The organism is Mycetohabitans rhizoxinica HKI 454 (assembly GCF_000198775.1).
Classification (GTDB): Bacteria; Pseudomonadota; Gammaproteobacteria; order Burkholderiales; family Burkholderiaceae; genus Mycetohabitans; species Mycetohabitans rhizoxinica.
Window position 1 is genome coordinate 115,343 of sequence record NC_014723.1, and the last position, 57,183, is coordinate 172,525.

General features: G+C 58.9%; 41 protein-coding genes and 17 pseudogenes (1 of these 58 running past the window's edge). 29 read left to right on the plus strand and 29 right to left on the minus strand.

Going from position 1 to position 57,183, the window contains the following annotated elements:
• On the minus strand, positions 1 to 55 hold the start of the coding sequence (locus RBRH_RS15795) for a helix-turn-helix domain-containing protein (protein ID WP_013436764.1). The gene continues 425 nt to the left of window position 1, outside the view; only the first 55 of its 480 coding nucleotides appear in the window; its start codon is at positions 53 to 55; its stop codon lies off the left edge, out of view.
• A gap of 435 nt (positions 56 to 490) precedes the next feature.
• Between RBRH_RS15795 and RBRH_RS15800 the strand changes: the two genes are divergently transcribed.
• From RBRH_RS15800 to RBRH_RS15820, 5 genes and pseudogenes are all read left to right on the plus strand, one after another.
• Positions 491 to 724, plus strand: coding sequence for a hypothetical protein (locus RBRH_RS15800; RefSeq protein ID WP_157864644.1), 234 nt, complete (start codon positions 491 to 493; stop codon positions 722 to 724).
• Positions 725 to 768: 44 nt separating this feature from the next.
• On the plus strand, positions 769 to 945 hold the full coding sequence (locus RBRH_RS15805) for a helix-turn-helix domain-containing protein (protein ID WP_332415748.1): 177 nt from the start codon (positions 769 to 771) through the stop codon (positions 943 to 945).
• A gap of 223 nt (positions 946 to 1,168) precedes the next feature.
• Positions 1,169 to 1,396: a hypothetical protein gene (locus RBRH_RS19555; RefSeq protein WP_157864645.1), complete on the plus strand. Its 228-nt coding sequence runs from the start codon at positions 1,169 to 1,171 to the stop codon at positions 1,394 to 1,396.
• A gap of 91 nt (positions 1,397 to 1,487) precedes the next feature.
• Positions 1,488 to 1,777: pseudogene (locus tag RBRH_RS15815) on the plus strand (type II toxin-antitoxin system RelE/ParE family toxin).
• A gap of 10 nt (positions 1,778 to 1,787) precedes the next feature.
• Positions 1,788 to 2,099 carry a HigA family addiction module antitoxin gene (locus RBRH_RS15820; RefSeq protein WP_041755132.1) on the plus strand — a complete coding sequence of 104 codons (312 nt, stop codon included), beginning with the start codon at positions 1,788 to 1,790 and terminating at the stop codon, positions 2,097 to 2,099.
• A gap of 185 nt (positions 2,100 to 2,284) precedes the next feature.
• Here the strand turns inward: RBRH_RS15820 and RBRH_RS15825 are convergent, their stop codons facing one another.
• From RBRH_RS15825 to RBRH_RS19715, 4 genes and pseudogenes are all read right to left on the minus strand, one after another.
• The gene (locus tag RBRH_RS15825) at positions 2,285 to 3,265 is read right to left on the minus strand and encodes a tyrosine-type recombinase/integrase (RefSeq protein ID WP_013436771.1); all 981 of its coding nucleotides are present in this window, start codon (positions 3,263 to 3,265) and stop codon (positions 2,285 to 2,287) included.
• 134 nt (positions 3,266 to 3,399) lie between these two features.
• A complete protein-coding gene (locus RBRH_RS15830) occupies positions 3,400 to 3,600 on the minus strand; it encodes a hypothetical protein (protein WP_157864646.1) in 201 nt (66 codons plus the stop codon).
• Positions 3,601 to 3,883: 283 nt separating this feature from the next.
• A complete protein-coding gene (locus RBRH_RS15840) occupies positions 3,884 to 4,186 on the minus strand; it encodes an addiction module antidote protein (RefSeq protein WP_013436773.1) in 303 nt (100 codons plus the stop codon).
• Positions 4,183 to 4,359: pseudogene (locus tag RBRH_RS19715) on the minus strand (type II toxin-antitoxin system RelE/ParE family toxin); the annotation flags it as partial. The pseudogene RBRH_RS19715 and the gene RBRH_RS15840, both read right to left, overlap by 4 nt.
• 8 nt (positions 4,360 to 4,367) lie before the next feature.
• Here RBRH_RS19715 and RBRH_RS19560 point away from each other — a divergent pair.
• Positions 4,368 to 4,784 (plus strand): annotated as a pseudogene (locus tag RBRH_RS19560) (hypothetical protein); the annotation flags it as partial.
• A 294-nt stretch (positions 4,785 to 5,078) separates the two neighbouring features.
• Positions 5,079 to 6,431, plus strand: coding sequence for a 2-hydroxycarboxylate transporter family protein (locus tag RBRH_RS15855; RefSeq protein WP_013436778.1), 1,353 nt, complete (start codon positions 5,079 to 5,081; stop codon positions 6,429 to 6,431).
• 191 nt (positions 6,432 to 6,622) lie between these two features.
• On the opposite strand, the gene RBRH_RS15860 is transcribed toward RBRH_RS15855, so the two are convergent.
• Together RBRH_RS15860 and RBRH_RS15865 are read right to left on the minus strand one after the other, a co-directional pair.
• The gene (locus RBRH_RS15860) at positions 6,623 to 7,273 is read right to left on the minus strand and encodes a DUF3800 domain-containing protein (RefSeq protein WP_041755136.1); all 651 of its coding nucleotides are present in this window, start codon (positions 7,271 to 7,273) and stop codon (positions 6,623 to 6,625) included.
• Between the two features lie 290 nt (positions 7,274 to 7,563).
• Positions 7,564 to 8,511 (minus strand): annotated as a pseudogene (locus tag RBRH_RS15865) (IS481 family transposase); the annotation flags it as partial.
• Between the two features lie 349 nt (positions 8,512 to 8,860).
• Between RBRH_RS15865 and RBRH_RS15870 the strand changes: the two are divergent.
• Positions 8,861 to 10,183: an IS5 family transposase gene (locus RBRH_RS15870; RefSeq protein WP_013436784.1), complete on the plus strand. Its 1,323-nt coding sequence runs from the start codon at positions 8,861 to 8,863 to the stop codon at positions 10,181 to 10,183.
• A gap of 415 nt (positions 10,184 to 10,598) precedes the next feature.
• Positions 10,599 to 10,892, plus strand: a complete 294-nt coding sequence (locus RBRH_RS18415) for an H-NS histone family protein (protein ID WP_013436785.1) — start codon at positions 10,599 to 10,601, stop codon at positions 10,890 to 10,892.
• A gap of 346 nt (positions 10,893 to 11,238) precedes the next feature.
• On the opposite strand, the gene RBRH_RS18420 is transcribed toward RBRH_RS18415, so the two are convergent.
• The 4 genes from RBRH_RS18420 to RBRH_RS15890 all read right to left on the minus strand — a co-directional run bounded on the left by RBRH_RS18420 (position 11,239) and on the right by RBRH_RS15890 (position 14,095).
• Positions 11,239 to 11,691, minus strand: coding sequence for a hypothetical protein (locus RBRH_RS18420; protein WP_013436786.1), 453 nt, complete (start codon positions 11,689 to 11,691; stop codon positions 11,239 to 11,241).
• Between the two features lie 154 nt (positions 11,692 to 11,845).
• The gene (locus RBRH_RS15880; RefSeq protein ID WP_013436787.1) at positions 11,846 to 12,262 is read right to left on the minus strand and encodes a HEPN domain-containing protein; all 417 of its coding nucleotides are present in this window, start codon (positions 12,260 to 12,262) and stop codon (positions 11,846 to 11,848) included.
• Positions 12,259 to 12,603, minus strand: a complete 345-nt coding sequence (locus RBRH_RS15885) for a nucleotidyltransferase domain-containing protein (protein WP_041755163.1) — start codon at positions 12,601 to 12,603, stop codon at positions 12,259 to 12,261. The genes RBRH_RS15880 and RBRH_RS15885 overlap by 4 nt, the downstream gene beginning before the upstream one ends.
• A gap of 502 nt (positions 12,604 to 13,105) precedes the next feature.
• A complete protein-coding gene (locus tag RBRH_RS15890; RefSeq protein ID WP_013436789.1) occupies positions 13,106 to 14,095 on the minus strand; it encodes a DNA-binding protein in 990 nt (329 codons plus the stop codon).
• Between the two features lie 155 nt (positions 14,096 to 14,250).
• On the opposite strand from RBRH_RS15890, the gene RBRH_RS15895 reads away from it, so the two are divergent.
• Positions 14,251 to 15,477: a tyrosine-type recombinase/integrase gene (locus tag RBRH_RS15895; protein ID WP_049786590.1), complete on the plus strand. Its 1,227-nt coding sequence runs from the start codon at positions 14,251 to 14,253 to the stop codon at positions 15,475 to 15,477.
• 490 nt (positions 15,478 to 15,967) lie between these two features.
• Here the strand turns inward: RBRH_RS15895 and RBRH_RS16630 are convergent, their stop codons facing one another.
• The 3 genes from RBRH_RS16630 to RBRH_RS15915 are packed head-to-tail and all read right to left on the minus strand — an operon-like array spanning position 15,968 to position 28,512.
• Positions 15,968 to 22,981, minus strand: a complete 7,014-nt coding sequence (locus tag RBRH_RS16630) for a hypothetical protein (protein WP_013436792.1) — start codon at positions 22,979 to 22,981, stop codon at positions 15,968 to 15,970.
• 14 nt (positions 22,982 to 22,995) lie between these two features.
• Positions 22,996 to 24,525: a phospholipase D family protein gene (locus RBRH_RS15910; RefSeq protein WP_013436793.1), complete on the minus strand. Its 1,530-nt coding sequence runs from the start codon at positions 24,523 to 24,525 to the stop codon at positions 22,996 to 22,998.
• Positions 24,526 to 24,543: 18 nt separating this feature from the next.
• Positions 24,544 to 28,512 (minus strand): hypothetical protein, encoded by a 3,969-nt coding sequence (locus tag RBRH_RS15915; RefSeq protein WP_157864648.1) that lies wholly within the window; start codon positions 28,510 to 28,512, stop codon positions 24,544 to 24,546.
• Positions 28,513 to 28,883: 371 nt separating this feature from the next.
• Here RBRH_RS15915 and RBRH_RS19565 point away from each other — a divergent pair.
• Positions 28,884 to 29,126: pseudogene (locus RBRH_RS19565) on the plus strand (IS5/IS1182 family transposase); the annotation flags it as partial.
• Between the two features lie 1,045 nt (positions 29,127 to 30,171).
• On the opposite strand, the gene RBRH_RS15935 reads toward RBRH_RS19565, so the two are convergent.
• The 3 genes from RBRH_RS15935 to RBRH_RS15945 all read right to left on the minus strand — a co-directional run bounded on the left by RBRH_RS15935 (position 30,172) and on the right by RBRH_RS15945 (position 31,435).
• The gene (locus RBRH_RS15935) at positions 30,172 to 30,711 is read right to left on the minus strand and encodes a hypothetical protein (RefSeq protein WP_013436800.1); all 540 of its coding nucleotides are present in this window, start codon (positions 30,709 to 30,711) and stop codon (positions 30,172 to 30,174) included.
• A 128-nt stretch (positions 30,712 to 30,839) separates the two neighbouring features.
• The gene (locus tag RBRH_RS15940; protein WP_013436802.1) at positions 30,840 to 31,190 is read right to left on the minus strand and encodes a type II toxin-antitoxin system ChpB family toxin; all 351 of its coding nucleotides are present in this window, start codon (positions 31,188 to 31,190) and stop codon (positions 30,840 to 30,842) included.
• Positions 31,184 to 31,435: an AbrB/MazE/SpoVT family DNA-binding domain-containing protein gene (locus tag RBRH_RS15945; protein WP_013436803.1), complete on the minus strand. Its 252-nt coding sequence runs from the start codon at positions 31,433 to 31,435 to the stop codon at positions 31,184 to 31,186. The genes RBRH_RS15940 and RBRH_RS15945 overlap by 7 nt, the downstream gene beginning before the upstream one ends.
• A 99-nt stretch (positions 31,436 to 31,534) precedes the next feature.
• Between RBRH_RS15945 and RBRH_RS20845 the strand changes: the two genes are divergently transcribed.
• Complete coding sequence (locus RBRH_RS20845; protein ID WP_013436804.1) at positions 31,535 to 31,762, plus strand: toxin-antitoxin system TumE family protein; 228 nt, start codon at positions 31,535 to 31,537, stop codon at positions 31,760 to 31,762.
• The gene (locus RBRH_RS15950) at positions 31,759 to 32,103 is read left to right on the plus strand and encodes an HVO_A0114 family putative DNA-binding protein (protein ID WP_041755140.1); all 345 of its coding nucleotides are present in this window, start codon (positions 31,759 to 31,761) and stop codon (positions 32,101 to 32,103) included. The genes RBRH_RS20845 and RBRH_RS15950 overlap by 4 nt, the downstream gene beginning before the upstream one ends.
• Positions 32,104 to 32,380: 277 nt before the next feature.
• On the opposite strand, the gene RBRH_RS20850 is transcribed toward RBRH_RS15950, so the two are convergent.
• The 3 genes from RBRH_RS20850 to RBRH_RS15965 form a co-directional block, all read right to left on the minus strand.
• The gene (locus RBRH_RS20850; protein ID WP_013436807.1) at positions 32,381 to 32,743 is read right to left on the minus strand and encodes a hypothetical protein; all 363 of its coding nucleotides are present in this window, start codon (positions 32,741 to 32,743) and stop codon (positions 32,381 to 32,383) included.
• 384 nt (positions 32,744 to 33,127) lie between these two features.
• A complete protein-coding gene (locus RBRH_RS15960; protein WP_332415756.1) occupies positions 33,128 to 33,457 on the minus strand; it encodes a PIN domain-containing protein in 330 nt (109 codons plus the stop codon).
• A 56-nt stretch (positions 33,458 to 33,513) separates the two neighbouring features.
• The gene (locus tag RBRH_RS15965; RefSeq protein WP_013436809.1) at positions 33,514 to 33,768 is read right to left on the minus strand and encodes a type II toxin-antitoxin system Phd/YefM family antitoxin; all 255 of its coding nucleotides are present in this window, start codon (positions 33,766 to 33,768) and stop codon (positions 33,514 to 33,516) included.
• A 605-nt stretch (positions 33,769 to 34,373) separates the two neighbouring features.
• On the opposite strand from RBRH_RS15965, the gene RBRH_RS15970 reads away from it, so the two are divergent.
• The 3 genes and pseudogenes from RBRH_RS15970 to RBRH_RS20855 form a co-directional block, all read left to right on the plus strand.
• Positions 34,374 to 34,652 carry a YlcI/YnfO family protein gene (locus tag RBRH_RS15970; RefSeq protein WP_041755167.1) on the plus strand — a complete coding sequence of 93 codons (279 nt, stop codon included), beginning with the start codon at positions 34,374 to 34,376 and terminating at the stop codon, positions 34,650 to 34,652.
• Positions 34,649 to 34,948: a type II toxin-antitoxin system RelE/ParE family toxin gene (locus RBRH_RS15975; protein ID WP_013436813.1), complete on the plus strand. Its 300-nt coding sequence runs from the start codon at positions 34,649 to 34,651 to the stop codon at positions 34,946 to 34,948. The genes RBRH_RS15970 and RBRH_RS15975 overlap by 4 nt, the downstream gene beginning before the upstream one ends.
• 181 nt (positions 34,949 to 35,129) lie before the next feature.
• Positions 35,130 to 35,474 (plus strand): annotated as a pseudogene (locus RBRH_RS20855) (IS110 family transposase); the annotation flags it as partial.
• On the opposite strand, the pseudogene RBRH_RS18440 reads toward RBRH_RS20855, so the two are convergent.
• A pseudogene (locus RBRH_RS18440) lies at positions 35,469 to 35,642 on the minus strand (transposase); the annotation flags it as partial. The pseudogenes RBRH_RS20855 and RBRH_RS18440 sit on opposite strands and share 6 nt — an antisense overlap.
• A 156-nt stretch (positions 35,643 to 35,798) precedes the next feature.
• Here RBRH_RS18440 and RBRH_RS15985 point away from each other — a divergent pair.
• Both RBRH_RS15985 and RBRH_RS15990 read left to right on the plus strand, forming a co-directional pair.
• Positions 35,799 to 36,630: pseudogene (locus RBRH_RS15985) on the plus strand (IS5 family transposase); the annotation flags it as partial.
• A 609-nt stretch (positions 36,631 to 37,239) separates the two neighbouring features.
• A pseudogene (locus RBRH_RS15990) lies at positions 37,240 to 37,668 on the plus strand (reverse transcriptase N-terminal domain-containing protein); the annotation flags it as partial.
• A 53-nt stretch (positions 37,669 to 37,721) separates the two neighbouring features.
• On the opposite strand, the pseudogene istB (RBRH_RS18445) reads toward RBRH_RS15990, so the two are convergent.
• Positions 37,722 to 38,496: pseudogene (istB, locus tag RBRH_RS18445) on the minus strand (IS21-like element helper ATPase IstB).
• Positions 38,493 to 39,527, minus strand: a complete 1,035-nt coding sequence (gene istA / locus RBRH_RS16005) for an IS21 family transposase (protein ID WP_332415808.1) — start codon at positions 39,525 to 39,527, stop codon at positions 38,493 to 38,495. Before istA (RBRH_RS16005) ends, istB (RBRH_RS18445) begins: the two are co-directional and overlap by 4 nt.
• A 58-nt stretch (positions 39,528 to 39,585) precedes the next feature.
• Between istA (RBRH_RS16005) and RBRH_RS16010 the strand changes: the two genes are divergently transcribed.
• Positions 39,586 to 40,674 (plus strand): reverse transcriptase domain-containing protein, encoded by a 1,089-nt coding sequence (locus tag RBRH_RS16010; RefSeq protein ID WP_232509428.1) that lies wholly within the window; start codon positions 39,586 to 39,588, stop codon positions 40,672 to 40,674.
• A gap of 111 nt (positions 40,675 to 40,785) precedes the next feature.
• Positions 40,786 to 41,289, plus strand: a pseudogene (locus tag RBRH_RS16015) (IS5/IS1182 family transposase); the annotation flags it as partial.
• Between the two features lie 178 nt (positions 41,290 to 41,467).
• On the opposite strand, the gene RBRH_RS19720 reads toward RBRH_RS16015, so the two are convergent.
• Entirely contained in the window at positions 41,468 to 41,635 is a 168-nt protein-coding gene (locus RBRH_RS19720) for a hypothetical protein (protein ID WP_162145576.1), read from the minus strand.
• Positions 41,636 to 41,690: 55 nt separating this feature from the next.
• On the opposite strand from RBRH_RS19720, the pseudogene RBRH_RS21035 reads away from it, so the two are divergent.
• Together RBRH_RS21035 and RBRH_RS16020 are read left to right on the plus strand one after the other, a co-directional pair.
• A pseudogene (locus RBRH_RS21035) lies at positions 41,691 to 41,948 on the plus strand (2-hydroxycarboxylate transporter family protein); the annotation flags it as partial.
• 61 nt (positions 41,949 to 42,009) lie between these two features.
• Entirely contained in the window at positions 42,010 to 42,939 is a 930-nt protein-coding gene (locus RBRH_RS16020; protein WP_269764300.1) for a 2-hydroxycarboxylate transporter family protein, read from the plus strand.
• Positions 42,940 to 43,043: 104 nt separating this feature from the next.
• Here the strand turns inward: RBRH_RS16020 and istB (RBRH_RS16025) are convergent, their stop codons facing one another.
• From istB (RBRH_RS16025) to RBRH_RS16035, 3 genes are all read right to left on the minus strand, one after another.
• Positions 43,044 to 43,817 carry an IS21-like element helper ATPase IstB gene (gene istB / locus RBRH_RS16025; protein ID WP_013436822.1) on the minus strand — a complete coding sequence of 258 codons (774 nt, stop codon included), beginning with the start codon at positions 43,815 to 43,817 and terminating at the stop codon, positions 43,044 to 43,046.
• On the minus strand, positions 43,810 to 45,294 hold the full coding sequence (gene istA / locus RBRH_RS16030) for an IS21 family transposase (RefSeq protein ID WP_013436823.1): 1,485 nt from the start codon (positions 45,292 to 45,294) through the stop codon (positions 43,810 to 43,812). The genes istB (RBRH_RS16025) and istA (RBRH_RS16030) overlap by 8 nt, the downstream gene beginning before the upstream one ends.
• 318 nt (positions 45,295 to 45,612) lie before the next feature.
• Positions 45,613 to 46,620, minus strand: a complete 1,008-nt coding sequence (locus RBRH_RS16035; protein WP_013436824.1) for an IS110 family RNA-guided transposase — start codon at positions 46,618 to 46,620, stop codon at positions 45,613 to 45,615.
• A 238-nt stretch (positions 46,621 to 46,858) separates the two neighbouring features.
• Here RBRH_RS16035 and tnpC point away from each other — a divergent pair.
• Both tnpC and RBRH_RS18455 read left to right on the plus strand, forming a co-directional pair.
• Positions 46,859 to 48,498: pseudogene (gene tnpC / locus RBRH_RS16040) on the plus strand (IS66 family transposase).
• Positions 48,499 to 48,554: 56 nt separating this feature from the next.
• Positions 48,555 to 48,695: a hypothetical protein gene (locus tag RBRH_RS18455; protein ID WP_157864650.1), complete on the plus strand. Its 141-nt coding sequence runs from the start codon at positions 48,555 to 48,557 to the stop codon at positions 48,693 to 48,695.
• Between the two features lie 451 nt (positions 48,696 to 49,146).
• On the opposite strand, the pseudogene RBRH_RS16050 reads toward RBRH_RS18455, so the two are convergent.
• Positions 49,147 to 49,868, minus strand: a pseudogene (locus RBRH_RS16050) (IS5 family transposase).
• A 667-nt stretch (positions 49,869 to 50,535) separates the two neighbouring features.
• On the opposite strand from RBRH_RS16050, the pseudogene RBRH_RS16055 reads away from it, so the two are divergent.
• The 5 genes and pseudogenes from RBRH_RS16055 to RBRH_RS18470 all read left to right on the plus strand — a co-directional run.
• A pseudogene (locus RBRH_RS16055) lies at positions 50,536 to 51,017 on the plus strand (glycoside hydrolase family 108 protein).
• 2 nt (positions 51,018 to 51,019) lie between these two features.
• Positions 51,020 to 51,670, plus strand: a complete 651-nt coding sequence (locus RBRH_RS16060; protein ID WP_013436832.1) for a hypothetical protein — start codon at positions 51,020 to 51,022, stop codon at positions 51,668 to 51,670.
• 339 nt (positions 51,671 to 52,009) lie between these two features.
• The gene (locus RBRH_RS16065; protein ID WP_013436833.1) at positions 52,010 to 53,146 is read left to right on the plus strand and encodes a S53 family peptidase; all 1,137 of its coding nucleotides are present in this window, start codon (positions 52,010 to 52,012) and stop codon (positions 53,144 to 53,146) included.
• Positions 53,147 to 53,418: 272 nt separating this feature from the next.
• A pseudogene (locus RBRH_RS18465) lies at positions 53,419 to 53,784 on the plus strand (helix-turn-helix domain-containing protein); the annotation flags it as partial.
• A gap of 405 nt (positions 53,785 to 54,189) precedes the next feature.
• Positions 54,190 to 55,325, plus strand: a pseudogene (locus tag RBRH_RS18470) (IS110 family RNA-guided transposase); the annotation flags it as partial.
• A gap of 6 nt (positions 55,326 to 55,331) precedes the next feature.
• On the opposite strand, the gene RBRH_RS16080 reads toward RBRH_RS18470, so the two are convergent.
• Positions 55,332 to 56,879, minus strand: a complete 1,548-nt coding sequence (locus RBRH_RS16080; RefSeq protein ID WP_232509439.1) for an ISL3 family transposase — start codon at positions 56,877 to 56,879, stop codon at positions 55,332 to 55,334.
• Positions 56,880 to 57,183 lie beyond the last annotated feature (304 nt).

Genomic DNA, 57,183 nt, shown 5'->3' on the forward strand with positions numbered 1-57,183 from the left:
GATCGAGTTCTGTCCGCCGTTTCGCCACAGCCCATCCTATCTCGTAAAGTTGCATGGTGAACCTCCCGGCCGCTCACTGGGGCGGCGCATGTATGTAAAGTATCTTACAGAAAAGATTTTCAAGGCCCTTATCTTACGTGGCTGCAATATGGGGTAACTTTATAAGCGTGCGCTAAGCCGCCCCCTTGGTGCGCACGGTGCCAGAGGGAATGAGCGGCTTTTTCTCCGTTGCCGATCCGCCGTGTAACGTCCACTTCGGCTTCAGCCCGCTCGGTTCGCTGCAGTGCTGACTACAGTGTGGGGCCGCAATTGTCGTGTCTACCCGCGCGAACAAGAACCTGCAAAATAGGGCGGCTATAGATCTAGCTGACAATATGACAATAAAAATGATTTTTCGAGTATCCGGATTTGAGTGTGTTTTGTAGCTTGACGCGAATGAACATTGTTCGTAACATTGAGCCACTTTCGACAACTGCTGCAGAGGTCAACAGTGAAGACTATCCTCTGGATGTTGCGTTTTCAATTTGTGTCGTGCTTCATCGGTGCTATCGCCGCTGCTGTATCGGGCTATATCTTGTTTGTCAACGTTCCCGCAACAGACAACTCGGCACCCTGGGTTGCAGCTCATTTGGCGTTTGGCGTGATGCCGTGGACCTTGATATTCATATTCGGTTGTGGTTGCATGATTTACTCATGGTGGCAAGCGTTTAAACGCAAAATGTGATGGCAAGCGGATCAAAGGCGGTTCGCATCAACTTCCCCCACCCAATGCCTGCCGACATTAAGGCGATTCGCGTGGCTGCTGGATTGAGTCAATCAGAAGCAGCCTTCAAGGTCTATCGAACAGCTCGAGATTGGCAGCAATGGGAAGCTGGAGATAGGCGTATGGACCCGGCTCTGTGGGAGTTGTTCAAGCTCAAGATTGCCATGCACAATGTTCGTTAGCTGTCGTATGGTTGCCCAACGTCAAATCCGGATGGCCGATTTTTCTCGCGCCCACTTCTGCCATGCCTTCTTGAGACGCTCGGCGGTGATTAACTCCACGCCGAGGACCTCGCTGACCGCCAGCGTGGTCTGTCCGGCCTCAAACAGCGTCGCAATATAACTGTTTCACAGCGTTTGGGGACTGGTGCGCGCCTGCCGCCTGTCAACCACGCCGCAGACGCGCATGATGGCCTCGGTGGCGCGCAGCGCGGTGACCGAGTGCATCGGCCGCGCGTCCCCTCCACCGGGAAAGACCCATGAACTGTCAACACCGCTGGTGTGCCGTTCGACTAACCCGAGCGCCAGCACCGAGTGGGCAAATGGTTCGGGCCGGGATACGGTTTGGCTATTGGCGCAGGTCGTCCATCTGGCACATGATCGGCTCGCCGCGGAACGCGATTCGCTCGCTTGAACTCGGTGTTGAGAGAGTGATCGTTTTCAAGCACGGCTCGGTAGGACTAGCAGTTCTTGTAGCGCGTTGCGCATCATGCTACACTCGCTGCATGATAATCAGCTTTCGGCACAAAGGGCTTGAAGCCTTGTTTCGCGAGGATTCCCCGCGAGGTGTGCAAGTAGCCCACGCGGCCAAACTCCGCCGCATCTTGGCTGCGCTCAACGCTGCCTGTTTGCCGCGAGAATTGGATCAGCCCGGCTATAAATTGCATATAAATTGCATCTCCTGAAAGGAGACATGAAAGAGCACTGGTCAATATGGGTCAACGGTAACTGGCGCGTCACCTTCCGATTCATCGGTGTTGACGTTGAGCTGGTCGATTACCAGGACTATCATTAAGGATTACGACATGATGAAGCATCATCCGCACCCCGGCGAGCTGCTGCGCGAGGACGTGCTGCAACCGCTTGAAATTGACGTGACCGAAGCCGCTGCGCGGCTCGGCTATAACCGTACGTCGCTCTCGCGTGTGCTGAATGGGCACACCGGCATCAGCCCCGATCTTGCCTTGCGCCTGGAACGCGCAGGCGTCAGCACGGCGCGTTTCTGGATGAACCTGCAAACCAATTACGAACTTTGGCAGGCTGAACAGCGCGAACAACCGCCTGTAAGGCCGTTGCAATCGAACGGCTCCATCCCGGATACATTAAAAGTGCGATGATAAGCATCGCACAGCTTATCGGCGACGATCGGGTGAAAGTCGACGAGGAACCGCAGCGCGCGTCCTGGCAGCATGCGGCGCATCCCTCAGGCGTGAGCAGTGGCCGGGCGGTATAATTGGTTCGCCTGACCGATCTGATTGACTGGAACCTGCAAAATGGGGACGACCATAGATCCAGCTGACGATCAAGCTGATTTTTCTTGCGCCCACTTCTGCCATGCCTTTTTGAGACGCTCGGCGGTGATCAGCTCCACGCCGAGGACTTCGCTGACCGCGAGCGTGGTCTGCCCGGCCTCAAACAGCGTCGCGATGTAACTATTGCGCAGCGTTTGGGGGCTGGCGCGCGCCTGCCGCCTGTCGGCCACACCGCAGGCGCGCATGATGGTCTCGGTGGCGCGCAGCGCGGTGACCGCGTGCATCGGCCGTCCGTCCCGTCCACCGGGAAAGACCCACGAACTATCCACGCCACTGGCTTGCCGTTCGGCTAACCAGCGTGCCAGCGCCGAGTGTGCAAACGGTTCGGGCCGGGGTTGATGCGAAAAACGCGAGCCTGGCGAGGTGATGTGCATGAGTCGATCTGGCCCAATATTAATGCAGTTAACGGTTAATCTAAGCGCCTGTGACACCTTCAACCCCGCCCCCAGGAACGTCGCCACCAACGCACGATCACGTAAGCTACACCAGCGCTCATAATGCGTGGTCGTCACCGGGGACAACAACAAGTCGATAATGTTTTGCCTTTCCTGCGGCCATAGGAAATCGGTGTCCTGGTTACCCTTGACGCGCTTCCAGGTGGCTTGACTGTCTCGCAACGCACCCACAGCGGGATTGACGCTTGGGCTTTGCCGCGTACACGCATCAATATCGACGAACACACGCTCAATCAATTTGCGATAGCGCGCGCGTTGGTCTCGATTCTCGCGGCTCAAGCTGGCCAGAAAGGCGCTGATCGTGTCGGGCGTCGCCGCACTCAAGGGGGTGCGGCGCGCCTGAAGGTAGCGTACGAAGGCACGCCATTGGGCCAGATAGACTTGAGCGGACGAGGACCGCAAGGTGCGAGAGGTGCCACGCCCGGGTTGCCTGGCCAGCCAGGCTTCAAATGATTGAATGGGCGCACGGTCCCAATCGGTGCGCTGCTGAGCGGCAAATAAATCAGCCTCGGTCATGATAGACAGGGGAGGTGGGTGTCGATAGGTAAATGACTGTTAAATGCATAATCAGTATGCCGCGACCCGACGTCCCGAGCAATGGGCACTGTTCAATGAACCATCCTCCCATGTCTAAATCCTGGCAGCCTCGGTCAGTTGCTGCGCCAGATCCACGCGCACCATTCCCCGCCCGTACATTGCTCATATCCACCGACGCACTCGTAACCGCCAGGTGTCGTTGGAGAGATCAGGCACCGACGAAACAGAAGGCCGTTGGTGGTAGCCGCTTCGCCGTTACAGTTGCGCTCGATGTAGTACTTGCCGTCATCGAGCAGCATCAGGTGTGTGTCCATCGGGGAATCAGCGGGCTGCTCCATGCTCCCCGAACCCCTCTATCACCTCTACAAATCGACGGCTTCTGCCAAGTTGACAGAGTCAGATGCCGGACGCGGGCCGTCGGCAATTTTTTTGGCCCAGCCACAGGGGCGATTCATGGCGCACGGCGCGACAGCGTCTGACAAGAAAACGCAGATCCAGCTGCGCAGAGAAACCGCAAAGTATTATGCGCAGGTAACACGAGGCGAGCCGATGGGTTAGCTGAATCTTGGGTTATAAGCCGGAAACCCAAAAATTCTGTCAATGCAGCGGCTGTGCCACCAGGCGCACGCCCAAGGCAGCGCAAACGCGGCTGACCGTCTCGAAGCGCGGTTCACTGCCGGGTCGAAGCGCTTTGTACAGGGCTTCGCGTGCGATGCCGGAGTCCTTGGCCACCTGCGTCATTCCTCGAGCACGGGCGATATCGCCCAGGGCTGCAGCCAGCAGCGCTGGGTCATTCTCTTCAAGAACACTCGTTAGGTACGATGCGACATCTTCTTCGTTGTTTAGGTACTCGGCCGCATCGAACTCGGGAAGTTGGGAAACTTTTATTCGCTGGGTCATGATCCATCCTCCAAAGAATTCGCCAACGCAATCGCCCGGCGAATGTCAGCCTGCTGAGTCGACTTGTCGCCACCGCCCAGCATCACGATGAGCGTCTCACCGCGCTGGACATAGTACATGCGCTAGCCAGGACCGAATGGCTCGCGCATCTCGAACACACCTTCACCCACTGGCCAACACGCACACGTTGACGGAAGCGCTGGAAGAGGCGGCGATCCTGAGCGAGGTGCAACCGTAGACCACTGTCGTCGATCGCAGCTACAAGGGCGTAGCGATCGACGGCGTGAAATTTATCACCCGGGCTTGCGACGCGGTATCACTTGAGGCTGGCGGGCAATGATCCGGTGGCGCAGTGCGATCGAGCCGGCCATTGGACACAAAGGCAAACGGCAAGCTCGAGCGCAACTGGCTCAAGGGTGCACTGGGTAATGCCATCCACGTGGTGCTGTGCGGCGCCGGCCATAACCTGCGGATGATGCTCAAAAAGCTGCGGCTTTTTTACGCCTTAATTTTGGTTGCTTTGCACTTGCGATGCTCACATGTTGTCGGCGCCATGAATGCGCCGCAGAGCAAAGCGAATTCAAAACGAATTGTTTAGGGCCACCTTATTAATATCTGGTGACGGCCTTCTTATTTATGTAACCAACTAATTAAATGAAATCGACTTAATTGCGCCTTGTTCTCTATAGAGAAGCAAGTTATAGTTACTTACAGCACTTAAGTTTAGGTAAATTTTACATTATTCTTATTCGACCCTTTATAAAAGGATTTGCTTAATAGTCCATTAATTTATTTATAAAATAAGTGCATTGAAGCGGCCCGGTCAAAGTGGTGACGCACTTGACCGAGCCTAACCACTCTTCACCTAAAGGTAAACTCCGTAAAGGGTATCATGGCTAAGTTAATTATAAAACAATTTAAAACTTGTCGCTTGTTCAGCACGGTGTTTGTCTCTCGCCTATGCGCATGGCGTGCATCACCCCACTGGCCGCAATGGATGCACCGTCGCATTGGCATTATCCCCGTGCCAGTATACGGATTGCTACTAGCCTGTATAGCCGCACTTGTTGCGCTAAAATGTGTATCTAGCGATTTGCCTGTAATGATTGCAGTACTTGCAGTCGCGGGGTTTACGTGTGCCGAACTCGGTGCCAAATTGCCGGGACTACGTCATATCGGTGGCCCTGTCATTGTGGCATTGTTACTGCCCTCGTGGCTGGTACATCATCACCTGCTGCCGATGGGATTGATTAGCCCAATTCAGCACTTTTGGCAAACCACCAACATCATTTACTTATTCTCTGCCCTGGTCATTGTGGGCAGCTTGTTAGGCATGAACCGGGCGCTGTTGACCAAGGGCATCAGCCGATTTGCGATTCCAGTCATGGCCGGTTCAGTCGCAGCCGCCGTGATCGGTACTATCACCGGCATGGTCTTTGGCTTAGGCGCGTCGGATGCGTTTTTCTATATCGTGGTGCCAATCATGGCCGGGGGCATTGGCGAAGGTGCATTGCCGCTCACGTTAGGCTATGCCGCGCTGCTGCAGCTGCCACAAGAACAGCTGTTTGCGCGGGTAGTACCCGCTGTCGTGCTGGGCAACTTGAGTGCCATTATATGCGCGGCAGCGTTTGAACAAATTAGTCGACGATGCCGACGTCATTCCGATGACCTTGCCGCGTCCGCTCAGGCCCATTCGATAATAAGTCGCGAGCCCGTCACCGTTGAGCAAGTTGCCGCGGCGGGCATCATGGCAATTAGTTTGTATTTGGCAGGTCTGGTCCTGCAACATTTCACCCATCTGCCTGCGATACTGGGCATGTTGGCTCTGGCTGTGGTCGTCAAGTTAAGCGGTGCTGTGCCTGCCCAGCTTGAATACGGCGCGCACTGGGTCTATTGTTTCTTTGCCCGCGCGGTCACCTATCCACTCATGTTTGGCATCGGCATCACGCTGATGCCATGGGGAGCGTTGCTCGCTGCGCTGACTTTAGCGCATTTTGTCACCACCCTGGTGACCGTGCTTACGTTGATGATCACCGGTTTCTTTGTCGGACACTGGATCAAACTACCGGCAACCGAAAGTGCAATGATTAACGCATGCCATAGCGGCATGGGAAGCACGGGCGATTTGGCTATTCTCACGGCGGCAAACCGTCTGCCGCTCATGCCCTTTGCGCAGCTTGCCACACGGATGGGTGGAGCGATGACCGTGATCTTGGCGTTGGGGCTGATGGAACAATGCGAATAGCAACCTTGCCTCATAGCACAATGGTTCGGGGTATGTGAGGCGCGTTAACTCACCGCTCTGGACATGGCTCCTAGCCCTAAACAAATAGCAATGGGGCCGGAAACCCAAAAATTTCCGTCAATGTTGTCTGTCAGCCATATACGAGTCTATTCCAGCTTACCCAATCACCACTCCGAAAAGGACGTACTTCCTTAAAAGAACAGCCGGCGCTGGCGAATGCTTGGCGAGGCCGCTTTGTAAGCTTCGCCGTTACAATGTTCATGGTGTGCCCAAACGATACCCGCTAGCCAATCGACGAACTGCAAGCAAAAACTGTCTTTGCTCTCCCACGGCGTTGTCTCTAACCTTATGTTGGCGCCACTGCCCGCGAGTTCGGTGCACAAATACTCGTGGAGAGAATGCTTGAGTTCGATTTTCAGTGACCGCACATCGGGAATAAAGGATACGGAGTCGTACCCACTCATGACTTCCAGCAGTAACAGCTTCGTCATGTAATTATAAAGGCTGTTCGGGCTACGCCGGAAAGCGGCATTGACAGCGTCCTTGCGCACTGTAATTGAGACGAATTGTACGTCTGGGCACTTATGGTAAATTTTCGCCAATTCGCCGGCGAAATTAATGCGCTCGCGCGCTGACAGGTGAACGGATTTGAGCTCGTTACGCGCGGGGCGACCTCGCTGCTTGTAGACCCCGCGCACGACGCGCTCGAGTAGCCGTTCGCAGCCGTCCGGCATGATGGCGGCCGCGAGTGTGAAGAAGCGACTGGAGCCGCCGCGTTGATAGGGCGCATCCAGTTTCCAGCCCAGACACCCACTTTCGTCTAGATAGATCGTCGCGCGCATATAAAAATAGCCTCCCAAAGGAGGCTATCGAAAGAAGTGCGGTACCCGGACCTGACGTACTCGAAGTACGCTTACGATCACTGACGCCGATTTGTCGCAGGGACTCCGGGCCTATTTAAACCGCAGCGCCGCTATCAGCACATTATGACGACAAAAGCACTGTTTTTCAAGCGCGCCGTGGCAGTTTGTCGAGGCTAGGTTCAACCACGCGCCGCGTTACCAATTGATCCGATGCCCGTCACATCTTCGAAGATCATGCTCCCAGCGCGAAGAACGACCGGACGGCTTGGCGTGTGATGCGTCAAGAGGTAATTTCTCGACTCAGAAAGTCTTGCCATCGGTGCAATGCCTCCGATGGCACTGTGCGCGCGATGCCAGTTGTAGTGATGCTGCCAGCTTGTTAAGACTTCGCGGCGATGCGCGCAGCTTTGGTAGGTCCAGGCATCAGCCCACTCGCGCAAGGCTGACTGGTGGAAGCGTTCAGCCTTGCCCTTGGTCTGAGGGTGATAGACCGGTGTCAATTTGTACCGAATGCCCAGCTCCTAACAGGCCCGAGCGGACTCACGTGAACGGGACGCCGAACCGTTATCGGTGGGCAGCCTGCAGAGGCGCACACCCAAGCCGGCGTACCACGCGACGGCATCGCGCAGAAACTGCACGGCGCGGGCCTGCTTCACGTCTGGGTGCATCGCCGTGAAGCAATCCGAACGTGGTCATCTCCGGCGACAAACAGATACTCCCAGCCCGCGCCGGCCATTGTATCTCGCCGATTGCCGGTGACACGATGGCCGGGGCGTGTGATGCAACCCAGTTTCTTGGTCTCAATGTGCAGCAGATCGCCCGGCGCCGCATGCTCGTATCGCTGAATCGGCTCCCGCGGTGGTAGGTCGCTCAAACAAGGCAGCCCGGCGCGCCTGAACACACAACTCTGCAGGTTAAAGCGAACGCGCTCGCCTGTCGAGCAATCTGACGCTGTAGCAAGCGCTGCTAGCGCAACGCCAGGACCTGCCAAGCCGCCGCCGGCGCGATAGCACGTGGCGAGGGGACTGGCCGCGAAGATGCATCTGTCAGCGCGGCTGCGCCGGCCGGTGAGATAGCGACCGAGCCATTTGCGTACAGTCGATGCCGTCACGCCGTGATGGCTGCAGCTTGTGCCACAGTTCAGCCATATTCAGTAATCTGCTGACCCTCTCAAGTCGACGAGCAAAGGTGAGCCGGGGATTCTGACAGGTGTTCATCCGGCTGAACTGCTGGAAGGCTGCGTGTCTGGCGACCTCAGTTGCCCAGACTCAGTCGGATGAACCATCGATACAACCTATTGAAGCTTCACCGCTAGCCGTCAATCACGCAAATAGATTTTCTTGCCTTTCTGCGCAACGCCACTGGTGAAAACCATACATCGCGCCTATTTTTGGGTGACTGGATTGTCAGTCGGCGTTTTAAGGTAAAATAAACGCTTATCGTAGTCGGTCCTGAATAAACCGCAGACGTTGGTGCAGTAAGGCTCTGAGGCCAGAATGGTGTTGTGGGAATTGCAAGAGGCAGGCATATTAATGCGAGATCCCTGCAAATTTCGACGAGGTTCAGATGGGTCCGAAGACGCCGGTGCCAGAGGGAGATTTGTTTCGCCAACCGCTGCGCGAGCAGATCAACTTGAAGCATCCGTTGGTTCGTCTGGCCGATCTAATTGACTGGGACCGATTGAGCGCAGCGATGAGCGCGAGCTTCGTGTCGCAGCGCGGCCGACCGGCAACGTCGCCGCGTTTGATCGCAGGGCTGTTGTACTTGCAGCACGCCTTCGACTTGTCGGATGAGGATGTGGTCTGGCAATGGCTGGAGAACCCGTATTGGCAGGTGTTCACCGGCGAGACGTACTTGCAGACCAAACCGCCGATCGATGCGTCGAGCCTGACGCGCTGGCGCAAGCGGCTAGGCGAAGCCGGCGTTGAAGAACTGTTGGCTGAGACAATCGAAGCGGCCAAACGCGCGAACGTCATCAAGACTTCGAGCCTGAAGCGGGTGATCGTCGATACGACAGTGATGGAAAAGGCGATTGCCCATCCCACCGATTCGCGCCTGCTCGAGCGTTGCCGAGAACATCTAGTCAAGGCGGCCGCCCGGCACGGGCTGAAGCTGCGGCAAAACACCAATCGCGAGGCTCCGCGCCTGGCAAGTCAGGTAGGCCGCTATGCGCATGCGAAGCAGTACAAGCGGATGAACAAAGCGCTGCGCACTTTGCGTTCTCGAGTGGGGCGCGTGATGCGCGATCTGGAGCGGCAACTCAATGGTGTCGCTGGGCAAACTCGCGCGGCGTTGGAAGAGCTGATCAGCCGCACGAAGCGGATTCTCACGCAGAAGCAGAAGGACAAAAATAAGCTGTATGCGCTGCATGCGCCGGAAGTAGAATGTCTGGCCAAGGGTAAAGTACACAAACCGTATGAATTTGGCGTGAAGGTGTCGATCACGACCACGCACAAGGAAGGTCTGGTAGTCGGCGCTCGTTCGATGCCGGGCAATCCGTACGACGGGCACACGTTGGTTGAAGCGTTGGAACAAGCAGCGATCCTGAGCGAGGTGCAGCCGCAGATCGCCATCGTGGACCGTGGCTACAAGGGTGTAGCCATCGATGAGGTGAAAATCTATCACCCGGGTTTGCGTCGTGGCATCACACGCGGCTTGCGCGCAATGATCCGGCGGCGCAGCGCGATCGAGCCGGCCATCGGACACATGAAGTCAGACGGCAAGCTCGATCGAAACTGGCTCAAGGGTGCGCTGGGCGATGCCATCCACGCGGTGCTGTGCGGCGCCGGCCACAACCTGCGCATGATCCTGCGCAAGCTGCGGCTTTTTTACGCCCTGATTCTCCTCGCTTTGCTCAGCTTCAAAACCGCTGCGCCCTCGGCTGCATGACTTCATCTGCGAGCTAAAACGAATTGTCCAGGCCCAACTATCGTAAAGCAGCCGGTCGTCGTAAAGGACAAGTTGGCATCTTTTATGCGCACGTACAGGCTGCGAGGGCAAAAACCAAGCGGTGGTTGGTCATCGAAAGTGTCGAAGCTTACGGTCAAGTGGCTAATCTGCAATTGGCTCGGCTATACGTAGGCCGCTCGCGTTGACGACGACGCAATGGGCGGAAAATATACGCTGCAAGCCTATGAGCAGGGTCCGATATAGCAGCCTTGATCTACTAGAAAGAGGGGCTTTTTAGATGGAGACCATGCTGCCAAGTGCTTTGTCAATCTGACGCATCGGCACAGGCTTGCAACCGGCTGACCCAATCCGCGTGCGTGCAGGATGTTTTTTCAACCTAACATAGGAAATTAACGTGGCGACATACCAAGAGCTACGCGCTCAAATTGAAAAGCTTGAAGCGGAGGCAGAAGCCTTACGGCAGCATGAATTGCAATCGGTGCTGGCCCAGATGCGCGAGAAGATCGCCGAGTTGGGAATTACGACTGAAGACTTATTCGGACGTAGGCGTCAAGCTCGCAGCCCTGCACCCGCAAAGCCGCACGAGCCGAAATACCAGAATCCCAAAACCGGTGAGACTTGGAGTGGTAGAGGCCGAGCCCCGTCATGGATTGGAAAGAATCGTGAGCGCTTTTTAATCCAGAAATAGGGCACAGCGATAGGTCGGCGAAGAGGGCAAATATGCCGCCGTGGCCTGCATTGTTTTGTGTCGCACTAGCCTCGGGCTTAATTTACCCAAACGGCGTGCCTCGGCGCATCGTGTGGTACTGGTTTGGCGCGATGCATCGGATTGATGGCGTTTGCTTGGTCTCGCCAGGCGAGCGCTACGTTGAGCTACTGATTATGCTATTGCCCACGGGCTTTCCCGTCACACCGCAATTCGTCTCGCGCGGGCGGTGCGACGGGCATTGCGTGTCGCACCGCAATATAAGCATTGACTTTAGCGCTCCCAGCAGTGCCAGGCAAGAAGCCGAGCTTGAAGCGGTGCAACAAGGCTATCCTTCCGCTTGCGGGGAAAATTTCGCTTCACGCCCGTTATCGCCCGCTGCCGTACCACATACGATGATTACACCACTTGGTAATGTCCGGCACAACATGCGGTTTGCTTGAATCGACATGCCGCGTCCATCGCGGTGATGCAGGAAAGAGAAAACGCCCCCTCCGGCGAAGTGTAAGGTATGCGAGACTGTCTCATGCACACGCACGATTTCATGCCTTAAGACCTGCGAGAGATCATCGATCTGCACTCGCCGAATTTCGACAAGGGTGGCACTGATATTACCCGATTCGGAGACAAGGTATTTATCCCCTTCGGGTCCCTCGACAAGGTAACTGCCGTCCGGGAAATCGGTTCGTATGCTGTTGGGAAGGTTGACGAACGTCATGCGCGGTGCCGCAGCTGATGGAGGATGCGTTGCTTGGGATAAGTTCCGATCATCTTCTTTCATCGCGCCTCTCTTACCTCTTTGCGCTACCCGCCATAACGGCTGTCATCACTTATAGACCGCTCGGCGATTTCAGATCCGCACCACTAAAATGAGCAGCTCATCATCCTAAATCTTGGCGATGACTCGATAACTGCTCACGCGATAGTTCCAAAACTCACCTTTCATTTGGGTTCTCTGGCATAAACTGGCCCAGCATGGCGACAACGAAGACCTCGGCCTGCTCCACCATTTCTTGAGCATCGCCCAATGCGACCGACTCATCCTTATAGTCCGCTACCAAGCGAATTTCCTCAGCGCGATTTAGCAGTCGTCCCATGTCTTTCGATACTGGGCCGTTCTTAACAAGATAGTTGCCAAAGGCCCCGATCAGACCGCTGTGAGTACGACTCACATCCGGTTCGACGGGTGCACCAGACGCTAAAAGCGCAGCGCGGGCCGCATCGAACATCGCATAGTAGGCGCGATTTACCGCGCCATCCACGTCGCCTAAGTCAAGCAGTACGCGGGCGGATGCATATGCCCGCTTTGCCTTTGCCATCAACGCAATGGGCGTCAATTTTTGGTCACTCATAGCCTGACTCCTTCCCGGTTGATGTTGTGGAGCAACAAAGGGTTTGAATAGGTCTCTGGATGCTCCCATTCATCAAGCCAGATCGGCAGCGGTGAGATGAGAATGCCCGTTTGCAGCAGCACGTCAAATGCGATGTCGGCCATTTCAAGCTTGGTGGTGAGGAACCGCTGATGTTCTCCTTTCAGCAGGACAGCCACATCGGCGTCGCTGTCGGCCCGATGGGTGCGCCGCGCCCGGCTTCCGTAGAGAATCGCGCCAGTTATGTCGTAACGGTCGGCAATCAGGTTAAGGAAGTACCGAATCGCTCGTTCGGTATCGGGGTCGATGTGATTCGAGTTCATCGGCAGCATTCCTTCCCCGTAAAATGCGGTCTTGGGTTCATATGTCGCCCGTCGCGCCGCTGCGCGGATAAGAGATCTAGTGTGGTACGCAATGAGTACCATGTCAAGCTTGTTTTGTGTGCCGTTTTCTGCGGTCCTGGAGTAGTCGCAGAATCGCTGCGCGTGCGAGATTAGGAAGGGGGCGGTAATCCTTCGACGTATTCGGCATCCGGTACGTCTTCATCGCGCGCGGGCTAATACCGCTGGCAGTTGCAAGTCCGTCCCAGGTTACGCCAAGCTGCTCCTTGGCGGCTCGCAAGAATTCCTGTTGTGTAGATTCCGACATAGCCTAGGAATACGATACGCTTTGCGTACCATACTAGCGCAGCAACTCAACTAGCTCAACTATCTGGCGTTTGCCCGACATTGAGGCCTGGTGAGGCGTTCTTGATGGGGTAATCCAGCTCCTACGCTACAGGATTCATCCCTCGCGCAGGCGTTGCCGAATGTCGCGGTGACGGCGTCACCTACTCTTTTTGAGCGCACGCGTCGGCGGGCGTGGCCGTCCAACAGGGCCGGAGGGCCGACTCGATGCGGACTTAGTGGGTGTGCGCTGCCGCGCGCGCCGCGCTTTTTCAGCTTCAGCATTCGCGCGCTGCAGCGCGGCTAAGTTGCCTTCCAGCGTGCCAATGTGCTGGCGTGCGTCACCCAGTTGCGCCTGCAGCGCTTGCCGCTCAGCGCGGCGGCGCGCGTCACTTTCGTCGGCACGTCGCACCGCCGCATCCCGTTCCTTGATCAGGCGCGCGCTGATGCTGCGCTCATGCTCGGTCTCTAAGAGCGCGCGCTTTTCGGCCGCTTGCAGCCGTGCTTCGGCGCGCGCGGTGTCGGCCCGCAGCTTATCGAGTTCGCGGGCAAAATCGGCGCGCGCCTGGGCGAGCGCCGCGTCCCGCTCCTGTGCGTCGCGTTGCAGGCGCTCGACTTGCGCGTGCAGCGTCTGGTGCGCAGCCTCAGCCGCCGCAAGCGCGCGCTCGAGCTCCTGAATACGTGCCTGTGCCGCGAGCCGCGCCGCGCGGTGTTCTTCGAGGGTGCGTTCGGCGTGCGCCGCGTCCTCGCGGGCGGCGGCTACTTCAGCGGCGGCCGCGTCGCGCTCGAGACGCATTTCGGCACGCACGTCTTCCAGCGCCGCGTGCGCAGTGGCCGCGGCTCGCTCCCACAGCGTCGCGACGAGCGTGCCGGCGGCGTCGCGCAGCTCGGCGGGCAAATCCGGATGGTCGATTTTGACACGACTTTTCTCACGCAGCTCGCGCCAGAACTCGGCGAGGACCTCGGTGGGCGTGCCCATGCTGCCTTTGCGCACCAGCTGGTACAGGCGGTTCGCGGTGGGCGTGATGCCAAAGCGAAAGAATAGTAGCGCGCACACTTCGCGATACAACTCGCGCGTGTTTGAATGCGCGGCTTTCAAGCGCGCGATCTCGGTGGTCAGCGCCGCATCGGGGGACAGGACATCACTCATCGCAGTTTCCGGGGGAAGATTTGCTTAAAGATTACTACGTAATACGTTGTATATCTAACACTAAAGACACACTCCACGACATTACCGCTATAATGTCGTGGAGTGGGTTAGAAGCGTCGTTTTTTGTTGAACCCCGCCCTTGGAGCGCTCCACCCGTGTCCGTCACCCCCTTCACCGCCGTGCAACCAGTCGAGGCACTCGCGTTGCCCGAGCATTTAGACGGGCGCGACGGCACCAATCGCGGCGCGCGCGAGACCGCGCAGCTCGCCGCACGCAACGACCTGGACGCCGTGCGCGCCTGGCTGTCCAATTACGCCAACACGCAAACCACGTTCGACACCTACCGCAAGGAGGCCGAGCGACTCTTGCTGTGGGCCGTCGTGCAACTCGGCAAGCCGCTGTCGTCGCTCACGCACGAGGATCTACAGCAGTTCAACGCGTTCCTGGCCGACCCGCAGCCCGCGAGCCGCTGGGTGTCGGCCACCGGCGGCAAATATCCCCGCGGCGATGCCCGCTGGCGGCCTTTTAATGGGCCGCTGTCCGCGGCCAGCCAGCGGCAAGCGCGGGTCATTCTGAACGGCCTGTTCACGTGGTTGGTGGACGCCGGCTATCTGCGCGGCAACCCGATGGCGCTACTGCGTCAGCGCGCCAAGCGCTCGGTGCCCCGTGTCACGCGCTACTTATCCGTTTCGCTGTGGGACGAGGTTAAACACTTTGTCGAGCAGCTGCCCCGGGAAACAACGGCGCAGCGCGCGTACTCCACCCGCTGCCGCTGGCTGACCACGCTCTTTTATCTGCAAGGCCTGCGCCTTTCCGAGGTCGCTCACGGCACCATGGGCGACTTCTCGCGACGCCTGGGCCCGGACGGACACGATCAGTGGTGGCTGGACATCGTGGGTAAGGGGCAACGCGCGCGGCGCGTGCCGGCGTCGCCAGAGTTGATCGTCGAGCTGGCCCGCTACCGGCAGGCGTGTGGCTTGCCCTCGCTGCCCCGCCGGGCTGAGGACACGCCGCTGGTCGTGCCCTTCCGGGGCCCGCGTCGTGGCCTGTCGCGCTCCGCCCTGCATGACGCGATCAAGCGGATCTTTCGCGACGCCGCGTCGTGGCTGCGCGCACGCGGGCCCGCCTTTGCCGATCGGGCCGACGAACTGGTGCGCGCCTCAGCGCATTGGCTGCGGCATACAGCCGGCTCGCATCAGGCCGATGGCGGCCTCGATCTGCGCACGGTGCGCGACAACCTCGGGCACGTGTCGCTGACCACCACGAGCCTGTACTTGCACGAGGAAGAGGACACGCGGCACCGCCAGACGGTGCACGGCCATCGGATAAACTGGGGCGAGCAGGAGCCGGTCGAGCCCCCTGCTCGGCAGCCACAGCGCTGATTGTCCGTCCACCCAGCCTGCCGTCCGAACACTCAAACTGCGGCTATGCTCAACCGTGCCTTGGCACATGTTTCATGACTTGTGGTCATCGCGGCGGCGCACGTTGCCCGCTATGCGCGCCTCACCGCCAGCTGCGGCAGCATCGACGATGCAGTCCGCCCCGATGTGACATGAACGTGTCAAGCTGGCGGCTGCATCCGCTGCACGATGATTTGGAGGGCCATTTTTTGGTCTGGGTCAATGGCAACCGGCCTTTCGTTTCGAAGGCACGGATACTGTGCTAGTCAACTGTCAATACAAACACAAGAATTTTATGAGCCACATGTTTAATCCGACACAAAAATAGGTGAACACGATCGTCGCTTTACGACACGGCTGGTTCAAGGTGCCGAGTGCTTACACAAAGTGCGGAAGAGCCACTTCTAAGTTGTTGTCAACACCTGCATAATAGCAGCGTCGATGCGAGCGGAAACGGTGGTCCGGCAGTCGGTCAGGCGACAGTGATCGCGACCGTCTCAGGGCTTGTTTCTCCTTCCTGGCGTAGAACCAGCGAGTCTTGGTTCAGCGTCGTGTTGTCACGGCGAAATGTGAATTCTATGCGTATCTCCCCAGTTGGTAGGCTGCCTGCTCCGGCTGGGACGAGCACAAACCCGGTGCCGTCCGCGGCGCGCACGATGCGGACAGCGAGCGGTGTGTAGGACGCGGTCGAACGGAACCGCCGCGCATGCAGAACTGCGCCGGCGTGGTCGACAAGCCGCACATCCACGCCCTCTCTCGGGAAGCTGGGCTGGAATCCTGCCACCGCGAGGCCCTTCCATCGTGCCTCTTCTCCGGCGAGCGAGGCGTAGCCCCCTGGCTCCATAGAAGCCGTGATCCGCACACGCCGGCCCGAGACCAAAAATGGCTCGGCCCCAAAGGCATACCACCGCTCGAAGGTCGGTACGGCGTGCAGGATCTCCGGCGGCGCGACCTCGATTCCAGCGGTGAGAGAGGCGAACGCGCCCGCCGTTCCCTTGCCCAGGCCCGCGTCGGCGATGTCGGTAAGCACGGCCCCGTCGACAGACAGCACGAGGCGATGCCCGATCGCCTTGATGGAAACGCGCCGAGCTGGACCACCAGGGGGCATAGAGCCGGACCAGAGCACAGCATCCGTCCCGGCAGTCCGGACCACGAGCCGTCCGGTCGCAGCGGCCAGGTCGAGGGCGAGCCGCACGTGGTCACGCGGCGAAATATAGCGCCACACCAACCCGTACTCTCCGACGCCGCTAGCCTTTGGCACCAGGGTCGCGTTTATTTGCAAATCTGACCATGCGCCGGCGGCGAGTACCGCGAAGCTCTCGCCCATCGCTGGCGGCTGCGCGACGTCGCTGGTAAGTACGCCATAAGCGATGCGCCAGATGCCGCGATCGCCGTTGGGCGAAGAATCGTCGATACGCCACTCGCGAAGCGTCCTTAGGATGCGGTTGATGCGCACGCCGCTGAAACTGGCTTGCGAGTTCCGCTGCGCGTAGAAGCCAACAGACGTGCCGACGTTGGTCGCGTCCGTGACGGACACGACAAGGACGCCGTCGACGTGCACGGTCAGACGACCTCCTACCGCCTCCACGACGACCGCGTACGTGGTGGCCATACTCGGCGGGAGGGCCGACACATGCAGCACCTGGAAAGCCCCCCCCGAAAAGCGCACGAGGATACGCCGGCGGCTAGTCCGGTCGATAGAAAACCTGTAGTAATTCTGCGCATCGGTATAACGGAACACGACGCCGGCCGCCCCGTTTCCGGGCATGTCAAGATTCATCGTCAGTCGGATGTCTGCCGCCGCGAGCGGGGGGCCGAGCGCGAGCGTGCCGCGCGACGGCTGCTCAAGTGGATGACCAAGTGGCGTCGAATCCGGCGTCATAAAGGCGCCAGTCTGCGAGAGCACGCCCAACGTGGCGCTCCATTGCGGGGCACCCTCTCCTGGTGGGACGACAAATGAGAGTTCAGATAAGTCGGCGAAGGCCGGCTGCCACTGCAGGGTGGGCGTGCCGTCCCCAATCTCGTCGGCGTCCAGAAAATTGCCAGTCCATAGCGCGGTGCCGGCTGGGAGGTCCCCGGCATCAGGGCTCGGCACGGTCCGCCGTTCAATGGCGAGGCCGGTTAGGTCGCGGTCCTCGAGAAGGAGCACAGTTGCCCATTCATGCTGCGGATCCGGTGGGGCGCCCGTTGCAAAGCCGATCTCCGCAAACTTGGCACCTTTGGCCGGCACAGGCGACGGAACTGGATCGGCTGAACTCGTTGCCAGCACGGTTCGCTCCCAATCGATCGGCTCTGCCGTGCGAACGAGAAGAGCCATGGTCTTTCCGCCTGTGACCAAGCGCATTGCCTCGAACCGACCGATGGTCTGCCGGGCGGCGGGACCAAGCGCACCATCGGCGACCGCGTCGAAGGCACGTGCCTCCGGCTCCCCCGGTGCAGACCTTGCGGCGGGGTTGGTAGGGTCGATGGCCAAGACGCTGGCGATCGCGATCGGCGCCGCATCGGCGGGCACCGTCGCGATCGCGCGGTCGTCGCCGCTCAGCACATGATGCCTGAAATCAGCGAAAGCGGACGTGGTGAACTTGAATCGGTAGACAATCGGTGCCGTCGTCCGCAGGTCGTCCACTCGGACGTCGGCAAAACGCGCGCCGGCATTGGCGGCAGCGTAAAGAGCGGCCGTGCCGCTGGCCCATACCGAGTTGGCGATATCGAAGGTGAGGTCACCGTCGATGTATACCCGCAGGTTCGCTCCCACCGCTTCGATCGAAATCTGCAGATCAGAGTTCAGAGGATACCCGCCCGCCGCCTCGGCAAGGACCAGCGCGGATCCCGGATACACCAGCACGACTTGGCGGAGGTTGCGCTGGCGGTCGAGCTTCATGAGATAGCCGCGGCTGCCTTTCATCCGGACGCCTAGCCCGATGATCCCGTTGCCAGCAGAGCGTACCAACGCCGCAAGCCGGTAGTCAGTCCAAGCTGACGGCTGGTCGGGATCGCCGGAAGCTAGGCGGAAGGTGTCCGCGAGCGATAGCAGCGTTCCGCCGGGGAACGGGGCGTTGCGCGCGGCCGGTCCGCTCGAGACTGCAGCGGTCTCCTCAACGTAGCGGCTAGCGGGCGCGCTGCTCTCCCCAATCCTCCAGATCGACGGCGCTCCGTCCGAACCTATGTCGAGCACGCTCCAGGTAAAGATGCCGCCTGTCAGCGCCGCTCTGCTGCCCGAGGCGGCCGCACCCAGCGCGTAGCCGTCGAAGGTGTCGTGCGCCAGCAACGGCAACAGCCGCGCTTCGTAGGTTGTCATGGGATCAAGCACGAATCCAGTGGCACCGACTGTCTTGTTGCGGGCGACGGTCCTAAGATCGACCGTCCCCGTCGTGCAATGAGCATGGTCGAGCACCTCTAGCCAACGCCTCTCGGAGTCGGTCAGGTCGATCTGGTCGGTCCGTGCCCACCGATTCGGCAGTACCGCCAGTCGGCCGTGCGCGTCGCGGACTGGCCGCTCGTTCATATCATAGAGAACGAGCGACAGGTCGCGTCCCTCCAGCGCGTACATGAGATCGACGTAGTTTACCCCGAAGATGACGCCCGCATCGTAACCACGGTAGACCGGCCGGGGCAGGATGGGCGGTTGTCCCGGCGGTGGAACGGTCGGTGGAATCGTCTGGCGAACATAGCGGGATAGGTCTTCGAGCCCGGTCGCTATACTCGGCGGCGCGGTGGCGCCGCCGGTGCCTGCGTCCGGAATAAGAGCGTTGCCCGACGGCGCCAGCGCGGAAAGTCCAGGTGGCCCCTCCGTACGGAAATACGATAATTGTGTGATCGTGCGGGTTCCGGCAAAGGCGTCCGGCACCTTTGAGCCTGGCGGCAGTCGGACGCCGAGTTCGGTGACAAGTTTGAGGCGGAACGTAGTATGTGGCGACAGAATGTTGTCATCCGCACTCCACCGCACGAGCTCTTCGAGGGTGTGCTGACTCATCGCTTTCCACTCCGCCTGTTCACCAGCATCGAGGCCGATGAGAGCGCACACTTCGAGGACGCAGAAGCCGTCGCCCTTAGCCAAAACGACAAGGTGGTCGACGCCCCGCCCATCAACTACGGCTGCACCATCTTTCGCTGAAGTGCTTGACAGCAAACGCTCGCCCGCGTCGTAGGCATTGACGTAGACCGCAGCCGTCTCGCGCGCCGTGTCAATGAAGGTTCGTACGACGACTTGCTTCACGTCCCGCAGCAGGAGAATCTTTGCCTCGCTACCAGGCGCGAAGCACAAGCCTTTCACCGCGGCGTCACGCGCCGCGAGCACATGGGCCGCAACGATGGGCGGCGGAGGCGCCGTCCAGGTTACAACAAACGCGTCGTTGTCAGGGCACGTCCACGGCGGCGTCAACCGGTCGCCAGAAGCATATGCAGAAAAATTGCAGCAGACCCAACGGTCCCTCGGGAGGTCGACGCAAGGATAGTCTGGGAACATTGAGACGAACCAGTCCGACCAAAACTGGCTGATCGTCCGGCGGGTGAAGCTGAACGGTGTCTTAGCCCAAACTCGCAGCTTGGTCTGCCCTGGTCCAGGGCCGTCGCCCGGGGGGGCCATGGTGGGCATCCAGGTTCCATAGAGAGTTGGCGGCGCGGCCGAAAGCGATGGGTCGGGCACTTTGCCGGACCGTGCGACAGCCTGCCAGGCGGTATCAGTCCAGCGATCGAGCCTTATCTCTGTCACTGCGGGCCGGATCAACACGGGTCCCTCGTTACTGGCGGGATTGCCGATCTGCGCCCAACCTGCGGGGCTGCCGGTCGGGTACTGTGGTTGCGGATTGACACCCACCAGGGCGTCATCGTGGACGGAGCAGCCGAAAGTAATTTCGGGCCGCGCGTCGAGTGGGACAACAGGAAGGATGTCCGAGTCGGGTGGCGCGGCGTCGAGTGCTGGCAATAGCAGACTTTCTGCGGGCAGCGGCCAAGTCGTGCTCACGAGCTCGTGACCAAGCGCGACCTCTTTCACCGTGGCCGGCAGCAGCGGCGGCTTAGCGTCAGGTCCCCACTCGAGCGGAAAGTCGACGTGAAAGTCGGGCAGTGGCCACGGCAAGCTCACGGACACGCTAAGGTCGGCGTGAATGAAGAACGGGTCAAACACACCCGCAGCCAGCGTCGCCGTCGCGTCCAGATGGAACCCGAACCCGAACACCGATACGCCGTATCCGCCATGCAGCGACATCACCCCCTGGAAGTAGGCCGGCTTGAGCGAGAGGTCGGCGTGCCCATCAATCCAAGCAGAGATATCCACACTGAGCGGTCCGAAACTCCAGTGCTTGTCAATGCCGGTCCAGGCGCCCGTGCGCAACCGCTGTCCCTCGATCATGAAATAGGAGTCGGCGCGGAAGATGCGCCGGAAGACATCAGCACTAATGCGGCGCTCACGAGGTTCGTCTATACCGAGATAAAGGTGCCAGGCTCCGGCATCATGGAAGTCGAAAAACGCCTCAAGCGAACCGTGAAGATCGATCAACTCGCCGCCGTCGGCAATCAAGTAGCGCGCATCGAGGCCTGCGGTGATGGTACCGACGCGGTTGTCGATGACCAGGAGGGTACGGAAAACGGGCTCGTCGCCAAGGTTCGAGCGTGACTTCAAGACATTGGCCCGTCCTTCGATGAGGATGATGGGACCCGGAAAGACGATGGCAATGAGCAGCCGGCCGGCGAACGTGAAGCCGTTGTCGGCTACGGTGCCAAGTGTGATACCAGCGCCGAGGCCGAGGCTACCCTTGGCGTCGGCCCACTTCCGGAGCCGCGCTACGCCGACACCCGGAGGGTCCCGATGATACCAGCTAGCCCCCGGCGGCATCTCGTACCAGGCCTCGGCGGGAGCGCGGCCAGGCTCCATGTTGAACGCAAAAAGGCCGGCGAGTCCGTAGAGACCCAATCCAGTCGACCATAGAGGGATCCCGACAGGCAGCTCGACGCCGACATAAATAGCGAAAAAGGTGAGATCGGCGGGCTGATCGTAGCCGACCACCAACTCGCCGTCGAGGACGAAATCGAGCGAAGTCAGCCTTAACTCGATGTCACCGTCGAAGCGGTACACGCCCGGCTCCGGCTGGCGCATCGCGACAAAGCCCTTGAATGACAGGCTCCCAGGAACCTCAAACTCGACGCCAACACCGTTGAGCGACAGCGACGGATTGAGCGCGCCGCCGGGCGACCACCGCACGCGCATGCCTTCGACCGAGGCGCCCGCCGGCAGTCCTTCGACGAGTTTGATGTCGCCATTGAAGCCGATCCATCGCCTGCCATCGCTCTCAGTTCCAAAGCCGATCTTGGCGATCGCCAGCTGGAAGCCATAGAAGCTCAGTACATACTGCTCAGGCAGGGCGAGCCATCCACCTTCGACGCAGACATGACCAGCGTCGTCGATCGTAAGCGCCTGGACGCGAAAGGTCGGCCACTCCAGGTCCGCAACCTCCAGCCGAATCGTGCCACTGAGCGAGACGAAGAACGTGTCGCTCTGGCGCCTGAGCGTGATGCTGTCGAGCGTCATCGCGAGAAGCCCAGGCTTGTTGATCGTGACGGGCCCGATGCCGTCCACGCTGTGCACCCCGAGCATGAGGTTCCCGGCCAGGTCGAATCCTGCTGTGACTGAGAGCGGCTCGTCGAAAAAGGGAAGCGTGATGTCGCCGATAAGTTCGACTCCGATCAGCGCGTTCTGTTTCAACTCGACCGAGAAAGTGCTCGGTGTGAACGGAAAACCGGCCAGCGTACCGCTCGCTGGCGCCCCAGCTAGCCGAATCCGTCCCGAGACGCCGCCCGAGCCGATGAGGAAGTTTTCAAAGGCGATGTTCGCGATCGGCACGGCGGTGGTGATTGCCGACGGCAGGTGCACGGTCAGGTTGCGGAAGACGACCCCGCGCCAGCTGTTGGGTAGCCCCAGCGCCTGGACTTCCGGCAGGCTCGTGGTGTCCGAGAGGTCTAGCGCAACCGAGCCTTCGATGACGAATCCCGAACCCGCCACCATCGCTGGAGCGAGCGTGAAGGCATTGGCGCCGTCGAACGTCACGTTCCAGTCCTGGTCGATGACAATCCCGGCGGCAATGGCGATCTCGGCAAAGGGCCGGCTGGGGTCATCCACCCATCCGCTGCTGCTCATCATCACGGGCTTGAGCATCTCGCGCGGAAAACGAAGCCGCATGCCGCCGCCCAGCTTCACCCTCAGCCCAGACGGACGAAACTCCGCCCCGAGCGTGACGCTCGTCGCGCTCGCGCCTCCAAGGATTAGCGCGAAGCCGTTCAGGCCGACAAGGCCGATGACGAGTTCCTCTGCGACCGTCAATCCGACTGAGAAGCTGCCACCGGGTTCCGGCGAGAACACCGTCTCTTGATAGTCGGTGACCAGTATTTTGGAGAGGAGCGCCGTGATGTCACCGCCGGGATCGAACCGGTCGATCGGGAAAAGCTCCGTCCGGAATGCCTTGGGCAGCGGTAAGCCTTCGAAAGCAGGCATGAGGTGGCTCCGGTTCAGACAAGCGCCGGCGGGCCGGCGTAAGGGTCGATCAAGTCGCGAATCGCGCGTGAGTGGCCCACAGGCGGCGGCGTGGTCCCGGGTCCTACCGGATAAAGAGCTGATTTGTTGAGTGGGTAGGGTTTGAGGTGACCGGCGTTCGCCGCCGTATCTGCCTTGAACAGCGCGAAGGATGCCACTGGATCGTCAAGCGTTCCTGGTGCTCGCCCAGTATGCTCCGCCCAGAGCGCCTTGCGACACTCGCGCGCAAAGCCCCCGACTGCGTCGACGATGCCGACGTGGACCTCGCCATCGTACGTCATGCTTCTCTGCCCGACATTCGTCGAGCCAATCAAGACAAGCTCATCGTCGACGATCATGAGTTTAGAATGAACGTAGACGTCGTCGGTGCCATTTTGGAGCGACGCCACGACGATGTCGCCAGGCGAGCCCGCCAAACGGATGGAGAGTAGGTAATTTACTCCGAGGTCGCGCTGGTACTTCTGGTAGATGTGCGCCGCATCTTCGGCATTACTCGGCGTCAGCACCACGACATTGACGCCGCGCCGCATCGCCTCGCCTAGTTGATACACGATGTCGACATCGCGGCCGGGGCTGGCTGGGCGTGAGAATCGCGGTGGGTAGTCCCACGGCAGGAAATACTGGTCCTCGATATAGAGGTAGGCGGAGGCCGTGCGGATCGCGTTAAGATACGAGGCCCAAATGGTGAACTCGCCGCGCGGCGACCAGCTATAGCCGGAGAGGGCGTTCGTGATGCCGAAGTTCCGCAGCACTTGGACGGAGTGCGTCCCTCCAGCCGGCGCTCCCCCAACAGGCGTCGTGATGAGCGGCTGCGGTGGCAGCAGCGGTTTCATGCCAAGGGTGCGGGAGCTGTCGTTCCATCGCTCGCGGAAGCACAGATCGAGATCCGCGACAGCGGGACCGGTGATCGCGACGCCTGTGTCGTGCGTTGGTGCACCGGCAGGGTCTCGGCCGACGACGAAGGTCGCGTGTGTCGAGTCGTCCCAGCGGGTCTTCGAGATGTCGATTGAGCCGAGCACCGCCGTACTGCCCCTGGGCATTTTAAACACAGCCACTTTCTGATGATTGCTCCCTGCCGGTGGAAAGCGATTGTCAAGGCACGCCGTCCAGATGCCGTGCTGCAGTCGAAGTCGGTCGATGGCGAGTCCATTGGTAACGACAGATCCAGTATGCGAGGAAAGGAGGGGATAGATGGCCGCGCCGGCCGTATGCGCGCTGCTCATATCCTCAAGCGCCGTTGGCGGAGTCGGATAGCCGAGCGGGTTGACGGCCTCGAACCGCCAGCCCGTATGATAGGCTTCCGTCAGCCCGGCTTTGACCATGTTCAAATGCCAGCGCTTCATGTATGACTTGCCGTCGATCAGCAATTCGACGGTATTGCCATCGGTCGAGACGGAAAGCTGGGGTCCCGATCCTCCAACCGTATGGCGACTCTGTGGGACGCCAAGTACATTACCAGCGAGGGGGAGAAACCATTTTGTCTTTAGTTGGTCAAGCGAAGCCATTGGTTCTCCGTGCTAGAATCAAACCGGCGTGATGATGGCCGGATGAAAAACGACATTTGTGTGGCCGACCTCGTTGAGGACCTTGAGGCGAAGGTCAATCTGCTCGAAAGTGCGATTCGATAGAAATACGTAGTCCGTTGTCCCGGGCGCAAGCCACGGCGACGCATTCTGAAACGTGGCCTCAGAAGCGGAGCGAAGCTGGACGAGGAGGCGGGTACGCTGACCCGCGTTTTCCCAGCTCAGGTGGATCGCCGGTAGCCGGGTTGCTCCGGCTGGGATCGGCGCCTCGAACGCAAACCTTTCCCCGGAATCGTCAATCCTTATCCATTCAGCCACAGTGATCGCAGGCGGCTCGGGCGGAAACTCGTCGAATGCTCGGGCCCAGATCGCCGTCGACGGCTCGGACACATTGCCGCCATGCCCGCGCGGGTCCGGATCTGTCCGGTCAATTGCCACGACCCGGTACCAAAGGTCGCAAAGCCCTGGTGCGGGATCATCGGCCCATTCGACAGTAACTGGACGATTCGCTGGATCGGGATCGGCCGCAATCGCCGCTCGGAACATCATTGTCCGCAGATCACGCGCATCAAGCTCGCTCGACGCCCGGTAGACCCGATATTCGAACAGATCGGGTTCCCGATTCGATGCCCATTGCAGCGTTACACGACGGTCGCCGCCGAGCGCATGCGTGATCGCCGGCGCACGAGGCGGCGTGACGTCGGGCAACCGCACCGGGGTCGCGCACGCGCCGAGAACACTTCGGTTCTGCGCACCGTCGACGAAGGAGGCGCGATAGAGTAAACGGTTCGTAGCCCGACCGTCAACTTTGTCGACATAGGCACAGCGCGCGGACGATGGAGCATAGCCGGCGGGATCGTCCGGGCCACGCCGGTCGGGCGCATCGGCAGCAGCCAACGGTTTGATGGTGACTTGGACAAAGGCCCGCTCGCATCCCTGTCGATTCGCGAGGACGCGCAGCGCGTCGTCGCTGAAGGCGCGGTAGAGGGCCATCGCACCCGGCTTCGCCGCCGCCTTCTGCGCCAGAGAGGGCCCGATTGGCAGAAGAGCTCCGATGGCATTAATTAGCTCGGCGACTTGCGCTTTTTTCTCTGGCGTCCAAATCGGCTCTGCCGCGACATCCGGAAATGCGGGGTCGGCAGCGGTAAGCGGCGTGCGCGGCTGTGCCGCCCAGTCGGCATCGAATACCGCCTCATCGAGCGCGCGCCAGACGTGTGCGGACAAGTTCGGCTGCGGCACCCAGCGGAAAGTGTGGTACGAATGGCCGTGCCAGTCTGCAGGCGTCGCGTAGACCCGGTCGCTGTCGACAATCGGCGACGGGGGGGCGGGCCGCTGCCGCCAAACCCGGAATACGCGCTGCGCAGGCGCGCACTGACTTTCGTTTCCGGGTCGCTCCGCGAATGGGCCCGCGCCCGGCCAACGGTCCGCTGTGCTGGGCGTGGAATCCGCGGCGGTCGCGCTTACATTGGCATAATCGATCACCTTGTCAAGGCTTGGGGCGAGCGGCACACCACCCGCCATCGGCCCGCCCCCCGCAGCCGGCAAGAAGACCTCGTAGATGCGGGTTCCGTCTCCCTCGTATGTGACGTTGTTGCCGTAGGCGCAGACGAAGAAACGGTCCTGCCATGCGGCCGGCTCTTGCCAGCCTGCCGGCGGGGCGGAGCCCCCCGACCAGTAGAGACGAAACTCCGACACGTTCGGAGCCCGCTGCTGCTGCTCCGGGCTCCAGCGCCATCGGAGACGCAGTCCGATCGTCGCTGCCCCCTCGGGACCGAGCCCGACTCGCCAGGCATCGTAGGCGGCGTCCTTCACAACGATGGGATCGTCGGGGTCGAGCACGTACGCCTCAACCCCTAGCGGCACGGGAGGCCGCGTTTTGTCGATGATGCGGACAGCCTGCGGATGGATCTCGGCGTCGACGCTGCTGCCGACGTAATACCAGGGCCGCGGAACCGGCTCCGGCGCCCACTGCCACCAACTGGCGTATGGGCTCCTCGGGCTGAACCGGCCCAAGAGATCAACCGCGACGAGTTGGTATGCGTACCATCCCTCGTCTAGCCGCAAATCCAGGTAGCCCGGCTCTTTCGGCGGCCAGGTAGGCAGTGCCGCCGACAGCGGGCCAGGTGCTCCAGCCGGACGGGCCGAGACGAGCGGCTGATTTTTCGTCAGCCAGTTCCGCGCCTCGGCCGGCACCACAGGCGTGTTCTCCGTGCCGCAGTCGGCGCGGTAGACATGGTGCATGACAGGCGCGCGTGGATCGAGCCAGCCAAGCACTGATGGTCCGTGGGGCCAGTCGAGACCGGCGCTCCCGGCCGCGTTTCGCACGACGCCAGCGTCGTCCCGGACCGGCCCGCCGGGGAGGGCGTAGACGACGGTGCCAGCGGGCGAGGCAACAGGAGCCTGCGGCTCAACCTGCAATCCAAAGACGATCCAGGCGTCGATCCCGTCATCGAAACCCGACTGAACGATGTGCGCGAGAACTTTGCGAGGATCGCCGCCAGACACGCCTACGTGGTCCGCAACAATCATGTAGTCGAATATTGCGCCTGGCTGCGCCGTCTCATCGGTCCAGGAAAGTCCGAGCATCTCGGCGATCGGTCGATGGAGCGATCCAGCCATGACTATGTCGAGCGGGTGCAAGCTCCTGAGCGCCGGCGTCGTCCGGTTCGGAGGCGCTGGTAGCGGGATGGTGCGCGAAGCGGCCGTCATGGGGCCGGCGCCAGGCCCACCTTGGATCAGCCGGATGCAAGCGTCGTGCAAATCCTTAAATGCTGCGCCGGCCCAAGTCCCGGGCGCACCGTAGCGAACGCGGCCGACTGCCGCCGCCTCGGCAGCCGCCCGATCGACCGCGCCGGTCCATGCGGGGTAGTCCGGATGACGTGATGGCAGAGACAACGGTTGAGGACAGTGCGGTACCGGTTGCCACCCAGCCGTTGCGGCATCACGCAACTCGCCCCAGCAGATATCGAGAATAGCGGCGTCGCTGCCGCCGACGCGCACGCCGCTCATCCGGTCGGCGAGCAGCTCGACAACGGCGATCGTTCCCGGCGTGCCGACCGCTTCATGAGAAGCGACCGTCATCGCATCGGCGAGGTCGGTCCCGGGCAACTGGTCAAGCCCTTCTATGAGGATCCTTTGGTAACCGGTTCCGACCGGTGTAAAGCAGATCTGAAGCAGACGCAGCAGCCCTTGAACAGGCCGGATGCGCACCTGCACGATTTCTTCGCCAGCAATGCGGATAGTCTGCAGCTCATCGGCGGCGACAACGATGCTTTGCTGCGCTGAACTCCGCCCAGTACTGTCGAAGCCTTCAACGACGATAGCAGTGCCTACTCCGATTAATTGAATATCGACCGCGCCCGCGCCCCCCGGCAGCAGAACCTCAAGTGGCGCGCCAACGACCAGCATGGGCAGTCCGCCAAGCTCCTTAGACGGCACGGTCACCGCGCGAGCGGCACCGGCACGCGGTCCGCCTCCACTAATTTCGACGCCGTCGATCGTTATCGGTAGATGTACGAGCTTCGGCAGCGCGATAAAATCAATGCAACGGCGCGCTCTGTGCGGCTCACCAAACGCGATTTTGAGTCGAATCTGGCGCATCAACCGGTCCGTCGCGCGGTCAAAGCGAACATACGGACGGTCCCTTAGATCGATCCCCTGGACGCCCGGCGACGGCCAATTGCTGGTAAAGACGAGTGGTACCGGGCTCGTCAGGCGGCCGTCGCCGAGCAAGAGCTCGGTTTGCCCGGGATTCGGCGGCTGACCTTGCGCCGAAATGCAGACTTGGCGCACTTCCCTGTTTCCCCGCCGGCGGAACAAGAAAAAGCCGTGCCACGGAAACGCGCGCTCGTGCGATGTCGTCCAGCGCAGATGTATTCCGTCGACGAGCGGCGGTTGGTCGGCCAAAGGCGGATTGTCCCCGCGAATACCGAGCCCCACCATCACTAGACTTGACGATTGCAGCCCCAAACCCCTCTCCTGAAAGACCGACAACTACTATTTAACCTGTTAATTTTTTGATCGTGCGCTTGCGCACACGCATTCTCTCCAAAGAAATTAAAAAATACGCATCTAAATTATTTTTCTTAAATCATCCTTTTTAGTTACTTTATAAAATCCGGCTTATATGTCAAGCAAAAATGACGAGTGCGTGGCTTGACTCGCAGGTTCAACTCCAGTTCGCGATAGATCCGGTACACCCGCTTGTGATTCCAGCTAGTCGGCCCTGAAAAATCCGCAGACGCTGGTGCAGTAAGGCTCTGAGGTCAGAATGGTGTTGTGGGATTTGCAAGAGGCAGGCATATTGATGCGAGATTCCTGCAAATTTCGACGAGGTTCGGATGGGTCCAAAGACGCTGGTGTCTGAGGGGGATTTATTCCGCCAGCCGCTGCGCGAGCAGATCAACTTGAAGCATCCGTTGGTTCGCTTGGCCGATCTAATTGACTGGGACCGATTGAGCACGGCGATGAGCGCGAGTTTCGTGTCGCAGCGCGGCTGAGCGGCAACGTCGCCSCGTTTGATCGCAGGGCTGCTGTACTTGCAGTATGCGTTCGACCTGTCGGATGAGGATGTGATTTGGCAATGACTGAAGAACCCGTATTTGGGTACGCCAGGAGACCGGCAAGGTGTAGGTGGTGAGAGTCCACTACGATGAAGGCATAGCGAGCCACATCGCCCCCGAGCCGTGCGCGGGCATCCGTGAGGAGGTCAGCGAAGCGTCGGCAGGGGAACGTGCAGGCCAGCCATGGAGCCACGAAATGGTTGATATCCCGGATGCCGACGCGCTCCAGTACGTGGAAGGCAATATGAGCGGGCGCGACATCGCGAGTGCCTGCCGATCCGGCGTGGTCGTAGAACCTGGCATGCACGCAAGCGCCTTGCACGGGAGGCGGGAGATCTCACGTCTGACCTGGCGCTGTAGCGGTATTGGCCAGGCCCGCATCGGGAAGGCGAGGAGCCGAAGCCGATGATGCACGGGCGTGAGAAGTCAGACTCCGCCGTAGTAGCGAAGAAACCTGCGAACAAGGTCGGGGAGCCGGCCGCGCAGTGGGTGGAGCCAAGGGCGGGGACCGAAGGGAACGCGAACCAGAATCGCACGTGCCGGGCGCAGATCGTGTCGCGCGATCGCGCTGGTATTGACGCCGAAGGCATCACGCGTGGCGCGCCGCAAGCAATACAAGTGGCCGACCGATGGCATCTGTTGAAGCATCTTGGCGATGCTATTGAGCGCGCGCTAAGTCGCTGTCCAGCCAGCGGCCTATCCGCGAAGTTGCACGCTCGCTCGATCATGAAGACGCTTGTCTCGCATTGCCAGCGATCGAATCGAATTGGCCCGGCGTGGCAACCACATCGCGCGCAAAGGAGCAACAAGCGCAGCGGCGCGAAGCGCGGCTCGCACGCTACGAATCGGTCATGCGCCACCATCAAAGTGGGATGGCAATCCGCGCGATTGCGCGCATCATGGCATTGGATCGGCGTACGGTGCGGCATTGGATCCACGCCGGTGGGTTTGCGGAGCGGGCGCAACGGTCACCCGCGGTCAGCAAGTTGGATCCCTATCGCCTGAGGCTTCGCACAACATATTGGCAAAATGCTCTTCTATTGCCATCAATAGCACGTGAAATTGGCTACCCTTCCGCCTGCGGGGAAAATTTCGCTTCACGCCCGTTATCGCCCGCTGCCGTACCACATACGACGATTACACCACCTGGTAATGTCCGGCACAACATGCGGTTTGCCTGAATCGACATGCCGCGTCCATCGCGGTGATGCAGGAAAGAGAAAACGCCCCCTCCAGCGAAGTGTAAGGTATGCGAGACTGTCTCATGCACACGCACGATTTCATGCCTTAAGATCTGCGAGAGATCATCGATCTGCACTCGCCGAATTTCGACAAGGGTGGCACTGATATCACCCGATTCGGAGACAAGATATTTATCCCCTTCGGGTCCCTCGACGAGATAACTGCCGTCCGGGAAATCGGTTCGTATGCTGTTGGAAAGATTGACGAACGTCATGCGCGGTGCCACAGCCGATGTGGAATGCGTTGCTTGGAATAAGTTCCGATCATCGCGGGGCTGCTGTACTTGCAGCATGCCTTCGATTTGTCGGATGAGAAGATGATCACCGATCTCTCCGAGATCCGTTTGCGCTGTCCAAGCATCCACTTATGTTAACGGAAGCGCATTACATCGCTGACTAGCGCGCTTGCGGATTGTTCGCGTCGCCGACCCACCGCTTCGTGTTGTTCAGCGCGTACATCAAGTTCCAGAACTTGTTGCTCATCGCGTTTTCCTCATTCAATAATCGTCTGAAACCGAGCCAGCGCGTCCTCAACCACTTCAACTGGCGCACGTTCGAGCTTACGCGCGCCGCGTGCCTCCAGGTCGAGCATACGCGCCATGTTGACGAGCGCTACACCTTGCGTCTCGGTTCCAGAACCGGAAAGCGGTACGGCGAACCCAGCAAAGCGAGCCGATGCGCCGCCTTGGGTGATCGGGGCAACGAGCGCCACGCCCAAGGCGTTGAACACCGCCGGAGATAGAACGAGCGCCGGGCGAAAATCGCCTTGCTGCTCTCGCCCGACAGTCGGGTTTAGGCTCACCCGCACGATATCACCGCGCTCGAACTTGACCCTCCTCACCAAGCCTCACGCCCCACCGGTTTGACCTCACTCCATGCCGCCATGTCCTCCGGAAAAAAAGCCTTCGTGTCGCATTGGGCAACAAGATCATCCAGCGAATACTTGCGGCGGGCTGGGGCCAGCATTACGCCATCCGGACGCACGTCGGCGTTTAGTGAACTGCCGATCGACGCGTTGATCTGCTCGAGCAGCACACTCGGCAAACGAACTGCCGCGCTATTGCCCCATTTTTGAATCTTGAGTTCCATCGCAACCTCCTAATGTTTATCCATTGTAGAAACACACGACAAGATTGGCAAGCGCTTTGTGCCTTTAAGTAGGGCGGTTGACGCCATAAATCAGTGTATATGCGGATCTGGCGATTGCTTGGATGTGACGCGGAAAGACCCCATGGTTTGAAATACAGCCTGTTCTATGGTCAGAGCGGCACAAGCGTCATTGGCTACGGTAATGAACGCAGCCAGGGCGACCATCGCCACTATCGTGACCGTGAAGTACCCTACGTTTTTTTGATGGCGGGACAGATGGTGAGGGACTTTTGGGGGGAGGTTGGACGCAAAAGGAGCGGAAAATGAGCAAACTGACAGTCCATGTGAGTGGCGCACGTGATATGGGACAGCGGTTCGTGAATGCCTTTGAGCGCACGGCCAGAGGCGAGCATTTTAAGGAAAGTCACGTCACGTTTCTCTCGTGGCAGGAAATGGTGGCGGCGCTGACGCCAAAACGGCTGGGGCTGCTACGCTATTTGCACCGAGAAAGCGCGGATAGCGTCAAAGCTTTGGCCTGCGCTTTATCGCGTGACTACAAGCGCGTGCAGGCTGATGCGGTAGCCCTAGAAATTGCCGGTCTGGTCGTGCGGGAAAACGGCCGCTTGACGGCGCCGTGGGAGGCACTGGCCGCTGAGGTGGCCTTGTAAGTGATGTGCTCGATGAGCACGCCGCCATTTCCCCTGAAATGGCGCTACCATTGAGGCCTGGTGTAGCGTTCCTAATTGGGTCATCCGGCTCCGACGCTACAGGATCCATCCTTCGCGCAAGCGTCGCCGAATGTCGGTGACGGCGTCACCTAGTCTTTTTGAGCGCACGCGTCGGCGGGCGTGGCCGCCCAATAGGGCCGGTGGTCCGACCCGATGCGGACTTAGTTGGTGTGCGCTGCCGCACGCGCCGCACTTTTTCAGCGTCGGCATTTGCGCGCTACAGCGCGGCTAAGTTGCCTTCCAGCGTGCCAATGTGCTGGCGTGCGTCCCCCAGTTGCGCCTGCAGCGCTTGCCGCTCAGCGCGGCGCTGGGCGTCACTTTCGTCGGCGCGTCGCACCGCCGCATCCTGTTCCTTGATCAGGCGCGCGCTGATGCTGCGCTCATGCTCGGTCTCCAAGAGCGCGCGCTTTTCGGCCGCTTGCAGCCGTGCTTCGGCGCGCGCGGTGTCGGCCCGCAACTTATCGAGTTCGCGGGCAAAATCGGCGCGCGCCTGGGCGAGCGCCGCGTCCCGCTCCTGTGCGTCGCGTTGCAGGCGCTCGACTTGCGCGTGCAGCGTCTGGCGCGCTGCCTCAGCCGCCACCAGCGCGCGCTCGAGTTCCTGCAGGCGTGCCTGTGCCGCGAGCCGCGCCGCGCGGTGTTCTTCAAGGGTGCGTTCGGCGTGCGCGGCAGCTCGCGGGCGGCGGCTACTTCGGCGGCGGCCGCGTCGCGCTCGAGGCGCATTTCATCAGCTTTTCCGCGACCTGCCAGCGGTCTATTCTCCGCCTGGCAGCTTGCTGTTTTTAAGCTAGTGGTTCGTTGCCGACCGCGCGGGCCTCCGGCTTCTGAGGGCATCTTAATACCAGCAGGCGCACCGATGCCCGGGTTTCGCGTTGCGCTAGTAAGTGCAGTGGCAACCCTTCTTCGTTTAACCGCAGGGTGTGGTTTTCATTGTTCAGTGGCTAGGCGCGCAACGCCTATTTAGGCGTCACGAGCTGCAACCCCGGCAGGTCGGCAAAGTCGGCGCGGTTAAGTGCATTAGCGCGTCCCCGTGCTCGATCGCCTGCGCCGCGATCCACAAATCATTGTAGCGAGGCCGCGGTGATCGGCCAGACTGCTTGACAGCGGCCGCAAGCACGCCGAACGCAGCGGCAGTCTGCCGCGACACCTCACGAATCGGGCGCCGCTCGAGCTGTTGTAGATAGGCTGCACGCACGGCTCGCTCAACAGGATCCGTGCAGGCCTGCACACCAAATCCAAGTTCACCCAACGAAATGACCGAGATGAACACGGATGCATCGCCAGCGAGTTCAATCACGGTTTGCGAATCCAGCGTTTTTGCGGCCAACGCAACCCAAATGCAGCTGTCAAGGATTACGCCCATGGATCTCGCACGCTGTCATCCAAGTCAGTACGGCTGTCAGCGAGCCAAGCCTGGGCCTGCAGCGGCGTGAGCGCTACGGGCAGCCCCGCGAGCGCTTGGGCAGCGGTCATGGTCGGCTCGGGGGGCACAATTCGAGCCACCGGAACATGGTTGCGCTCGATGATGACGGTTTGGCCTTGGCGCGCGACGGTATCTAAAACCTGACGGGTTTGTCGGGCAAGCTCGGTGGCAGTGATTGCCTGCATGTTGACCTCCGAATAAGGATCAATACGTATTTTACGTATCCTGTCGCCTTATGTCGATTACATATTTCACAAGTGCGCGTGACAGCCAATTACAGCGACATTACGCGGTTGGTCGCTGCGTCAGTTCAGCATGCTCTCGATGCATACCTCGACGTGCTTGGTCTGCGCGAGGATGACCGGCCCGACGATGAGCCGCCGTCACCCGGGTTTCGGATATAAAGGAGACAATCGGATCGGAAATGCGCGCTACGCACACGACTGACTGAATGCTAAAAGTCTACGCGTCGATTTTTACAACGGCGTCTCGGCAGTATGGCAAGTTTTCTTGAGCAAAAAAAATCGCGTCCAAAGCTTTGCTTCCTGACGAAGTGCTCAAGTGCATGGCTCGGTTGTGGCAATTCGATATGCCTTTGGAGAGCGTAGACGAGAACCGACTGGATATGGACTGATAATCACGATCGCCCGAACATGGTCCTGGGCGCATTGACGCCAAAGTCGCGGCTGGCCCTGGCCGCATAAAAAGACGATAGGGTAAAACAAAACGTTGCCGATCAAGCCAGATGGCACTAAAATGTATTGCAAATGTAATACATGAGGGCGCCATGATGAAGACAGCGACACTCCCAGCACTGCGTGTCGAGCCCACGCTACGACACGCGGTGGAAGAGGTGCTAAACGAAAGCGAGACACTATCGGCGTTTATGGAGTCGGCCCTACGGGCCGGTGTCGCGCATCGACGGCTGCAGCGAGCCTTCATCGCACGTGGCCTTGCGGCCCGAGAAGAGGCGCAGCGCACTGGCGAATATGTGCAGGCCAATGCAGTACTGACTGAGCTTGAGGATATGCTTGACGCGGCGCGCTCCGCCCGCGGGGCGCACGGTTGACTTACCGCGTTCGCTATACGCGTGCCGCGCGAGCAGATTTGGTGCGGCTGTACCAAGTCCTGCTTGAGCAGGACTTGGATGCGGCTGCCCGCGCGCTCGACGCGATCCACCGGGGTGTCGACGTACTGCGTACCTTTCCGTTTACATGCCGCAAGGCTGAAGGGGAAAATCCGTTCCTGCGCGAATTGATTGTATCGTTTGGCTCATCGGGTTATGTCGTGCTGTTCGAGATTGAGGAAGGACACACGGTCGCGATCCTCGCGGTACGTTCGCAACGGGAAGAAGACTATTATTGATGGATATTATTCTTTATCATTTGACATAAGTTGATTTATCGCATTATTAGCGTGTAGAAACCAAGTAGATGGAATGGTCGCCTCCCGCCTCAGCAGCTGTTTCAGCGACTGAGCTGGGTGCTTGGTTTCGGTGCAAATATGCGACAGTGTCTTTTCCATTCTTTCGTGAAGGAGAGATTCAATGGAGCCCACGACGATTGCCATCGACCTGGCTAAGCGCGTTTTTCAGATCCACTTTGTCGATACGGACGGCACGATTCACAGCAAGGCGCTCAAGCGCGCCCAGATGTTACCGTTCTTCGCCAACCGGCCAGCGGCCCGGATCGTCATGGAGGCGTGCGGTAGCGCCCACCACTGGGCTCGGCAACTGAGCAGGCTTGGGCACGAAGTCAGGCTCATTGCTGCCCAGTTCGTGCGCCCGTTCGTCAAGTCGAATAAGAACGACGCGGCAGACGCGGCCGCCATCTGGGAGGCTTCCCAGCGCCCAGGCATGCGCTTTGTTGCCGTCAAATCGGCGGACCAAGTCCTTCAGTCTCCTCGCTTCCGACACCTGCATGCCGCCGAACCTCGCCCGCCACGTGTAGAACGACGCGTCACTGAACCCGTGCTGCCTGCATAGATCTTTGACCGGCACACCGGCCTCGGCTTCCTTCAGGAAACCGATGATTTGCCCTTCTAAAAAGCGCTTCTTCATGTTCGTCTTCCCCTCCGAAAACGGACTCTACGTAGTCGGTCCTGAATAAACCGCAGACGCTGGTGCAGTAAGGCTCTGAGGCCAGAATGGTGTTGTGGGATTTGCAAGAGGCAGGCATATTGAGGCGAGATTCCTGCAAATTTCGACGAGGTTCGGATGGGTCCGAAGACGCCGGTGCCAGAGGGAGATTTGTTTCGCCAACCGCTGCGCGAGCAGATCAACTTGAAGCATCCGTTGGTTCGTCTGGCCGATCTGATTGACTGGGACCGATTGAGCACGGCAATGAGCGCGAGTTTCGTGTCGCGCCGCGGCCGACCGGCAACGTCGCCGCGTTTGATCGCGGGGCTGTTGTACTTGCAGCACGCCTCCGACTTGTCGGATGAGGATGTGGTCTGGCAATGGCTCGAGAACCCATATTGGCAGGTGTTCACCGGCGAAACATACTTGCAGACCAAGCCGCCGATTGATCCGTCGAGCCTGACGCGCTGGCGCAAGCGGCTAGGCGAAGCCGGCGTTGAAGAACTGCTGGCCGAAACGATCGAAGCGGCTAAGCGAGCCAACGTCATCAAGACCTCGAGCCTGAAGCGGGTGATCGTCGATACGACGGTGATGGAAAAGGCGATTGCGCATCCCACCGATTCGCGCCTGCTCGAGCGTTGCCGGGAACATCTAGTGAAAGCTGCTGCCCGGCACAGGCTGAAGCTGCGACAAAACACCAATCGCGAGGCCCCGCGCCTGGCAAGCCAGGTAGGCCGCTATGCGCATGCGAAGCAGTACAAGCGGATGAACAAAGCGCTGCGCACTTTGCGTTCTCGAGTGGGGCGCGTGATGCGTGATCTGGAACGGCAACTGGACGGGTTAGCTCAGCAAAGTCGCGCAGCGTTGGACGAGCTGATCAGCCGCACGAAGCGGATTCTCACGCACAAGCAGAAGGACAAAAACAAGTTGTATGCGCTGCATGCGCCGGAAGTCGAGTGCTTGGCGAAAGTGCGACGTGAAGTCGCAAACATCATTGTCTCGCCCGCCCACAAGGTTGGTGACGAGACCGGCCGTTCCGTCGGCCGTAGCCTACCTGTGCATGCGTTGCCGGCAACAGCGACGTGTGAAGCCACGGGGACAACGTGTCGGGCCTTCTGGCCGCGTCGCCTTCCGCGAGGAAGAGACGTCATCTGCGAGCATCAATGCGGATGGGATCCCAGGCTGAGTGGCATGGTCAACAGATGTGAACTGCCGCAGGCATCGTTAGGCACGACAAGCCAAAGATGCTGACAGGCTTGAACCAAAACGGTAAGTGGTCGGCTGCTCCTCCCTTTGCTACGGAGCACACGGACAGGAAGACCACCGGTGTACAGGCAGGACCTACTCCACTCGTTGTGATGTTTGTGGAACACGGTAAGCCCGACGTGCCGCCGGCGAAGGCAGGCCAACCGCAAGGAAGGCTGATGGCACAGCGGGTAGAGGAACGCGGAAAAAGCGAAGGCCGCTCGGTAACCGAGTGGATACGGGTTGCAATATCACCCGGCGTGAAAGCGAGCCCACTTCCGCAAGGTCGTCCATGGCAAGAGAACTTGAGAATCCGCGATAAGGAGGAAGGCAGATGACGGAGCCAGCGCAGACGGTGAAAGCCGTGGCGGGCACTGGTGCGCCTCCAGCCTATGGGCAAGCGTGGAACCAGATTAACTGGGACAACGTAACCGCCAAGGTCACGCGGCTGCAAGTGCGTATTGCCAAGGCAACACGGGACGGTAGATGGAACAAGGTTCAGGCCTTGCAACATCTGCTGACCCACTCGTTTCACGGCAAGCTTCTCGCCGTGAAACGAGTGACGCAGAACGCAGGCAAGAGAACGGCAGGTGTCGACGGCAGGATCTGGGCGACGCCGATGTCCAAGTTGAAAGCGGCACAGTCACTGACGCACAGGGGCTACCAAGCGTTACCGCTACGGCGCGTGTATATCCCGAAGAGTAATGGAAAGGAACGCGCACTCGGCATTCCGACCATGCGCGATCGGGCTGTTAAGCGCATCTGAAATTTGAGCCACTTCGCGCGTGATCGCGCAAAGTAAAAGTGAGCCAATCGTTACATTTTTGGTGCCAGGACGTGGCCGGCCTTTCGTTGTTGTTTAAGTCGGTAGCTGTCTCCTTTGATCTGAATGATATGGGCGTGGTGCAGGATGCGGTCAAGCATGGCCGCAGTTAGCGTTGCATTGCGCCCGAATGTTTCGTCCCATTGGGTGAACGGAAGGTTACTGGTGAGGATCATTGAACCGCGCTCGTATCGCTTTGCCACGATCTGGAAGAAGTGGCTGGCTTGGTCTTCCGAGAGGGGCAAGTATCCGATTTCATCGACAATGAGCAGTCTTGGGCCGAGGACGTTGTGTCGAAATACGGCGTCGTAGCGTTCCTGGCAGCCGTGCTGCTTCGAGTTGCAACATGAGATCGGCCGCCGTGATGAACTTGGTCTTGATACCCGCTTGTGTTGCGGCGTATCCGATTGCAATCGCCAGGTGCGTTTTGCCGACACCGGATGGACCAAGCAACACGGCGTTCTCACCACGTTCGATAAAGCGCAGCGTGGCTAATTCGTCAATGGCCTTGCGCGGAGCGCCCACAGCGAAACTGTAGTCGTAATCGTCCAGCGTCTTGATCGCCGGAAATGCCGCCATGCGTACCAGTGTCTGTCGCGATCGAACCTGCCGTATCTCGCGTTCATGTGCCAGCACGTGCTCAAGAAAGTCGAGGAAGCTCCACTGCTTGGCCGCGGCGTCGCTGGCCAGCGCGACATAGCGTTGCATGAGCCCTTCAAGTTTTAAACTCTGGCAGTGATCGTCGATACGTTCTTGCTGCAGATTCATGCATGCACCTCGGTCAGCAATTGCTGGTAGACCGACAAGGGATGCTGCAACGATATGGCTGAAGGTGCCGACGGTCTGCCGACCGGCGTGGTTACCCATAGCTGTGTTGCAAACGCGGGCAAGCTGCGCAGCGTGTCTCGTTCGCGCTCTTCGAGAAGCGTTGCTGGTGGCGCTCCCGTGACCGGGTGCACCCGTTGGTTTGCAACGTCTCGCAGCCATTTGCCTACCTCGGCGTTGGCCGTATCGACGTCCAGTACCATACCCGACTGCTTGAGCCAACTGGACAGCGGCACATAAAAGTTGCCGCGCAGATACCGATGGAAGCGCTCGACCTTGCCCTTCGTGCGCGCGCGATAGGGCTGGCAGAGTCTGGGCATGAAGCCGTAGCGCTTAGCCAGATCGAGTAGACCTGGATGCCATCGATGTTCACCCTTACCGTACGCATCACGCTCGAGCACGATCGTCTTGGCGTTGTCGTACAGGATCTCGCAAGGCACCCCGCCGAGCGTTTCAAATAAAGCGTGATGGCAAGCAATCAGCGTTTCGGCCTTCTCGTTGGTGGCAAAGCGTGCCCAGCGCCAACGGCTAAAACCGAGCGTGGCGGTGAACGCGTACAGCGGATCAGCGCCGCGACGAAATACGACGAAGTCGCATTGCATCTGTCGCTCCGGCTCGGTCTCGAAGCGCACGAGCGGATCAGGTGCCGGCACAGGTTTGTGCGCCTTCATAAAAGCTTGAATACTGCGCAGCTGCCCTTCATAGCCCAGCGCGCGCAGTTCACGCAGCAACGCTGGAGCGGCGATCGTCTCGGGCCAGGCCGCTTGCATCCTCTCAAGAATGTACGCCTGAAACTGATCAAGCTTGCTCGGCCGTGGTTCACGCTGCTTGTAGCGAGGCACGTCCTGCGACGCCAAGTAACGCGTCACAGTGTTGCGAGACACGCCCAGGCGCCGCGCGATCTCTCGCAACGACAACCCTTGGGCTTTGAGTACATGGACTTGCATCCACTGTTCCTTCTGAAGCATCGCCAGCCTTCGCGCGAAAAAGGCTGACTGTACTGAAAGGTGGTTCACATTTACTTTGCGCGAAGTGGCTCATTTTTACTTTGCGCGCAACAGGGCGATGCAGGCACTGTGGCTCACGGCATTGCTGCCCATCGCAGAAACGACAGCTGATCCAAACTCCTACGGCTTCCGGCCGAAACGCTCGACGGCTGACGCCGTGGAGCAATGTTTTAAAGCACTCGCCAAGCGCAACTCTGCCCAGTGGGTGCTGGAGGGCGACATCCGTGGATGTTTCGACAACTTCAGTCACGACTGGCTGCTGGCGAATATCCCGATGAATAAGGCTGTTCTGCGCAAGTGGCTGCAAGCAGGATTCGTGGACAAAGGTGTGCTGTTCCCCACTGATGCAGGAACGCCGCAAGGCGCAATCGCGTCGCCGGTGCTGGCTAACATGGCACTGGACGGGTTGGAAGAGGCGGTGCGCTCAGTCCTTGGGCCGAGCAAGACCGCTCGTCAACCAGCCAAGGCACACGTCGTGCGCTATGCGGACGAGTTCATCGTGACCGGCGCGAGCCGGGAGTTGCTCGAAAAGCAGGTCAAGCCTGCCATCGAAGCATTTCTCTCGGCTCGGGGCTTGCAACTCGCTTCTGAGAAAACGCTGGTCACGCATATTGCACGAGGGTTCGACTTGCTCGGGCAAAACGTGCGCAAATACGGGAACAAGCTGCTGATCAAGCCTGCACGCAAAAGCGTGCAAGCGCTGTTGAACAAGGTTAGCGAAGTGCTGGGAAAGAATAAGGCTGCCACCCAGTCGCAGGTGATCATGCAACTGAACCCGATTCTTCGGGGTTGGGCGATGTATCACAGGCATGTCGTGGCGGCGGCGACCTTTGCCCGGATCGATCATCTCGTGTGGACGAAGCTGTGGAGGTGGGCCAAACGCCGACATCCACGCAAGAACGCTCTTTGGATCAAAAGGCGTTACTTCGAACGTCGCGGCCTAAGGGACTGGATCTTTGCATGTCATGTGCAGCCACTGGATCTGGCCTTCCGGCCAACGCTATTTCGGTTGACCGGAGTCACCATTACACGCCACACAAAGGTTCGCAGCGATGCCAACCCGTTCGACCCAGCATGGATGCCTTACTTCCAACGCCGCGCAAATGGCTGCTGACAACGCTGTGAATCGCCCGGTCCGATCACCTGGCTGCAGGGACGGCTTGAGCCGTGTGCTGGGAAACTCGCATGCACGGTTCTTAGGGGAGCGCGCGCCGGCAACGGCGCGTGCTTACCCGACGGAAAACCACGCAAGCCGTACGAATTTGGCGTGAAGGTGTCGATTACGACTACGCACAAGGAAGGTCTGGTAGTCGGCGCTCGTTCGATGCCGGGCAATCCGTACGACGGGCACACGTTGGTTGAAGCGTTGGAACAAGCGGCGATCCTGAGCGAGGTGCAACCGCAGATCGCCGTCGTGGACCGTGGTTACAAGGGTGTGGCCATTGATGGCGTGAAAATCTATCACCCAGGCTTGCGACGCGGTATCACGCGAGGCTTGTGCACAATGATCCGACGTCGCAGCGCAATCGAGCCGGCCATCGGACACATGAAGTCAGACGGCAAGCTCGATCGAAACTGGCTTAAAGGGGTGCTAGGCGATGCCATCCACGCGGTGCTGTGCGGCGCCGGCCACAACCTGCGGATGATCCTGCGCAAACTGCGGCTTTTTTACGCCCTGATTCTCCTCGCTTTGCTCAGCTTCAAAACCGCTGCGCCCTCGGCTGCATGACTTCATCTGCGAGCTAAAACGAATTGTTCAGGCCCAACTATTTAAGCACCTAGTTAACCTAGCTCATCTTAAGCCGCCTTGTTCTCTGCAGGCAAGCAAGTTATAGTTACCTAAAGCGCTTAGATTTAGGTAAATTTTACTTTATCCATTTATTTGACCCTTTATAAAGGTGTTCCGCTCAATAGCTTTTTAATTTACCTGTGAAATAAGTGCGTTGAAGCGGCCCGATCAAAGTGGTGACGCACTTTACCGAGCCTAACCACCCTTCACCTAAAGAGGAACCCATAAGGTGCGTCATGGCTAAAGTTACTTTAAAACGACTGAAAGCTTCTTGCTTGTTCAGCACGGTGTTTTTCTCTCGCCTATGCACATGGCGTGCATCACCCCACTGGCCGCAATGGATGCACCGTCGCATTGGCATTATCCCCGTGCCAGTATACGGATTGCTACTAGCCTGTATAGCCGCACTTGTTGCGCTAAAATGTGTATCCAGCGATTTGCCTGTAATGATTGCAGTACTTGCAGTCGCGGGGTTTACGTGTGCCGAGCTCGGTGCCAAATTGCCGGGACTACGTCATATCGGTGGCCCTGTCATTGTGGCATTGTTACTGCCCTCGTGGCTGGCACATCATCACCTGCTGCCGGCGGAATTGATTAGCCCGATTCATCACTTTTGGCAGACCACCAACATCATTTACTTATTCTCTGCCCTGGTCATTGTTGGGCAGTTTGTTAGGCATGAACCGGGCGCTGTTGACCAAGGGCATCAGCCGATTTGCGATTCCAGTCATGGCCGGTTCAGTCGCAGCCGCCGTGATCGGTACTATAACCGGCATGGTCTTTGGCTTAGACGCATCGGATGCGTTTTTCTATATCGTGGTGCCAATCATGGCCGGGGGCATTGGCGAAGGTGCGCTGCCGCTCACGTTAGGTTACGCCGCGCTGCTGCAGCTGCCACAAGATCAGCTGTTTGCGCGGGTGGTACCCGCTGTCGTGCTAGGCAACTTGAGTGCCATTATGTGCGCGGCAGCGTTTGAACAAATCAGTCGACGATGCCGACGTCATTCCGATGGCCTTGCCTCGTCCGCTCAGGCCCATTCGATAATAAGTCGCGAGCCCGTCACCGTTGAGCAAGTTGCCGCGGCGGGCATTATGGCAATTAGTTTGTATTTGGCAGGTCTGGTCCTGCAACATTTCACCCATCTGCCTGCGATACTGGGCATGTTGGCTCTGGCGGTGGTCGTCAAGTTAAGCGGTGCCGTGCCTGCCCAGCTTGAATACGGCGCGCACTGGGTCTATTGTTTCTTTGCCCGCGCGGTCACCTATCCACTCATGTTTGGCATCGGCATCACGCTGATGCCATGGGAAGCGTTGCTCGCTGCGCTGACTTTAGCGCATTTTGCCACCACCCTGGTGACCGTGCTTACGTTGATGATCACCGGTTTCTTTGTCGGACACTGGATCAAACTACCGGCAACCGAAAGTGCAATGATTAACGCATGCCATAGCGGCATGGGAAGCACGGGCGATTTGGCTATTCTCACGGCGGCAAACCGTCTGCCGCTCATGCCCTTTGCGCAGCTTGCCACACGGATGGGTGGAGCGATGACCGTGATCTTGGCGTTGGGGCTGATGGAACAATGCGAATAGCAACCTTGCCCATAGCCCAATGGTTCGGGGTATGTGAGGCGCGTTCACTCACCGCTGTCTGGCGTCAACTAAAAAAGCCGCCGACGACAACTAAAATTGCCGCCCTATGATGCTACCGTGGCCGGCGCCGTCGGCTTGGCGCCGGCAGCTTCTGCCCGATAGCTTTCAACGCTCATCAAGTCGAGAATGACACTGTGATGGACGACGCGGTCGATGGCCGCGAGCGTGGTCATTGGGTCTTTAAAGATGCGCTCCCACTCTGAGAATACGAGGTTTGTCGTGATGACGATGCTCTTGCGCTCGTAGTGCTCAGCGAGCAACGTGAACAGCACTTCCATTTCATCTCGGTTATGCTGGACGTAGCCGATGTCGTCCAGAATGAGGCACTCGAAGCGATCCAGCTTCGCTAGCTCCTGCGGCAAACGCAGATCGCGCTTTGCTGCCAGTAGCCGCTGCACCAAGGCCCCCGTGGATGTGAACAGGACCGGATACCCTTGCTCGACGAGCGCGTGCCCCAATGCGCAGGCAAGGTGGCTTTTCCCGGCACCGGGTCGGCCGAGCGCGATCACATTGGTGGCATCCTTGAGGAAGCTGCCGCTGCGCAGCCGCTCGATCTGCAGGCGAGTGGCCGGATCGAATCTTTCCAGTTTTAACGTGCGCAAGTTCTTCCCAGGCAGCAGTTCGGATTGCCTCAGTAGTCGCTCGATTCGGCGCGACGCCTTCGCTGCACGTTCGATACGAGCCAGCTCGAGAAGAAACGCCTCATGAGTCAGTCCTTCCTTTGCCGCTCGCAGTGCCGTGTCTTGCACAGCTGCCGCCATGGCACCGAGATTGAGCGCACGAAGCGACACCAGCAATTCTTCACGGGCGTTATGCATGATTACTCCACGACGGGATTAGGGCGTCGTAGTCGTGCAAGTTGATGGCGGCCTTGCCGATCTTCAGCACCGGTGTCGGCGTAGGGCTTGCGACGAGTTTGCGCACGACATCGAGCGTCGGTATGCGCCCGTCATGCAACAAGCGGCCGATTGCTTCGTCGATTTGCGCCTCGGATGTGCTCGCAGCTAAATGCAACAGGCGAAGATATTCCTGGTCCGCCTTTGTCGGCGTTGTGGCAAGCAGTGCGTCGTAGGCCCGGCGGAATGTGGTCGTTGGAAACAGCTCGTCTCTGTAGCAGTAAGCCGCGAACGCGCCGGGCTTTCTCACCAGTGACCAGATCAGATGCCGGTAGTCGATTCGCCGCTGATTGCGCCCGCTCAAGCGCGGCAGAGTAAGAACATGTGCCGTCCCGTGGTAAAGATCCAAGTTCTCCGAGCGGATGCGCGCCTTCAGCGTGGCGCCGATCAATCGTGAAGGTACCGAGTAGTAATTGTTGAGAACTCGAACCAAGCTGAAACGGGAAACGCGCACCGTGACCTCGCGCGTGAAGTCCAGCGGCGCTGCGGGCAGCGCTCTAAGCGCCGCTCGGTCCGCCTCGAATCGTTGCGAGCGCGTGAGATTGCGCTGCCCAACAAGTTCGCCAAGGAAGTGTTCGTAGTCGCTGCGCGTTGCGAAGTCTCGCGTGCCGCGAACCCGTAGCGCCTGGTCCACGGCCTGTTTGAACCGAAAGTGCGATTGCTCGACGTCGCCGTTTTGGTTAGCGCATCCAGCCGTGTTCGCTGATGGCTGCATGCCGTAATGAGCAAGCAATGCACGATAGTTCTGCGTGAACTCATGCATGCCTTCGCGATCCAGCTCGCGTACGGCCGCAGTCAGATTGTCGGTGCGATGCCATTGTGGAACACCGCCGATCTGCCACAGGCATGCTTCAAGCCCTTCAGCCAGCGCCTCAAAGCTCTCGGAGAAGCAAATGCGCACGGCCTCTACGTTCGAGTAAGTCAGCACCAGGTGGTACAGCAAATGCGGGAATGCCGTGCCCGAGATCGTGACGCTCAGCCTATTCATTGAAGTGAAATCGGATTGAGCCATGCGCCCAGGCACATGCTCCTGTGCAAACATGACTTCTTGTTCCGGGCCGTGACGAACGCGCCACGCTTGAATGTGCCGCTGCAACGTGCGCAGCTGGCCTTCCTGATATCGCCCCGGAAACGCCTGGCACAGCAGCACAAATAGGGTCTTGGCCTGCAATGCCGGATCTCGTTTGAGATGATTCTCAACCCACGGCCAATCGACGCTAAACGGATTCTCCCGCGTGCGATGCATGCGCGGCTTCTTCATTTGACTCGGTAACGTGCCAGCACGCTCGTACTTACGGACCGTGCGCTCACTCATACCTGTTCGCGCTGCCGCCAGCTTCTGGCTCACTCCTTTCCGCCGTTCTTCTCGCAACAATTTGATTTCTCCGTCTTTTTTCATGCTGGCTCCGCAAGGAGCCGCATGATAGCGACGGCCGCCACCTCAACAGTTCAGCCGCCGCACACCGGCAAATCTTATATGGTCGCCTCCCATTTGCAAGGCGATTGTGCGCGGCAGGAGGGTGGTTGCGGACTTATATCCGGACTCGATCGCGGGCGTGCCCGCCGGCCCCGATGGATTGCGCCGCAAAGGTCCTAATCTAATTGGCGGACTGGAGGTCCGAGAAATGTCTCAGGCTTGCCTTTGCGCGGTCCAACCTGTCTTGCCATCGTTCAATACACCTGTGCAACCATGGATGGGTTAGGCCTTAAAGCGTGATCACTGTGCTGGTGCTGCCTGATACGTTCGCCCGTACGCTAGCAGCGCCCAGATCGTTCGCGCCATCTTGTTAGCCAGCGCGACAGCGACGACGTTTGTCGGCCGTCGAGTTAATAGAGCACGTAATCGCTCTGGTAAGTGTTTCGAACTCGAGATGACTGATCGTGCACCGTGAATCAGTAAGGTACGTAAATAGACGTCACCGCGTTTGCTGATGCCGCCCAGCCGGACTTTGCCACCCGAGCTGTTCTGTCGCGGCACGAGGCCAAGGTAGGCCGCAAATTCCCGACCGGAGCGGAAAGTTTTCGCTTGACCGATAACCGACACCGCTGCAGTTGCCGTCAACAGGCCAACACCCGGAATTTCTGAGATACGACGGCATGCTGGGTCACCGCGTCGCCATTCGAGGATGCGCTGCTCGATGCGTTGAATTTGCTCGTCGAGTAGATGAAGTCGAGACAATTGATCCCGAAGACTATCGATCAGCATTGCCGGAAACTGATCGGCCAGCGTCGCGATCGCCGCTTGAGCGGCCTGGATCGATGGGCGTCGCCCTTGTGGCAAAACGACGCCGAATTCATAGAGTAATCCTCGCAATTGATTGACTTGCATGACGCGGATCCGGACCAGTTGCTGGCGCATTCGATGTAGCGCCAACATCGCCTGTTGGTGCGCCGATTTGACGGCAACAAAGCGCATGCCTGGGCGCTGGGAAGCCTCCCAGATGGCGGCCGCGTCTGCCGCGTCGTTCTTATTCGACTTGACGAACGGGCGCACGAACTGGGCAGCAATGAGCCTGACTTCGTGCCCAAGCCTGCTCAGTTGCCGAGCCCAGTGGTGGGCGCTACCGCACGCCTCCATGACGATCCGGGCCGCTGGCCGGTTGGCGAAAAACGGTAACATTTGGGCACGCTTGAGCGCCTTGCTGTGAATCGTGCCGTCCGTATCGACAAAGTGGATCTGAAAAACGCGCTTAGCCAGATCGATGGCGATCGTCGTGGGCTCCATTGAATCTCTCCTTCACGAAAGAACGGAAAAGACACTGTCGCATATTTGCACCGAAACCAAGCACCCAGCTCAGTCGCTGAAACAGCTGCTGAGGCGGGAGGCGACCATTCCATCTAGTTGGCGCCACCGGCAAAAGTAATTGTCGCCAGACAGAAGGCATTGACTGGCGACAGCCCACGAGAACGGCGCGACCGACCTCGGCGTTGTAAACGTCATGGCGGGCGCGTAAACTGCGCCCATGACGCGCGCGCTCCCCCTTCCCGAAGACGTTGAGACGCTCAAGGCCATGCTGCTCGAGCAGGCAGCGGCGCTTCGCGAGCGTGACGCCCAAGTCGCCAAACTACAACAGAGGGTAGATTCGCAAGAAGCGGCGCTGGCTTCGCGCGCTGCCGAAGTCGAACACCTGAAGCTACTCATTGCCAAGCTTCGTCGCATGCAGTTCGGCCGCAAATCGGAGAAGCTGGATCGTCAAATCGAACAGCTTGAGCTTCGCCTCGAGGATTTGCAGGCCGACGAAGGCGCTGCGCCTATCAAGATCCCGAAGGCAAAGCGCACCGCGCCGGAAGTAGCGCAGCGCAAACCGTTGCCCGAGCATTTGCCGCGCGACACGCACACCTATCTGCCCGAATCAGCCGTGCGTTGCACGCAATGCGGTTCTGCCATGAAGCAATTAGGCGAAGACGTTTCGGAGCAACTCGAGTACATACCGGCAAGCTTTAAGGTCATCCGGCACGTACGGCCGAAGTTCGCATGTTCATGTTGCAATCACATCGTACAGGCGAGTGCGCCGAGCCGCCCGATTGCACGCGGCTTGGCAGGACCGGGCTTGCTTGCACATGTACTCGTCTCCAAGTTTGCTGACCACGTGCCGCTTTACCGACAATCAGTCATCTATGCGCGCGAAGGTGTCGAACTCGAGCGCTCGACGCTGGCCAAGTGGGTGGGTCATAGCGCGGCTCTGTTGCAACCGCTGGTGGAAGCGATTCGCCGCCACGTGATGGCCGCATCGAAGCTGCATGCCGATGACACGCCGGTACCGGTGCTTGCGCCTGGTAATGGCACAACCAAGACCGCACGGCTATGGGTGTACGTAAGCGACGATTGAGCGTCAGGCGACGCAACACCGGCTGCGGTGTGGTTCACCTACACGCCTTAGCGCAAGGGCATTCATCCGCAGCAACATCTCGCATCGTTTGTTGGCACGCTACAGGCCGATGCCTACGGCGGCTATCAAGCCATTTACGAAACCGCACGCGTAGTCGAAGCAGCGTGTTGGGCTCACGCGAGGCGACAGATTTACGAGCTGCACGCCGCTCGGCCGAATGCATTCAATACCGAAGCGCTCGAGCGAATCGGAGCACTCTATAAAATCGAAGAGGCCATTCGCGGTAAGCCTGCCGATGAACGCCGGGTCTATCGCCAGGCGCACGCCAGCCGTTACTTGATCAGCTCCATGCTTGGCTGGGCGAAGTGCTCGATACGCTCTCGCGCAAATCCGATACGAGCCGCGCGATTCTCTACGCGCTCAACCGTTGGACGGCGTTGATGCGCTATTGCGATGACGGGCGACTTAAGATTGATAATCTGCCTGTCGAGCGCGCCCTGCGCGGGGTAGCAATCGGCCGCCGGAATTACCTTTTCGCCGGTGCCGATTGCGGCGGCGAGCGGGCCGCCGCAATTTACAGTGTGATCGGCTCGGCCAAATTAAATAACATCGATCCCGAAGGGTATCTGCGTGAAGTGCTAGCACGCATCGCCGAGCATCCGATTAATCGTGTTGATGAACTGTTGCCGTGGAACTTCAGCTTTGCAACTATTTCGCTCGATCCCGCTGCTTGCTCGTCACAGAGCCTATTCGTAGCCGACCAACTTAGATGAAATACAAGAATATCTACTCGGCCATATATAACCTCGGTGCCAGCTTCACAAGTCTCATGAACTACATCCGAGACGGATACGTGATCGAAGACTTAACGGCAGTGCACGACCAGCAGCTCGACATAGAGATCGACTGGCTGACTGGAACATTCGCTCCTGTGTCAATGGAAACGGAGCGTATCCGTGCGTCGATCTAGTGCTATTGCTCAAGCCTCGAAGGGCAACTGGTACAACAGAACCTCGACCTCGCCTCGATTACTCTCCTTCGATTCCATTGGCCCGCCGGCGCACGCAAGTTCACGATCGCCACTAATGATCGCGGAAAGGACTACAGAATCTACGTCAACGAGTCCAAATGAGACTGCCTTGAGCGTTGCCACAGTCGTCAAAACGGTATGCGATCAACGCTTACGTTACGGCGGCGTTGGCGCGCAAACCTTGCCCGTGTCGCAACGATGTAGCAGAACAAATAAATGGCTTGAATTTGCCGATCCGTGCCAAAGGCCGGCAGCGGCTTGCCTAAGGCAGCTTGACGTAACCTGGGACGGACTTGCAACTGCCAGCGGTATTAGCCCGCGGCCCGCGCGCGATGAAAACGTACCGGATGCCGAATACGTCGAAGGATTACCGCCCCCTTCCTAGAGCGTGTTATGCACTTTGCAAGATAGGCGCAGCATGAACGAGCATAAGCATGGCAAAGACGACGAAATGCAAGCCGACGAGCGTTTCGGGCAACCGCTCGTCGTCGCGAGCGAGCCTTCGAAAGCGATTGAGCCATCCCAAACTGCGCTCGACGACCCATCGGCGCGGCAGCAGGATAAAGCCCTTCTTTGCCTCTGGCAGTTTGATAACCTGCACTTCGATGCCTTCATCTTGCGCGGCTTGCGCAGGCTCTTTTCCTGTATAGCCTTGGTCGGCGAAGGCAAGCTTCACGCTCTGCCCGCTCACAAGTTGCACCTCTTGTGCCAACACTTGAACCTGCGCGCGCTTGCTCATTGGCCGGCGTAACATGGACCGCCAGCCAATGCCCGAGCGTATCGACGGCCCTATGCACCTTGCTTGCCCGTTTGCCCTTGTCGCCATCGTAGCCTGCCGTGGGCCACGCTCGCAGCCCGAGTACAACATACGCCCGTTCAGAACCACCGCACTGGTCTGAGTTTGCCGACCCTGCGCAACACGCAGCACCGAACGCAAATCCTGAACCATCGCTTCGAAGCAGCCAGCGTTGAGTTTGCTGATACACCGCCTCCCATGGCGGAAAGTTCGTCAGCAGCATGCGCCACGCAGCGCCTGCACGAGCTAGCCAACGCAGCAGCGAAGCGCCATTCTTCGTCCGGCACGTCGCTCGGATAGAGTCTGCGTTTCTCCATCTTGATTCGACTCTGAGCTTCACTGAAAGTGCATAACACGCTCTAAACGGGCAACAGGTGTCGAAGGAAGGAAAAATCCACGCCGATAGTCCAAGTGATGCGATACGCGCTTGATCACTATTGTCACCTGCAGGTTCACACAGAATGTGGAAGAGCCACTTCTAAGTTGCTGCTGACATTGCACGGGGCCAAGTCCTTAACTATAGCAAAGCATGGTTGCTCGCTTTAGGAGAAGTCATCGTAATCGGTATAATTTTCATAAAACAATGCGCCGTGAAAATTTTTCATTTTTTCAACATGCTAATTTTTTATGTTGTATCCATTTAGCAATCGACATTAGTACTTGACATCAAAGTCGAGTAGTGTAGATTGAAGTCAAGGCTTTATTTTTTGAGCAGCTCGGCCGATACTTCCAAGCTCCATGCCGATGCGACACGGTTACGTATCGTTGGTCTATCGATGAGTGTTTGGTATTGGTTCAGTAATTAATATTGAACATCGCAGCGCTGATCAGGTTGTGCGTTGTGTAGTGTTATATGCGGGAACAACTAGGCATGTTTGCAAGGACTACAAACAGGCCTCAAGAATTGACGGGCGTGCTGTTCGTATTGTGTCATGTGAACCGCTTCGTGTGTCAGATGAATGAACGTTCCTTTGGTGGCCCAGCATGAGCACTTTTGATGATGCTTTTGACCAGCTCATTGGCAATGAAGGGGGTTATGCCAATTACCCTCAAGATCCTGGCGGTGAAACCATGTGGGGCATCACCCAACGTGTCGCGCTCGCGTGGAGCTATACCGGCCGTATGCAGGATTTGTCGCGCGAGACAGCCAAGCACATTGCCAAGGCGCTTCATTGGGATCCCTTGCACTGCGACAGCTACGATACGCGGGTGGCGTTTCAAATCCTAGATGCCAATTACAACGGTGGTCCTATTGTCGTCTGGATGCAGCAAGCCAGCAGTGCACTAGCCGACGGCAAACTCGGACCCAAGACGATCGCCGTGGTGCAGGTGGTCGACCCAGAGCTATTTATTATGCGTTTTATGGCCGCGCGTCTAGGCTATTTAACCGCGTTGCAAACGTGGCCCAGTTTTGTCTCGGCTGGGCACGGCGAATCGCCACTAATTTGAGAGTAACCGGAGCTTAATCATGTTACCGATTGTTCTTGCTCTTGCGCAGTTTGCGCCGCAAATCGCCCAGTGGATTGGGGGTAGCCGAGCTGAACAGGTCGCACAGAAAGTGGTCACTATTGCCCAAACGGTCACCGGCACCAGCACGCCAGAACAGGCGTTAGCTGCAATCCAGGCGAACCCCGAACTTGCCTACCGGTTCCAGGAATCGATTGTCGAGAGCCAAGTCGAGTTGCAGCGCATCGCCGCTGAGTTGGAGAAGGCGCACATCACCGCCAACATCGAAACGGCGAAGGTGAACGCCGCCGACCGCGCTAATGCTCGGCAGATGGCCTTGACTGTAGAAGATCGCACCCCACGTAACCTCGCTTATCTATATACAGGCGCCCTGTTTTTGGTAATTGGCGCACACTTCTGGCTGTTATTTTCCCGTATAACGGTCGAACCGCTCGCCTTTGGCGTGCTTGGCAATATTGAGGGCGTGCTCATATCAATGGTCTTGGGCGCCAAAGAGTTCTTTCTCGGCTCGTCATCCACGGCGAAAAAGCAGGCCGCCGTGATTACCAGCTTCGCGACCGATCCGGACACTTATGCCACGACTCAAGCGCTCAATCCTATGGTAACGCGCACCGGGGCGACATTGCCGTCTTTAGCCGAAGGCAAACCCTAGAATGTTTATGTTTATGATCAACAAATTCATTTGCATAAAACCCATAACAATATTAGTTAGGACAATGTATTGATCTGCCTAAAAGAAAAATTATAACAATATTTGCATTCTCATTCTTGAGGGATTTTTTAGATTTCCTCTATTTATTTTGCAAGTTCTTTGTTGAAGGAGAAACTCATGAGTTTCTGGCATATTTTGACTGATGGGCGTAAACGCCATCCGTTGCTCAGTGCTCGCGTGTCGGGACTCACCACCCCAATGCTTCAATCGCCAAGGGCAGAAAAGCCGCTTATCGGGGAATCATTGGGCTCCACCTATTAGAGATCGGGAGAAAGTGACATGCACAGCTATCTCAAACAGCAAAGCCATATGCAAAGCTATCTCGAACAGGAAAATCATATGCGAAGCTATCTCGAAATGCGAAAGAAACCGTACTTTGACGATTTGGCCAACATCCGACCAGGGGGGCTGACGCCGGCGCAGGTTTGCCAAGCGTACCAGTTTGCCAAAGTCCAGCCAGTACGCCCGGTGAAGTTAGGGATTGTTTCGCTTGCTGGACAATATTTGTCTTCAGACATGAGCAAAGCCTTTACCGGCTATGGGTTGCCTACGCCAGTTGTGAGTACGGCAGGATCACAAGTGCTGGGGGACTTGTGGTCGAACGTCGAGAACATGATGGACATCGAAATTGCTGGCGCGGCCTGGGCTTACGCGACCGGGACGGCCGCGACCCTCTTGATGCAGTTCGAGCCCAATAACGAAACCGGCATACCCAATGCGATCAACGCGCTTGTTGCGGCCGGTTGCGAGGTAATCTCAATTTCCTGGGGGGCGCCCGCTAATCTCCAGACGATGGAGGCTATTACCGCTCGCAAGGAGGCCTGCAAGCAGGCAGCGGTGCAAAATGTCCATGTCTTCGCCGCGTCAGGCGACGAGAGTCTTAATGACGGGACCAACTCTCGCACACCTGATGATCCATGCTGCGATCCCAACGTCTGGGGTGTGGGCGGAACCCGCTTGGTGCTCCAAGCGGATGGCTCGATCGCGCAGGAATCAGCGTGGGGCGATGGCAATGCCGCCGATAAGGGTGGTGGTGGTGGATTCGATTCGCGTGAACCGCTGCCAGACTACCAAGTGGGCGTTGTCCACAGCGAGCATCGTGGCAGCCCTGACAGTTCAGCCAACGCCGACCCCGGGACGGGCTATGCAATCGTCGCCAATGGACAATGGCTGATTGGCGGAGGGACTTCGGCGTCGGCCCCACTGACTGCCGGCTATGTCGCGGCAATCCTCTCAACCTTGCCTGGACCGATCAGCCAAAGCGTTCTCCAGCGCAAGCTCTATACGGCGCATAAGACAGCGTTCCGTGATATCTTGCTAGGAAGTAATGGCGCGCCGGCGCGGCCTGGTTGGGAGGAGGCGACTGGCCTCGGCTCCATTAATGGGCCCGGGCTGGCGGCTGCTCTGCAAAGCTAAACATCGGTCGATCGCCAAGCCCCCGTCGGGCTTGGCGGCTGTATCAGTCAGTCACGCCTGTTGAATGCTGTGGTGAACCGCTCTGGCTATTACGCGCATTGGCGATGCCTAGCCTAGTATCGCCCGTGTGCAGCAACAGGTCTACGTGAACACGGCGTTCGTGGCCAGCGGCGGCTGCTATGGCAGCCGCCCAGTGATGTACGAGTTGCGAGACCAAGGGCTGCATATCGGGCGCTACCGGCTCACTACAGTCAGCCTTTTTCGCGCGAAGGCTGGCGATGCTTCAGAAGAAACAGTGGATGCAAATCCATGTGCTCAGAACTCAAGGGTTGTCGTTGCGAGAGACCGCGCGGCGCCTGGGCGTGTCTCGCAACACAGTGACGCGTTACTTGGCATCGCAGGACGTGCCTCGCTACAAGCAACGTGAGCCACGGCCAACCAAGCTCAATCCATTTTAGGCGTACATCGTCGAGAGGATGCCAGCGGCGGCACCCGAGATGATTGCCGCGCCGGCACCAGAGCTGATTGTGCGTTTCGAGACCGAGCAGGGTCGGCAGATGCAATGCGACTTTGTCGTATTGCGTCGCGGCGCTGATCCGCTGTACGCGTTCACCGCCACGCTAGGTTTTAGCCGTTGGTGTCAGCAACACGTTGAAAATGGCTCTTCCCCACTTTGTGTGAAGTTTCACGTCACAAGTCAGCATCGATTCAGCACGCGAGTACGAAGCAGCTGAAAGCCGGCGCGGCCATACATTTGGCGCTTGAGAGTGATTCATCGGGCTCTGCCGGACCCCGAAGAATGAAGCGCACGACTGCTGCAGACGGATCTAGAAGGAATACGATTACGAGACAGCGGTGGTCGAGGTCAGCCCATTATTTGGTGCAATGAGCCCGTTTGAGAGTTGGACCCACAACCCTGCGAGCACCCCGAATTGTGACCGAGGGCACGTCGCCCTGCCGGAGCACGCTTACCAGCATCCGATAACGAGGATTGTCGCCGCTGCCATTCTTTCTCTTGCAGGAGGGTAGCATGCAGGTACTTTATTCGCGCTTTGCAGAGCTTTTGCACTACCACAAAGGGATTACTTGCGCTCGTCGCACTGGTTGGCCGTCCATGGCTGTTCCCACGTGACTATGGAAGCTACCGGCGTTTACTGGAAACCCGTGTGGCACGTTCTCGAAGGCTCCTTCGAACTAGTGCTGGGCAACGCTGCGCATATCCGGAATGTGCCTGGCCGCAAAACCGATGTCAATGACGCGACGTGGATCGCAGAGCTGCTCGCACACGGGCTGATTCGCTCCAGCTTCGTGCCGCCGGCTGCGATCCAGGCGTTACGTGATCTGACACGCACACGCAAATAGCTGACGCGTGAGATCGCCCAGCATTGTCTGCGTATCCAGAAGGTGCTTGAGGATGCCAATCTCAAACTAGGTAGCGTCCTGACTGACGTACTTGGCGGCAGCGGGCGCGCGATCCTGAAAGCCATCATTTCGGGTGAAGACGATCCGGTGCTGCTCGCGGCACTGGCGCAAGGACACGCGCGCAAGAAGACGAATAAACTACGTGAGGCATTGCGCGGGCGCATCACTTTCCATCACCGCACGATGCTCGCGCTGCATTTGCAGCTCATCGAGGCTCTTGAGCACGCGCTGACTGATCTGGATGCAGCATGGGGACTTGCTCTGACGCCAATCCGGCAGCACGTTCAACTGCTAAGAACCATTCCCGGCGTCGGTGACCTGACTGCGCGGGTCCTGGTGGCCAAGATTGGGATCGACATGACGCGCTTTGCTGATTCCGCTCACCTCATATCGTGGGTCGGACTGTGTCCGCGCAATGATGAGAGCTGGTAAGCGCCGCAGTACGCGCCTGCACAAGAGCGGCACATGGCTCAAGACGGCACTCGTGACCGCTGCATGGGCCGCAGTACGTACGAAGAACAGCTACCTGTTCGCCCAGTTCACTCGCATCAAGGCGCGGCGCGGTTCAAAAAAAGCAATCATCGCAGTGGCTGCGTCGATGCTTACCGCAGCGTGGCACATGCTTCGCAATGGCGTGGAATATGCAGATCTGGGTGCAGACTATTTTACCAGGCACGGCATGCAGAGCATCGTTAAGCGACTGTTAAAACGCCTTACAGATCTTGGATATCCGGTGCAGCCAGCTTCTCCGTCATAAGGGCTTTTAACCAGACTTGAGCCGATTGACATGGCCTTCAACGATGCCGTTACTGTAGGGCGTGAGCAGTGCAGCGTGTACGGCATCGTAGTCGTGGCCAATGCCTGCTGCAAACCGCTGCATTTCTGGTACACCGCTGGCCTGCGCTTGGCGCAGCCAGCTTGCCAACGCTTGATGTGCGCGGCGCTTGATCATGTCAGTGAACTCGAGCGACAGCCGCCGGATTGTTGCTATCTGGGGATTGTGCTCGGCGAGTCGTTGAACAAGGTGCTGGACGTGCCGCTTGTTGTCGTCGGTGAGCGCGGCCGTGCCCCGACCCATTAACCAGCGGCCTACGCGGCGAGTGGAGGGCACTGCTCGTGACACAGCAGTACGCAGCTGCTGCGTGATTGCACAGGCTTTTCGCCAAGGCTGAAGGGCTTGGCGTACGATGCCGCAACCGCCGTTGAACCCTTGGCCCACGATTTCCCCATACAACCTCGCCGCGTTCTGGCAGCCTTCACGCCAGCGCTGGGCAAGATACGCCCGATAGGGATCCAACTTGCTGGCGGCTGGCCGCCGTTGCGCCCGCTCAGGGAACCCACCGGCGTGGATCCAATGTCGCACCGTACGCCGGTCCAATGCCGTGATGCGCGCAATCGCGCGTATTGCCATCCCACTTTGATGGTGGCGCATGACCGCCCCATAGCGTGCGAGCCGCGCTTGGCGCCGCTGCGCTTGTTGCTCCTTTGCGCGCGATGTGGTTGCCACGTCGGGCCAATTCGATTCGATCGCTGGCAATGCGGCAGAAGCGTGCTCGTGATCGAGTGAGCGTGCAACTTCGCGGATAGGCCGCTGGCAGCGGCTTAGCGCGCGCTCAATGGCATCGCCAAGATTCTTCAACAGATGCCATCGGTCGGCCACTTGTACTGCTTGCGGCGCGCCACGCGTGATGCCTTCGGCGTAAACCCCAGCGCGATCGCGCGATACGATCCGGATTGCGCGGTTCCGTGTTAGCCAGTTCGCCACCGATGTCGCATCACGATCAGGCAACAGATCCAATGGACGCCGTTGCTCGATGTCAACCAGTAGGGTGCCATAGCGATGAGCGCGTTTAAATGCCCAGTCATCGACACCAATAATGGTAGGGGGCGATGTCGTCGCGACATGCTTCTGGCCGCTGCGTTTGAGCAAACGAAGAATCGTTTCGCCGCTGATCGACATGCCCAGCCGCTGCGCCAGGCGCGCACCTGCGGCACCACTGAGCGCCAAGCCCACATGCCATAGCACCGTCTGTGCTCGGGCTGTGCGACGCTGCTGACGCGCGCCGAATTGCGCAAGGCATGGGGCAAATGTTCGCCGGCAACACGTTGTGTTATCGCAACGAAAGCGCCGCACATGGATTTCCAGCGTGACGCGATGGCCGCTACACGGCAGGTCCTCAACGTGTCGTCGGTACCATCCGTGTATCCGGGCGCTTGTCACTCCACACGCCGTGCAATGTGCAACGAGCCCTTGATGTTTCAGTGCAACGATGAGCCGATTGCCGATCCTCTCCCATCCGACAATACGCATACTGGGAGCGGACAACAGGCGTCGAAGAAAGGAAAAATCCACGCCGGTAGTCCAAGTGATGCGATATCGCGCTTGACCACTATTGCCACCTGCAGGTTCGCACAAAGTGCGGAAAAGCCACTTCTAAGTTGCTGTTGACAGCGCCGGCCACAACCTGCAGATGATCCTGCGCAAGCTGCGGCTTTTTGCGCCCTGATTCTCGTCGCGTTACTCAGCTTCAAAACCACCGCACCGTCGGCGGCCTGAACTCATCGAAGGCCAAAACGAATTGTTTAGGTTGGACTAATTATTCTCTTCTTTATAA

What these genes read in the sequence shown, in the direction of transcription:
- RBRH_RS15805 (WP_332415748.1), top strand. Translation starts at nt 769, where the DNA reads ATGCCTGCCGACATTAAGGCGATTCGCGTGGCTGCTGGATTGAGTCAA.
- RBRH_RS19555 (WP_157864645.1), top strand. Translation starts at nt 1,169, where the DNA reads ATGATGGCCTCGGTGGCGCGCAGCGCGGTGACCGAGTGCATCGGCCGC.
- RBRH_RS15820 (WP_041755132.1), top strand. Translation starts at nt 1,788, where the DNA reads ATGATGAAGCATCATCCGCACCCCGGCGAGCTGCTGCGCGAGGACGTG.
- RBRH_RS15825 (WP_013436771.1), bottom strand. Translation starts at nt 3,265, where the DNA reads ATGACCGAGGCTGATTTATTTGCCGCTCAGCAGCGCACCGATTGGGAC.
- RBRH_RS15830 (WP_157864646.1), bottom strand. Translation starts at nt 3,600, where the DNA reads ATGGACACACACCTGATGCTGCTCGATGACGGCAAGTACTACATCGAG.
- RBRH_RS15840 (WP_013436773.1), bottom strand. Translation starts at nt 4,186, where the DNA reads ATGACCCAGCGAATAAAAGTTTCCCAACTTCCCGAGTTCGATGCGGCC.
- RBRH_RS15855 (WP_013436778.1), top strand. Translation starts at nt 5,079, where the DNA reads ATGGCTAAGTTAATTATAAAACAATTTAAAACTTGTCGCTTGTTCAGC.
- RBRH_RS15860 (WP_041755136.1), bottom strand. Translation starts at nt 7,273, where the DNA reads ATGCGCGCGACGATCTATCTAGACGAAAGTGGGTGTCTGGGCTGGAAA.
- RBRH_RS15870 (WP_013436784.1), top strand. Translation starts at nt 8,861, where the DNA reads ATGGGTCCGAAGACGCCGGTGCCAGAGGGAGATTTGTTTCGCCAACCG.
- RBRH_RS18420 (WP_013436786.1), bottom strand. Translation starts at nt 11,691, where the DNA reads ATGAAAGAAGATGATCGGAACTTATCCCAAGCAACGCATCCTCCATCA.
- RBRH_RS15880 (WP_013436787.1), bottom strand. Translation starts at nt 12,262, where the DNA reads ATGAGTGACCAAAAATTGACGCCCATTGCGTTGATGGCAAAGGCAAAG.
- RBRH_RS15885 (WP_041755163.1), bottom strand. Translation starts at nt 12,603, where the DNA reads ATGAACTCGAATCACATCGACCCCGATACCGAACGAGCGATTCGGTAC.
- RBRH_RS15890 (WP_013436789.1), bottom strand. Translation starts at nt 14,095, where the DNA reads ATGAGTGATGTCCTGTCCCCCGATGCGGCGCTGACCACCGAGATCGCG.
- RBRH_RS16630 (WP_013436792.1), bottom strand. Translation starts at nt 22,981, where the DNA reads ATGCCTGCTTTCGAAGGCTTACCGCTGCCCAAGGCATTCCGGACGGAG.
- RBRH_RS15910 (WP_013436793.1), bottom strand. Translation starts at nt 24,525, where the DNA reads ATGGCTTCGCTTGACCAACTAAAGACAAAATGGTTTCTCCCCCTCGCT.
- RBRH_RS15945 (WP_013436803.1), bottom strand. Translation starts at nt 31,435, where the DNA reads ATGGAACTCAAGATTCAAAAATGGGGCAATAGCGCGGCAGTTCGTTTG.
- RBRH_RS20845 (WP_013436804.1), top strand. Translation starts at nt 31,535, where the DNA reads ATGCGGATCTGGCGATTGCTTGGATGTGACGCGGAAAGACCCCATGGT.
- RBRH_RS15950 (WP_041755140.1), top strand. Translation starts at nt 31,759, where the DNA reads ATGAGCAAACTGACAGTCCATGTGAGTGGCGCACGTGATATGGGACAG.
- RBRH_RS15965 (WP_013436809.1), bottom strand. Translation starts at nt 33,768, where the DNA reads ATGCAGGCAATCACTGCCACCGAGCTTGCCCGACAAACCCGTCAGGTT.
- RBRH_RS15970 (WP_041755167.1), top strand. Translation starts at nt 34,374, where the DNA reads ATGAAGACAGCGACACTCCCAGCACTGCGTGTCGAGCCCACGCTACGA.
- istB (WP_013436822.1), bottom strand. Translation starts at nt 43,817, where the DNA reads ATGCATAACGCCCGTGAAGAATTGCTGGTGTCGCTTCGTGCGCTCAAT.
- istA (WP_013436823.1), bottom strand. Translation starts at nt 45,294, where the DNA reads ATGAAAAAAGACGGAGAAATCAAATTGTTGCGAGAAGAACGGCGGAAA.
- RBRH_RS16035 (WP_013436824.1), bottom strand. Translation starts at nt 46,620, where the DNA reads ATGGAGCCCACGACGATCGCCATCGATCTGGCTAAGCGCGTTTTTCAG.
- RBRH_RS18455 (WP_157864650.1), top strand. Translation starts at nt 48,555, where the DNA reads ATGAACTACATCCGAGACGGATACGTGATCGAAGACTTAACGGCAGTG.
- RBRH_RS16060 (WP_013436832.1), top strand. Translation starts at nt 51,020, where the DNA reads ATGTTACCGATTGTTCTTGCTCTTGCGCAGTTTGCGCCGCAAATCGCC.
- RBRH_RS16065 (WP_013436833.1), top strand. Translation starts at nt 52,010, where the DNA reads ATGCACAGCTATCTCAAACAGCAAAGCCATATGCAAAGCTATCTCGAA.
- RBRH_RS16080 (WP_232509439.1), bottom strand. Translation starts at nt 56,879, where the DNA reads ATGCGTATTGTCGGATGGGAGAGGATCGGCAATCGGCTCATCGTTGCA.